The sequence below is a fragment of the Pseudomonas sp. PAMC 25886 genome, assembly GCF_000242655.1.
In the GTDB taxonomy this organism is placed as follows: domain Bacteria; phylum Pseudomonadota; class Gammaproteobacteria; order Pseudomonadales; family Pseudomonadaceae; genus Aquipseudomonas.
In genome coordinates, this window is the sequence record NZ_AHHC01000058.1 from 1 (window position 1) to 57,671 (window position 57,671).

47 protein-coding genes (1 of these 47 running past the window's edge) are annotated in these 57,671 nt (G+C 62.4%); 14 read left to right on the top strand and 33 right to left on the bottom strand.

Going from position 1 to position 57,671, the window contains the following annotated elements:
* Window positions 1-81: 81 nt before the first annotated feature.
* The 6 genes from MUM_RS0119640 to MUM_RS0119665 form a co-directional block, all read right to left on the bottom strand.
* Window positions 82-2,619 carry an acyl-CoA dehydrogenase gene (locus MUM_RS0119640; RefSeq protein ID WP_010173192.1) on the bottom strand — a complete coding sequence of 846 codons (2,538 nt, stop codon included), beginning with the start codon at window positions 2,617-2,619 and terminating at the stop codon, window positions 82-84.
* Window positions 2,620-2,909: 290 nt separating this feature from the next.
* Entirely contained in the window at window positions 2,910-4,316 is a 1,407-nt protein-coding gene (locus MUM_RS0119645; RefSeq protein WP_010173194.1) for an outer membrane protein transport protein, read from the bottom strand.
* A gap of 125 nt (window positions 4,317-4,441) precedes the next feature.
* A complete protein-coding gene (praB, locus tag MUM_RS0119650; protein WP_010173196.1) occupies window positions 4,442-4,945 on the bottom strand; it encodes an alkane oxidation protein activator PraB in 504 nt (167 codons plus the stop codon).
* 131 nt (window positions 4,946-5,076) lie between these two features.
* Window positions 5,077-5,571 (bottom strand): alkane oxidation protein activator PraA, encoded by a 495-nt coding sequence (gene praA, locus MUM_RS0119655; protein ID WP_010173198.1) that lies wholly within the window; start codon window positions 5,569-5,571, stop codon window positions 5,077-5,079.
* 146 nt (window positions 5,572-5,717) lie between these two features.
* The gene (locus MUM_RS0119660) at window positions 5,718-6,998 is read right to left on the bottom strand and encodes an alkane 1-monooxygenase (RefSeq protein WP_010173199.1); all 1,281 of its coding nucleotides are present in this window, start codon (window positions 6,996-6,998) and stop codon (window positions 5,718-5,720) included.
* A gap of 317 nt (window positions 6,999-7,315) precedes the next feature.
* A complete protein-coding gene (locus MUM_RS0119665; protein ID WP_029616010.1) occupies window positions 7,316-8,314 on the bottom strand; it encodes an alpha/beta fold hydrolase in 999 nt (332 codons plus the stop codon).
* A gap of 302 nt (window positions 8,315-8,616) precedes the next feature.
* Here MUM_RS0119665 and MUM_RS0119670 point away from each other — a divergent pair, with 302 nt between their 5' ends.
* The 3 genes from MUM_RS0119670 to MUM_RS0119680 are packed head-to-tail and all read left to right on the top strand — an operon-like array spanning window position 8,617 to window position 11,909.
* Complete coding sequence (locus MUM_RS0119670) at window positions 8,617-10,155, top strand: flavin-containing monooxygenase (RefSeq protein ID WP_010173203.1); 1,539 nt, start codon at window positions 8,617-8,619, stop codon at window positions 10,153-10,155.
* Window positions 10,152-11,051: an SDR family NAD(P)-dependent oxidoreductase gene (locus tag MUM_RS0119675; protein ID WP_010173205.1), complete on the top strand. Its 900-nt coding sequence runs from the start codon at window positions 10,152-10,154 to the stop codon at window positions 11,049-11,051. The genes MUM_RS0119670 and MUM_RS0119675 overlap by 4 nt, the downstream gene beginning before the upstream one ends.
* A gap of 15 nt (window positions 11,052-11,066) precedes the next feature.
* Window positions 11,067-11,909, top strand: a complete 843-nt coding sequence (locus tag MUM_RS0119680) for a metal-dependent hydrolase (RefSeq protein WP_010173206.1) — start codon at window positions 11,067-11,069, stop codon at window positions 11,907-11,909.
* A gap of 6 nt (window positions 11,910-11,915) precedes the next feature.
* On the opposite strand, the gene MUM_RS0119685 is transcribed toward MUM_RS0119680, so the two are convergent.
* Together MUM_RS0119685 and MUM_RS0119690 are read right to left on the bottom strand one after the other, a co-directional pair.
* Complete coding sequence (locus MUM_RS0119685) at window positions 11,916-12,554, bottom strand: ribonuclease T2 family protein (protein ID WP_010173208.1); 639 nt, start codon at window positions 12,552-12,554, stop codon at window positions 11,916-11,918.
* Between the two features lie 37 nt (window positions 12,555-12,591).
* A complete protein-coding gene (locus MUM_RS0119690) occupies window positions 12,592-13,572 on the bottom strand; it encodes a Gfo/Idh/MocA family protein (protein ID WP_010173210.1) in 981 nt (326 codons plus the stop codon).
* A gap of 141 nt (window positions 13,573-13,713) precedes the next feature.
* Between MUM_RS0119690 and MUM_RS0119695 the strand changes: the two genes are divergently transcribed.
* The gene (locus tag MUM_RS0119695; RefSeq protein WP_010173212.1) at window positions 13,714-14,076 is read left to right on the top strand and encodes an NUDIX hydrolase; all 363 of its coding nucleotides are present in this window, start codon (window positions 13,714-13,716) and stop codon (window positions 14,074-14,076) included.
* Here the strand turns inward: MUM_RS0119695 and MUM_RS0119700 are convergent.
* From MUM_RS0119700 to MUM_RS0119740, 9 genes are all read right to left on the bottom strand, one after another.
* On the bottom strand, window positions 14,073-14,786 hold the full coding sequence (locus MUM_RS0119700) for a transporter substrate-binding domain-containing protein (protein ID WP_010173214.1): 714 nt from the start codon (window positions 14,784-14,786) through the stop codon (window positions 14,073-14,075). The two genes, MUM_RS0119695 and MUM_RS0119700, sit on opposite strands and share 4 nt — an antisense overlap.
* Window positions 14,779-17,430 carry an aconitate hydratase AcnA gene (acnA, locus tag MUM_RS0119705; protein WP_010173216.1) on the bottom strand — a complete coding sequence of 884 codons (2,652 nt, stop codon included), beginning with the start codon at window positions 17,428-17,430 and terminating at the stop codon, window positions 14,779-14,781. Before acnA ends, MUM_RS0119700 begins: the two co-directional genes overlap by 8 nt.
* Entirely contained in the window at window positions 17,427-18,620 is a 1,194-nt protein-coding gene (gene rocD, locus MUM_RS0119710) for an ornithine--oxo-acid transaminase (RefSeq protein WP_010173217.1), read from the bottom strand. Before rocD ends, acnA begins: the two co-directional genes overlap by 4 nt.
* Window positions 18,621-18,769: 149 nt before the next feature.
* Window positions 18,770-19,888 (bottom strand): succinylglutamate desuccinylase/aspartoacylase family protein, encoded by a 1,119-nt coding sequence (locus MUM_RS0119715; RefSeq protein ID WP_029616011.1) that lies wholly within the window; start codon window positions 19,886-19,888, stop codon window positions 18,770-18,772.
* Window positions 19,889-20,110: 222 nt separating this feature from the next.
* Complete coding sequence (locus MUM_RS0119720; RefSeq protein WP_010173219.1) at window positions 20,111-21,364, bottom strand: OprD family porin; 1,254 nt, start codon at window positions 21,362-21,364, stop codon at window positions 20,111-20,113.
* Window positions 21,365-21,477: 113 nt separating this feature from the next.
* Entirely contained in the window at window positions 21,478-23,121 is a 1,644-nt protein-coding gene (locus MUM_RS0119725; RefSeq protein WP_010173220.1) for an ABC transporter ATP-binding protein, read from the bottom strand.
* Window positions 23,118-23,996 (bottom strand): ABC transporter permease, encoded by an 879-nt coding sequence (locus MUM_RS0119730; protein WP_003208137.1) that lies wholly within the window; start codon window positions 23,994-23,996, stop codon window positions 23,118-23,120. The genes MUM_RS0119725 and MUM_RS0119730 overlap by 4 nt, the downstream gene beginning before the upstream one ends.
* A complete protein-coding gene (locus MUM_RS0119735) occupies window positions 23,993-24,934 on the bottom strand; it encodes an ABC transporter permease (RefSeq protein WP_003208135.1) in 942 nt (313 codons plus the stop codon). Before MUM_RS0119735 ends, MUM_RS0119730 begins: the two co-directional genes overlap by 4 nt.
* 2 nt (window positions 24,935-24,936) lie before the next feature.
* On the bottom strand, window positions 24,937-26,496 hold the full coding sequence (locus tag MUM_RS0119740; RefSeq protein ID WP_010173223.1) for an ABC transporter substrate-binding protein: 1,560 nt from the start codon (window positions 26,494-26,496) through the stop codon (window positions 24,937-24,939).
* A gap of 389 nt (window positions 26,497-26,885) precedes the next feature.
* On the opposite strand from MUM_RS0119740, the gene MUM_RS0119745 reads away from it, so the two are divergent.
* Together MUM_RS0119745 and MUM_RS0119750 are read left to right on the top strand one after the other, a co-directional pair.
* Window positions 26,886-27,800: a LysR substrate-binding domain-containing protein gene (locus tag MUM_RS0119745; RefSeq protein ID WP_003208132.1), complete on the top strand. Its 915-nt coding sequence runs from the start codon at window positions 26,886-26,888 to the stop codon at window positions 27,798-27,800.
* A gap of 25 nt (window positions 27,801-27,825) precedes the next feature.
* Window positions 27,826-29,256 (top strand): serine hydrolase domain-containing protein, encoded by a 1,431-nt coding sequence (locus MUM_RS0119750; protein WP_010173225.1) that lies wholly within the window; start codon window positions 27,826-27,828, stop codon window positions 29,254-29,256.
* Between the two features lie 66 nt (window positions 29,257-29,322).
* Here MUM_RS0119750 and MUM_RS0119755 read toward each other — a convergent pair whose 3' ends face one another.
* The 3 genes from MUM_RS0119755 to MUM_RS0119765 form a co-directional block, all read right to left on the bottom strand.
* The gene (locus tag MUM_RS0119755; RefSeq protein ID WP_010173227.1) at window positions 29,323-29,982 is read right to left on the bottom strand and encodes an isochorismatase family protein; all 660 of its coding nucleotides are present in this window, start codon (window positions 29,980-29,982) and stop codon (window positions 29,323-29,325) included.
* Window positions 29,983-30,043: 61 nt separating this feature from the next.
* Window positions 30,044-30,817 (bottom strand): L-iditol 2-dehydrogenase, encoded by a 774-nt coding sequence (locus MUM_RS0119760; protein WP_010173229.1) that lies wholly within the window; start codon window positions 30,815-30,817, stop codon window positions 30,044-30,046.
* A 22-nt stretch (window positions 30,818-30,839) separates the two neighbouring features.
* Window positions 30,840-32,150 carry an ABC transporter substrate-binding protein gene (locus tag MUM_RS0119765; protein WP_010173232.1) on the bottom strand — a complete coding sequence of 437 codons (1,311 nt, stop codon included), beginning with the start codon at window positions 32,148-32,150 and terminating at the stop codon, window positions 30,840-30,842.
* A 214-nt stretch (window positions 32,151-32,364) separates the two neighbouring features.
* Between MUM_RS0119765 and MUM_RS0119770 the strand changes: the two genes are divergently transcribed.
* Entirely contained in the window at window positions 32,365-33,312 is a 948-nt protein-coding gene (locus MUM_RS0119770) for a helix-turn-helix domain-containing protein (protein WP_010173234.1), read from the top strand.
* Here MUM_RS0119770 and MUM_RS0119775 read toward each other — a convergent pair.
* Entirely contained in the window at window positions 33,282-34,091 is an 810-nt protein-coding gene (locus MUM_RS0119775) for an aminoglycoside phosphotransferase family protein (protein ID WP_010173236.1), read from the bottom strand. The two genes, MUM_RS0119770 and MUM_RS0119775, sit on opposite strands and share 31 nt — an antisense overlap.
* Window positions 34,092-34,315: 224 nt before the next feature.
* Here MUM_RS0119775 and MUM_RS0119780 point away from each other — a divergent pair, with 224 nt between their 5' ends.
* Together MUM_RS0119780 and MUM_RS0119785 are read left to right on the top strand one after the other, a co-directional pair.
* The gene (locus tag MUM_RS0119780; RefSeq protein ID WP_029616012.1) at window positions 34,316-35,272 is read left to right on the top strand and encodes a nucleoside-specific channel-forming protein Tsx; all 957 of its coding nucleotides are present in this window, start codon (window positions 34,316-34,318) and stop codon (window positions 35,270-35,272) included.
* Window positions 35,273-35,292: 20 nt separating this feature from the next.
* Window positions 35,293-36,330 carry a purine-nucleoside phosphorylase gene (locus MUM_RS0119785; protein ID WP_010173240.1) on the top strand — a complete coding sequence of 346 codons (1,038 nt, stop codon included), beginning with the start codon at window positions 35,293-35,295 and terminating at the stop codon, window positions 36,328-36,330.
* Window positions 36,331-36,456: 126 nt separating this feature from the next.
* Here MUM_RS0119785 and MUM_RS0119790 read toward each other — a convergent pair whose 3' ends face one another.
* From MUM_RS0119790 to MUM_RS0119800, 3 genes are all read right to left on the bottom strand, one after another.
* Window positions 36,457-37,416 (bottom strand): quinone oxidoreductase family protein, encoded by a 960-nt coding sequence (locus MUM_RS0119790; protein WP_010173242.1) that lies wholly within the window; start codon window positions 37,414-37,416, stop codon window positions 36,457-36,459.
* 30 nt (window positions 37,417-37,446) lie between these two features.
* Complete coding sequence (locus tag MUM_RS1000000133400; RefSeq protein ID WP_010173244.1) at window positions 37,447-37,620, bottom strand: DUF1427 family protein; 174 nt, start codon at window positions 37,618-37,620, stop codon at window positions 37,447-37,449.
* A gap of 89 nt (window positions 37,621-37,709) precedes the next feature.
* Entirely contained in the window at window positions 37,710-38,474 is a 765-nt protein-coding gene (locus MUM_RS0119800; RefSeq protein ID WP_010173246.1) for an AraC family transcriptional regulator, read from the bottom strand.
* A 117-nt stretch (window positions 38,475-38,591) separates the two neighbouring features.
* Here MUM_RS0119800 and MUM_RS0119805 point away from each other — a divergent pair, with 117 nt between their 5' ends.
* Window positions 38,592-38,834, top strand: a complete 243-nt coding sequence (locus MUM_RS0119805; RefSeq protein WP_003208104.1) for a DUF6555 family protein — start codon at window positions 38,592-38,594, stop codon at window positions 38,832-38,834.
* A gap of 117 nt (window positions 38,835-38,951) precedes the next feature.
* On the opposite strand, the gene MUM_RS1000000133405 is transcribed toward MUM_RS0119805, so the two are convergent.
* The 3 genes from MUM_RS1000000133405 to MUM_RS0119815 form a co-directional block, all read right to left on the bottom strand.
* Entirely contained in the window at window positions 38,952-39,122 is a 171-nt protein-coding gene (locus MUM_RS1000000133405) for a metallothionein (RefSeq protein WP_008437063.1), read from the bottom strand.
* Between the two features lie 92 nt (window positions 39,123-39,214).
* On the bottom strand, window positions 39,215-39,670 hold the full coding sequence (locus MUM_RS0119810; protein ID WP_010173249.1) for a DMT family transporter: 456 nt from the start codon (window positions 39,668-39,670) through the stop codon (window positions 39,215-39,217).
* Between the two features lie 4 nt (window positions 39,671-39,674).
* Window positions 39,675-40,160, bottom strand: coding sequence for a DMT family transporter (locus MUM_RS0119815; protein ID WP_029616013.1), 486 nt, complete (start codon window positions 40,158-40,160; stop codon window positions 39,675-39,677).
* Window positions 40,161-40,278: 118 nt separating this feature from the next.
* Between MUM_RS0119815 and MUM_RS0119820 the strand changes: the two genes are divergently transcribed.
* From MUM_RS0119820 to MUM_RS0119830, 3 genes are all read left to right on the top strand, one after another.
* Window positions 40,279-41,211, top strand: a complete 933-nt coding sequence (locus tag MUM_RS0119820; RefSeq protein WP_029616014.1) for a LysR family transcriptional regulator — start codon at window positions 40,279-40,281, stop codon at window positions 41,209-41,211.
* 111 nt (window positions 41,212-41,322) lie between these two features.
* Window positions 41,323-41,694, top strand: coding sequence for a type II toxin-antitoxin system Phd/YefM family antitoxin (locus MUM_RS1000000134810; protein WP_238535547.1), 372 nt, complete (start codon window positions 41,323-41,325; stop codon window positions 41,692-41,694).
* Window positions 41,691-42,068: a type II toxin-antitoxin system VapC family toxin gene (locus MUM_RS0119830; RefSeq protein ID WP_010173254.1), complete on the top strand. Its 378-nt coding sequence runs from the start codon at window positions 41,691-41,693 to the stop codon at window positions 42,066-42,068. The genes MUM_RS1000000134810 and MUM_RS0119830 overlap by 4 nt, the downstream gene beginning before the upstream one ends.
* Window positions 42,069-42,078: 10 nt before the next feature.
* On the opposite strand, the gene MUM_RS0119835 is transcribed toward MUM_RS0119830, so the two are convergent.
* Both MUM_RS0119835 and MUM_RS0119840 read right to left on the bottom strand, forming a co-directional pair.
* Window positions 42,079-43,398 carry an Nramp family divalent metal transporter gene (locus tag MUM_RS0119835; RefSeq protein WP_010173255.1) on the bottom strand — a complete coding sequence of 440 codons (1,320 nt, stop codon included), beginning with the start codon at window positions 43,396-43,398 and terminating at the stop codon, window positions 42,079-42,081.
* Window positions 43,399-43,439: 41 nt separating this feature from the next.
* The gene (locus MUM_RS0119840; RefSeq protein ID WP_010173256.1) at window positions 43,440-44,993 is read right to left on the bottom strand and encodes a DUF726 domain-containing protein; all 1,554 of its coding nucleotides are present in this window, start codon (window positions 44,991-44,993) and stop codon (window positions 43,440-43,442) included.
* A gap of 181 nt (window positions 44,994-45,174) precedes the next feature.
* Here MUM_RS0119840 and MUM_RS0119845 point away from each other — a divergent pair, with 181 nt between their 5' ends.
* On the top strand, window positions 45,175-45,576 hold the full coding sequence (locus MUM_RS0119845; protein ID WP_010173257.1) for a RidA family protein: 402 nt from the start codon (window positions 45,175-45,177) through the stop codon (window positions 45,574-45,576).
* Here the strand turns inward: MUM_RS0119845 and MUM_RS0119850 are convergent.
* The 4 genes from MUM_RS0119850 to MUM_RS0119865 all read right to left on the bottom strand — a co-directional run.
* Window positions 45,566-46,462, bottom strand: coding sequence for a LysR family transcriptional regulator (locus tag MUM_RS0119850; RefSeq protein WP_029616015.1), 897 nt, complete (start codon window positions 46,460-46,462; stop codon window positions 45,566-45,568). The genes MUM_RS0119845 and MUM_RS0119850 overlap by 11 nt on opposite strands.
* Before the next feature lie 118 nt (window positions 46,463-46,580).
* A complete protein-coding gene (locus tag MUM_RS0119855; protein ID WP_010173261.1) occupies window positions 46,581-46,886 on the bottom strand; it encodes an XRE family transcriptional regulator in 306 nt (101 codons plus the stop codon).
* Window positions 46,879-47,244, bottom strand: a complete 366-nt coding sequence (locus MUM_RS1000000133410) for a type II toxin-antitoxin system RelE/ParE family toxin (RefSeq protein ID WP_081480111.1) — start codon at window positions 47,242-47,244, stop codon at window positions 46,879-46,881. Before MUM_RS1000000133410 ends, MUM_RS0119855 begins: the two co-directional genes overlap by 8 nt.
* Before the next feature lie 224 nt (window positions 47,245-47,468).
* On the bottom strand, window positions 47,469-57,671 hold the 3' portion of the coding sequence (locus MUM_RS0119865) for an autotransporter-associated beta strand repeat-containing protein (protein WP_029616016.1). It continues 330 nt past the right edge of the window; the window shows 10,203 of its 10,533 coding nt (coding positions 331-10,533); its start codon lies off the right edge, out of view — the gene reads right to left on this strand; its stop codon occupies window positions 47,469-47,471.

The window sequence follows — 57,671 nt, forward strand, 5'->3', positions numbered from 1 at the left end:
CCTTGGTAGTCTCAGATACACCGCGGCGTCTGCATCGCAGGCAAGCCAGCTCCCACATTGACCGTGTTCCTCCAGTTCCAGTCAGTTGACCGGCGCGTTTTCGCCTTGGCTGGCGCGGCGTCTTGCGCTCGGTTTGGCGGCCTGTTCCAGCGCCTGCTGGCGCTGTTGCAAGGCTTCCAGCAAACCGAAGTCCTGTGGGAAGTCGTCCACCTGAATCGCGTGATCGCCGTATTCCACGTAGCGCGCCAGCAAGCTGTCGTCGTCCTCGCTGATCAGGTCCAGCGCCCGCGCCTTGACCCGCCACGGAGTAAACGCCGCGCCGGAAATCGGCATCGGTTCGATCAGGCCTTGCTTGATCGCGCCCTTGAGCCGCGCCTCGATCAGCTCCACCTGCGGCAGCAGGCGCAAAGCCAATTCACCATAGGCGAGCTTGTCGATTTCCGGCCGCGGGATATAGGAGTTGCCCAGCAAGCGGTCACGAGTCTCGCCCGGGATCTGCACCAGCTCTGCCACTTGGGCCAGCAGGCGATCCGATGGTTTGCGCTGCGGGATACCGAACGGGAACGTCAGGCCACGCACCACGGCCGAGGCGGTTTTCGACGGGTAGTTATCGAGCACTTCAGCCAGGGCTTCATGAGCACGCAGCAACGCGTCCTGCGCCGCCCAATGCACCAGCGGCAAATCGGCCTGGGGCCGGCCATCATCCTCAAAACGCTTGAGCACGCAGGACAGGATGTACAGCTGGGACAGAATGTCCCCCAGCCGCCCGGTGATACTTTCCTTGCGCTTGAGGGCACCGCCCAGCACGCCCATGGAAATGTCCGAGATCAGGGCCAGCACCACCGACAGCCGATTGGCCTGGCGGTAGTAGGACGCCAGCGCCGGGTCGGTCTTGCCCGGCACGGAAATCAGCCGTCCGCCCGTCAGCGAATGCACCGCTGCACGTACGGTATTGGCCAGCACAAAGCTCAGGTGACCGAACATCGCGCTGTCGAAGTCCACCAGGGCCTTGCGCCGGTCCGTGTTGCGCGCCGCTTCCATCTCGCGGAACACATAGGGATGGCAACGGATCAGGCCCTGGCCGTAGATGATCAGGCAGCGGGTCATGATGTTCGCACCCTCCACCGTGATCGCGATGGGGCTTTGCTGGTAGGCACGGGCGAGGAAGTTGTTGGGGCCCATGCAGATGCCCTTGCCGGCGACGATATCCATGCCGTCGTTGACGATGATGCGTGCCCGCTCGGTGACGTGATATTTGGCAATGGCCGAAATCACCGACGGTTTTTCACCGGCATCCAGTGAAGCCACCGAGACCTTGCGCACCGCGTCGCAGGCATACAGATGCCCCGCCATGCGCGCCAGGGGCGCCTGTACGCCTTCGAACTTGCCGATCGGCAGGCCGAACTGCTTGCGCATTGCCGCATAGGCCGTAGTACCGCGCACGGCCACTTTGCCCAGGCCGACGTTGGCCGATGGCAGGGAAATCGCCCGGCCGGCGGCCAGGCATTCCATCAGCATGCGCCAGCCGTTGCCGACTTGCTCGCGGCCACCGATCACCCATTCCAGCGGGATAAATACGTCCTTGCCGGTGGTCGGGCCGTTCTGGAATACGGCGTTGAGTGGCCAGTGACGCCGGCCGCTGTTTACGCCCGGATGGGACGTGGGGATCAACGCACAGGTGATGCCCAGGGAGCCAGGCTGGCCGAGCAAACCATCCGGGTCTTCGGCGCGGAAGGCCAGGCCGAGCACCGTGGCAATCGGGCCGAGGGTGATGTAGCGCTTGTCCCAGGTCACGCGAAAACCCAGCACTTCCTCGCCTTCATGCTGGCCTTTGCAGACGATGCCCAGGTCCGGAATCGCCCCCGCATCGGAGCCGGCATACGGGCTGGTCAGGGCGAAGCACGGGATGTCTTCGCCACGGGCCAGGCGTGGCAGGTAGTAGTTGCGCTGGGCGTCGGTGCCGTAGTGCAGCAACAGTTCGGCCGGGCCCAGGGAGTTGGGGACCATCACGGAAATCGCCGCCGCCGAGCAACGGGTCGAGAGCTTCATCACCACCTGGGAATGGGCATAGTGGGAGAAGCCTTTGCCGCCGTATTCCTTGGGAATGATCATGCCGAGGAAACCGGCGTCCTTGGTGTACTGCCAGCCTTCGGGGGACATGTCTTGCCAGATCTGGGTGGTTTCCCAGTCGTTGGACATGTCGCACAAGGTCTCGACTTCATTGTCGAGGAACGCCTGTTCTTCAGCGCTGAGGCTCGCCGGCGCCGCTTGCAGCAGGCGTTCCCAGCGCGGTTTGCCGCTGAACAGCTCGGCGTCCCACCACACGGTGCCGGACTCGATCGCGGCGCGCTCGGTGTCGGACATCGCCGGCATGATGCTGCGGAAAAGGCCCAGGGCCTTGCTGGTCAACAGGGCGCGGCGCAGGGGTTTGATCGTCAGCAGCAGCGCGGGCAACAGCACCAGCACCGCTACTACGCCGGCGCCGAAACCGGCGACCACGTTGAACAGGTAACCGACCGCCAACCACACCAGGCCTGCACCCAGCCAGAGGGTGGCAGCGGCTTGTCGATACGCCAGGGCAATCGCTGCTGCGAGTCCCGCCAATAACCAGATAACCATGGGGATACCTCTACTCAATTCAGGGTACGGCCAACGCCCAAGCAGATCGGAATGACCTGTGACGTAAAGCCACACTACAAACTTGAAAAGATAAATTCAAATTTTGTTTTGAAATTTTTATTTAATGCTTGGGCGAAAAAATCAACGGCTGAATGGATCAGCCGGCCGGGTCAGTGGGAAAGGGATCGGAACGGGTCGCGTGGGCGACCCGTCGATGCAATGTCAGTGTGAGACGTGGCAGAAAGATGCGCTGACTGCAGGCTTACACCGACACCCGTCACAACGGTGGATCAGAACTCGTAGGAGATCGCCATGCTAACCACGTCCCCATACGCGTCTGCCTTGCCATCCAGGGTCGCAGCGCCCAGACGGTCCTGGTTGTGGGTTTGCAGCTTGGCTTTTTCCACAAATTGGTGGGAGTAGGAACCGTCGATACCCAACCCCGGAATCGCGCGCACTTTGTAACCAAAGCCCAGGGAAGTGAAGATCCGGTCACCGTCCGGGATACGTGGGTCACGGGTGGAGTTGCGGGTTGGCGTCTGGTCGGTGGCGACACCGGCGCGCAGTGTGAGGTCGTTGGTGAGTTTGTAGTCGCCGCCGAGGGAGACCATCCAGGCGTCCTTGTAGTTGTAAGGAATCGACACAATCTGGTTACCGTCAGACTTCAAGGTCAGCGCCTTGAACGACGACCATTGGGTCCACATGACACTGGCACCCAGGCTGAAACGGTCATTGAACTGGTGGACCCAGTCGATGGTGGCGTTGGCCGGGATATCCAGTTGTGTGGTGGCGTTGGCACCATTGAGCTTAAGGTCCAGACCCGGGTAGGCAAGACCTGGGAGACCGCCTTCAATCAGCGACTGGCTCAAGGGGTCAGCGTAGATATTGTATTTGCCTTCCAGCTTGTTCTTGATCTTGGCGTGGTAGGCCAGGCCCAAGGTATCTTTGTCTGTAGGCTTCCAGGCCAGGCCGCCAAACCAGCCGACAGAGGTATTGTCGACCTTGACGCGCATCAACGAATGGCCGACGCCGGAAGGAAACGGAATGCCGATCGGAGACACGGCCGCCGCGGCATACAGGTCTATGTTCTGACTGACGAAGCCTTTGGTGTGCTGAACAATTGCACCACCACCAATGGAAAACTGATCATTCACCTTGAACGACAGCGCGCCCGTCAGGCCAACCGTTTCAATGCGCGTGTCGACTGCAAAATCTCTTCCAATCCAGTCGGAATCCCATGTAGTACGTGCACCCATGGGCACCACCTGGCTCAGACCAAAGGCGAAGCGATCGCCAATCGGCATCACCGCAAATCCGGTCGGTACCCAAGCCGTGAAGCCGCCCTGCCCGCCTTTGTTGTCATTGGGCGTGCCGATCTGAGTATCCGGGTCAACCAGTTGCGGCGCATTGCCGGCATAGTCCTTTTCGGTTCCTTTGTACTTGACGTTGATCCGCGCATAGTTAACGGTGAGTTCGGCAACGTTGCGATCAATAAAGGCCATGGCCGCCGGGTTGTTGAACGCCGCTGATGGATCGTTCTGAAACAGCGAACCACCCCCGAAGGCACGCCCCCACCCTTGGGCACCATAGGTCGGAGTCGCGAAGCCGCCGGCCTGGACCGACCCTGCCGCTGCCATGAGCCCGCCCAGCAATGCCAGGCTGAGCAACGCTTGAGCCTGTTGTTTCTTATTATTCATGCCCCACTCCTTATTATTTTTCCATCACGGGCGTTAACCCCGATCGGGCTTACCTCGACAGGTGCCTCTGACGAGGCACCTGCTTGTTCCAACGTGTGATCATCACGTCTTGCGCAGAGCGGTACTTATGGCGAAATGACGAATGCTGGGTTCGGCGTTGCAGTCAGCGCGGTAATGGTGCAAGACCCTACTGTCTGTTGTGTCGCAATGCTCAGGAGGTTGGAGCCGTTGTTCCAGGTCACTGCGATTGGCACGGCAGCCGACGCACAACTCGAGACAACCGAGAAGTTCACCGACACGGTACCGGTATAGCTTGGGTTGGCACCGGCGGTCACTTGCAGTTTCCATGGCAGGTTCAGCAGTTTTGGAACACCACACAGAGGGTTGCTGCCCGTGACGGTCGCACTGTTGATCTGAGCGTAGGAACCATCAGCCGCCACTTGCCCGGCGAAAGCAATATTGCAAGTTACAGGCTGCTGCAGCGACGCCGGCGACTTCACGGTAATGCTGCCGGTAGTTCCGAAGGCCGAACCTGCCGGAGCAATGGTATAGGCAGCATTGGCCATCGAGGCTGCGCCGAAGCACAACGCAAACGAACCTACACAAACGAGGGTTTTCAAGCTTTTCATTATTTTTCCTCACATGTTATGGCGAGTCATTTCGCCAGGGGTAATGGCCATGATCGAGAGGTCACGGTGAATCTGCAGAACTTCCCTTTCCAGCCAAATTTCAATTCAATTACCGCTACAACATCCAACTGTTACTCAACCACTTTGAAACTTGGCGGCATCTTGATCGACACCGTCTTGATCTTGCAGTCTTCGCCGATCGGCACATTGACAGCTTCCAACTTGCCGGTGGCGTTATCCCAGGTACCGTCGGCGGTAGAGGGCCCGCATTTGCCGCCCAGGCCAAAGGCGTGCACATCCACGGCAATCTTCGACATCGAGCCGCTCTTGGTGTCTTTGGCCACTAATACCCACGGCAAGTTGATCGCTTCCACCCGGCTGCACTTGAGGCCGCCGTCGAATTCAACTTTGTCGACATTCACCGACGAGCCATCCGCCGCGACCTTGCCGGCGACCTTGATGGTGCAGTCCGCGCTGATCAGCGCGCCCTTGGAAAAGCTGATGGGCCCCTGGGCAGTAAACGCACTGCCGGCGGGTTCGATACGGGCAGCCTGGGCCTGGTGGTAAACAATCAGGCCCAGGGCGGCCAATACAATATGCGTCGTAAACTTGGCAGGGGTTTGCATGGTGTACGTCCTTCCCTTAATTTTATTTTTGTTCGGGTCAAACAAACTTTTTGCAACTAAGGCGTACTCGAAACCGGTTATTCAGGGCGATAAAAACCTGCGCGATACACAGATCCCGAGTACGCCTTACAACTGACTGCTTTACATTAGAAGGGTCTGGCGGTGTTGCTGTACTTCTCCAGATACTTCAAACGCTGTGAAGGTTGAAGATTGGTCAGGGTGATATCCCCGGCATAATGATTAAGTACCCGATGGTCCATGCGTCGTCGCCACAAGTACGGTACATAGGCCCAGACAATCATGCTGGCATAACCGTATGGCAGTTGCGGCGATTCATCAAAGTGACGCAGGGACTGATAACTTCTGGTTGGATTGGCGTGATGGTCGGAATGACGCTGTAGTTGGAACAGAAAGATATTGGTCACAATCCGGTTGCTGTTCCACGAGTGCCGCGGCGAGCAACGCTCATAACGACCGTTGGGCAACTTCTGGCGCTTCAGGCCGTAATGTTCGACGTAGTTCACCACTTCCAGCAGCGAGAAACCGTAGATGCCCTGGATGATCAGGAACGGAATCACGGCCGCCCCCAGCCAGGCAATCATCGCGCCCCACAACACCACGCTGTACATCCACGCGCTGAGTACGGCGTTCTTCCAGTGCCAGGCCGGCAGGCCGAGTTTGCGCAGGCGTTCACGTTCCAGGTTCCACGCCGAGCGGGCGCTGAACCACACCGAGCGTGGCAGGAAGGCCCAGAAGCTCTCCCCCAACCGCGAGCTGGCCGGGTCTTCCGGGGTGGCGACGCGTACGTGGTGGCCCCGGTTGTGTTCGGTGTAGAAGTGCCCGTAGAAGGTCGGCGCCAGGGTGATCTTGGCCAGGACGACTTCCAGCAGGCGCGGCTTGTGCCCCAGCTCATGGGCGGTGTTGATGGCGATACCGGTGGCGGCGCCGGTGGACATCGCCATGCCCAGGTAGGTGAACCAGCTGATCTCACCATGCAGCTGGGTGCGGGCGGTGATGAAGGCGGCGGTTTTCGCCAGCCAGCTCGACGGGTCCAGGGTGGCGGTGGCATTCAACAGGCCGCCGCTGATGATCCAGTCGATGCCGCCTGCCGCCAGCCACCCGGTGATCACCACCGAGGAGATGACGAACAGCACGCCGGTGTAGACGATCCAGCGGTAGTAGCTTTGGGATTCGAGGTTGCTGACGGCGGATTCCGGCGGGTTGCTGACGTCTTCACCCAGCAGGCCGTCGATCAACGGGATCAGGCCGAAGATCACCAGTACGCCGACCCACCACAGTTGTTGCACACCGGTGGTGATGGCCAGGGCGCCGGAAAGCAAGGGGGTTGCCAGGGGCATGATGCCGAGCCACCACAGGTGGCGCTTGCCGTCGGTCCAGACATTCGGGGCAGCCAGGGTCTGATTCATGGCAGCCTCCGCACGAGGCAGGTGGGCAGGGAGCAAAAATCAACACTGAACAGGTACACGGAGCGGTGACAGCTCCGAGAATTCAACCATGCGATAAAAGGCGTTTTTTTCATTATTTTATTCGCTCTTAGGCATTTCAAAAATTATTTCAAATTAGACATTGAAATATTTTTTTAAATAAATAGCGCGGAATCGTTAGGTCGTCAACTAAATTTTTGAACCCTTTTGAACGTGACCGGGCAGTCTGTTTTTCAGCCGTTTGGTCAGGTGTCTAGGGCAAGCATTGACGGGGTCGAACCGCGAGTTCGGTAGCACAATTATTTGCTCGCCAACGCAAACGGCGGATGCAAAACCGTGGCGCTTTCGGGAGGCCGGACGCGCTTGGCCACCTGCTCGACCACCGCTGCGACACGCTCGGTGGCGGTGATTGGCAACATGTGCCCGCGCCCTTCCACCAACTGCAGCTTCAGGCCCGGCACCCGGCTGGCCAGGGCCTGGCCGTGTTTGCGGAAGTCCAGCACCTTGTCCTGCGCGCCATAGATCAGCCCGATCGGCAAGGTCAGCTGCGGGTAGCGCTTGACCATGTCCGGCAGGAAATCGTTGACCAGGTTGATCTCGGTGGAGGCGGCATAGAAGTTATCGGGCCGCATGCCCAGCAGCCCGCCACCGCGGGTGGCAAAGTCTGCCGGGGCCGGGTCGGGGGCGAACACGCCTTTGACGGTCGCCTCCTTGGTCAACATCCCAAGGGGCATGGTCAGGGTGTGCGAGATGAAGCGCCGCAACCATCCGGGACGTATCGCCAACGACATAAACACCAAAGGCAGCATGCGCTGAGGATGGGTGAGCGGCGCCACCAGGATCAATCCGGACACCGCGTGGGGATGGTCCAGTGCCAACGCCAGGGAAATCGCCCCGCCGAGGGAATGTCCCAGCACCAGCGGCTTATCCAGGTCCAGCGTCTTGATAAAGCTGGCGACTTGCCGGGCCTGTCCCGGCAGGTCGGCGGCGGTGCCGGCATGCCGGGTGGAATAACCCGAACCCGGACGATCCAGGGTGATCACCCGAAAGTGCTCACGCAATTGGGCAGACAAGGCATAGGTCAGGTTACGACTGCTGCCCATCAGCCCGTGGATCATCACCAGCGGCGGACCCTTGCCCTCGTCTACATAATGAAAGCGCTCGCCATTGATCTCCAGAAAGCGCCCGTTGATCGGAACAGCAGCTTCTATACGCCGTGTCATCCGGGCACTGAAGGCCCACAACACTACGCTCAGCCCTACACACACACCCGCAGCGACAACCCACTCGACAGCCATAGCTCGGTCCTCTGCATCCCTGCGTTGCTGGCGGCCCGACCGGTATTGGTCAAGACCTCAGCCATCGTCCACCCCTGGACCTTAACTGCGTGCGTAAAGCTCTCGTCCGTCGGATAAGTCGCACTTGAGGAACTGGGTCGTAGCCTAGACGATATTTTCAGGTAGATTATTTAAAATCTTTTTTAAAATAAATAATTCAATTTTTCTTTGCAATGGTGTTCTATCTAAAAAGACAAAACAAAAACAAGGAGCACATCGATGTCGAAACCCGTAAGGCGCCAGCAGCCCACGAGGGACAGCCTATGAATGCCCATGACACCGTCGACATCGCCATCATCGGTTCCGGATTTGCCGGGCTGTGCATGGCGATCAAACTCAAGGAAGCCGGCTTCAGCGACTTCTTTATTGCCGAGCAAGCCGACTCCCTCGGCGGCACCTGGCGGGACAACCACTACCCCGGTTGCGCCTGCGACGTGCAATCCCATGTCTATTCGTTTTCCTTTGCGCCCAACCCGGACTGGACGCGGCAATTTGCGCCCCAGGCGGAGATTCGCGCCTACCTGGAACAGTGCGCACAGCGCTTCGGGCTGGCGCCGTTCCTGCGGTTCGGCATGGGCCTGCAGAAGGCCGTGTTTGATGAGGCGCAACAGCGCTGGAGCCTGAGTTTCAGCAATGGCCGCCAGGTCAGCGCGCGGGTGTTGGTGTCGGGGATGGGCGGCCTGTCGCGCCCGGCGCTGCCGGACATTCCCGGCCTGGACAGCTTCAAGGGCAAACGCTTCCACTCCCAGCAGTGGGACCACGAGTACTCGTTGAAAGGCAAACGCGTGGCGGTGATCGGCACCGGCGCCAGTGCCATTCAGTTCGTGCCGCAGATCGCGCCGCAGGTGGCCCACCTGGACCTGTTCCAACGCACGCCGCCGTGGATCATGCCCAAGCCCGACCGGCCGATTTCACGCCTCGAACGCTGGGCTTTCAAGCACCTGCCCTTCACCCAGCGCCTGGTGCGCGGGGCGTTCTACTGGGCATTGGAAGGTCGCGTGGTGGGCTTTGCCCGGCACCCGGGCCTGATGAAAATGGTGCAGAAAATCGCCCTGCGCCACCTGCACAAACAAGTGGCCCGCCCTTCCCTGCGCGCGACCCTGACGCCCGACTACACCATCGGCTGCAAGCGTGTGCTGATCTCCAACGACTACTACCCGGCGCTGTCGCGCAGCAACGTGCAAGTGGTGACCGACAACGTGCAGCGCATCGAGGCCGACGGAGTGATCACCGCCGACGGCATCAAGCACCCGGCCGACTGCATCATTTTCGGCACCGGCTTCCAGGCCACCGATCCCCTGCCCCGCAACTGCATCATCGGCCGGCATGGCATCGACCTGATGGACACCTGGCAAGACGGCGCCCACGCCTACCTGGGCACCACAGTGCCGGGCTATCCGAACCTGTTCCTGATCGTCGGGCCCAACACCGGGCTGGGGCATAACTCGATGATTCTGATGATCGAGGCCCAGGTCACCTACATCCTCGACGCCCTGCAGCACATGCAGCGCCATCGCATCGCCACGGTCGACGTCAAGCCGACGGTGGAGCTGGCCTACAACGCCAGGCTGCAGGACAAACTCAAGGGCACCATCTGGTCCACCGGCGGCTGCAAGAGCTGGTACCTCGACCCGCGCACCGGCAAGAACACCACGCTGTGGCCCGGCTCGACCTGGCGCTTCAAGCAGGTCACCCGGCATTTTGCCCTCAAGGACTACGTCGCCAGCCTGGCGCCGCTGCCGTCCACACCGCGCCCTGCTGAGGCGCCGCCCCACACCACCCCTGAAGGGAGCCTGTCATGAAGTCATTCAACGGCCGCGTGGCGGCGATTACCGGTGCGGCCTCGGGCATGGGCCGCGCGTTGGCACTGGCGTTGGCGCGTGAAGGCTGCCACTTGGCGCTGGCCGATAAAAACAGCCAGGGCCTGGAGCAGACGGTCGAGTTGATCAAGGCCCAGGTGCTTGCGCCGGTGCTGGTCACCTCGCAGGTGCTGGACGTTTCCGACCGCCAGGCCATGGAGGACTGGGCCGCCCGGTGCGCCATCGACCATGGCCAAATCAATCTGATCTTCAACAATGCCGGGGTGGCCCTGTCGAGCACCGTCGAGGGCGTGGACTACGCCGACCTGGAGTGGATCGTCGGGATCAATTTCTGGGGCGTGGTGTACGGCACCAAAGCCTTTTTGCCGTACCTCAAGGCCAGCGGCGACGGCCACGTGGTCAACACCTCCAGTGTATTCGGCCTGTTCGCCCAGCCGGGCATGAGCGGCTACAACGCCACCAAGTTCGCCGTGCGCGGCTTTACCGAATCCCTGCGCCAGGAACTCGACCTGCAAAAAAGCGGGGTCTCGGCCACTTGCGTGCATCCCGGCGGGATCCGTACCGACATCTGCCGCAGCAGCCGGATCGACGCGAACATGACCGGCTTCCTGATCCACAGCGAACAGCAGGCCCGGGCCGACTTTGAAAAGCTGTTCATCACCGACGCCGACCAGGCCGCCAAGGTCATTCTGCACGGCGTACGCAACAACAAACGCCGCGTGCTGATTGGCCGCGATGCTTACTTTCTGGATCTGCTCGCCCGCTGCCTGCCGGCGGCCTATCAAGCGCTGGTGGTGTTCGCCAGCAAGCGCATGGCGCCCAAGCAACGCAGCGCGCCGTCACCCGTCCTTGAAACCAACGAAGAGCACCGTCTCTGACCTGGAGTACCGATCATGTTGCCGATTCGCCGCGATATTCGTTTTGCCCTGCCGGCCGAACGCATCAAGAACTGGCATGAACAAGGCCCGTTCATCACCCACTTTTTCAACGCGTTGTCGTTGCTGTTTCCCCAGGGGGAACTGTTCTTCATGGACAGCGTGCGCCATTACCGCCAGCGCATCGAAGAGCCGGAACTGAAGAAAGAAATCCAGGGGTTCATCGGCCAGGAGGCCATGCACAGCCGCGAGCACGTGGCCTACAACGACCTGCTGCAAGCCGCCGGGCTGCCGGCGCATACCCTGGATCGCCGACTGAAGATGATCCTCGACGCGCAAAAAAAGTACATGCCCGCCTCGTTCAACCTGGCGGTGACCATTGCCCTGGAGCATTACACCGCGATGCTCGCGGAAATCCTCCTCAGCGACCCGTCGCGGTTTGGTGATTCGGTCAAGGGATACCAACAGATGTGGTACTGGCATGCCCTGGAGGAAACCGAGCACAAGGCCGTGGCGTTTGATGTGTGGAACCGCGTGATCAAGCCCGGGCCCAAGCGGTATTTGCTGCGCACCGGGACCATGCTCGTCACCACGCTGCTCTTCTGGCTGGTAATCTTTGATTTCCACCTGCGCCTGCTGTTTGCCGACCGCCGTTCGGGCGGGCATTTGAAGGGCTTCTGGCGGATGCTCAAGTTTCTCTACGGACCCAAGGGCGTGTTCCCGCGCATGGCGTTGCCCTGGTTGCATTACTTCAAGCCAGGGTTTCATCCCTGGGACCATGACAACCGGGCGCGCCTGGCGGGCATTGACCGATTGGTGGAGGAAATCGAGCAGACCCATAACGGTTATGGGTCCGCGTGAATCCGCTCAGCGTTGGGTCGGGATACGAATCTCGCCGTCCCGGCACTGGCTCTTGACGCTGCGCGGGCAGCCGGCAAACGCCAAGTCCTTGGTCAGGCACACCCGCACCTCGGTCAACACTGCGCCCTTGCAGATCACGGCCATCCCGTGGTTGCCCATGGCCGGGTTGCTCTCGCGAAACAGCCCTTCGATGTCCCGCGCGGCCAGGCCGCCACGGACGTTGAAGGGCTCAAGCTGCTGCGGGATCTTGACCACGCCCAGCGCGGCATCGGTCTTGTCCAGATAGGCTGACGCCTCAAGGCCGCTGCAAGTGCCGTGCTTAGCCCACTCATGCCTGAGCAGCCTGGGCGACGGAAACATCGTCCTGCCCCGGGCGAAGTCGGCATCCGACAACCGCGACTGCGGCTCACACGACGCCGGCCAGCCGCCCTTCGCGTACTGCGGCCACAGGCCATGCAGGACAAACCCGTAGCCCTTGCCCGAACACTGCTGGTCGTCCGGATGCGTCAGGCAGAAGGTCGGCGACCAGGACAACGACAACACATAAAAATCAAACTCCCCCGCCTGCCCCTGCGCCCGCGGTGCTGCCGTGGCGGCGCCCGCCAGCACCAGAAACAACCCCATCCAGGCTGCGTTCCATTTCATCTGTTCATTCCTTTAAAAAGACAACATTCCAGCACGGTTAAACAGCCAGGTTGGGGTTACGTTGTAGCACCCGGTCCATGACGCGGTCGGTCTTCAACGCCTCGATCGCCAGCGCCGGGTGTTTGCTCTCACCGCGAATGTGCGCGTTCATCCCCAGCACGTGATGCCACTGGATATGCGCGTGATTGGGCACCTCCACTTCCTCGCGGGTCTCGGCCTCAAGGCGCAACGGTGCTTCATCGAATACCGAGAAGGTGATGCGGCCCTTGCTGCCGATCAGTTCCACCAAATCCTCGCGACGGTCGGCAACAAAGTTCCAGCAGCCCATGCCCAGCGCGCCCGAGGCGAAGGTCCAGCAGGCGGTCACGGCGTCTTCAGCGGCATAACGCCCTGCCTGGCGCGCGGTAAACCCGGCCACATCGACGATATCCCCGGCCAGGTACTGGAACAGGTCAAAACCGTGGCTGGCCAGGTCCGCAAAATAACCGCCGCCGGCAATCGCCGGGTCGGTGCGCCAGTTGCTGCTGCTGGCGTCGTCCTCGGAAGGCGGCTTGCACAAGGTCCAGGTCAGGTGGCGCAACTCACCGATGCGCCCGTCCTGCAGCCAATCCCGCACTTGCTGGAAGCGCGGCAGGGAACGCCGGTAATAGGAGACAAACAGGTGCAGCCCGGCCTGTTCAAAGGTGCGCTGCATCAGCGCACTTTGCTCGGCATTCAGCGACATGGGTTTCTCGACGCAGCAATGCTTGCCCGCGGCGGCCACCATCAGGCTGTACTCCAGGTGACTGTCGGGCGGTGTGGCGATGTAGACCGCGTCCACTTCAGGGTCGTCGATCAGCGCCTGGGCGTCGGTGTAGAACCGGGCGATGCCATGGCGTGCCGCATAATCGCGCACCGCCTCCTCGCGGCGCCCCATCACGGCCACCAGCGCGGAACCTGGCGCTTTGTAGAAGGCGGGTCCACTCTTGAGTTCAGTGACACTGCCACAGCCGATCATGCCCCAGCGTACGGTGTTCATCTGTATCTCCTTGCAGTGAGTTTTTTTCGATGGGGCAGTATCGGTGTTTTCCTGCGCCCTCTCCACCCTGCCGGTTAAAGACTGAGCATGACAATTGCATTACACTTTTATGACATTCATCCAACTGCAGGGGCACAGACGATGAAAATAAGGGCCACGGTGATTTGCGAGCACGACGGGCACATCCTGTTCGTGCGTAAAGCCCGATCGAAATGGGCACTGCCCGGTGGCAAGGTCGAGCGCGACGAGCGCCCGGCAGGCGCCGCCGCGCGGGAACTGGAAGAAGAAACCGGGCTGAACGTGGATGGTTTGCTGTTATTGCAGGAGTTGAAGGCCAGCGACACGCTGCACCATGTGTTCGAGGCGTCGGTGGTGAATATCGACGAAGCCCGGCCCCTGAGTGAAATCACGGAATGCCAATGGCACCCCTACACGCGCCTGGAAGACCTGGACACCACCCAGGCAACCCAGCAAATCGTCAAATCCTTCCTGCGCCGCCTCTAAGGCGCCGCCAGTTCCGGGCTTTGCCCGCTGCGCGACAGCGCCTGTTTTACCCAACCATTGGCTTTCTGCCGTTCGACAAAGGATTTGACGAACGCGGCAGCGGCTGCGTGCGCCACCGGTACCGCGACGGCCTGGCTGATGCTCATGAAGTCATCCTCCAGCAGACGCCAGCGCTCATCCACTCGGGTTCGCAGGTAATCCCGCACCCCGGCCGCCGCATTCAGGTCTTGCTCGATAAACAGGTCCACGGCCCCCGCCGAGGTCGGCGCGCGCACCAGTTCGGCGTGCTGCACCGTGCGGCTCAGGTACAGGTCATACGCCGCGCCCTGGCCGACGGCGATGCGTTGGCCCGGAGCATCCAGTTGCGACACGCTGCTCAAGGGTGAATCCACCGCCACCAGGTACGTGCCCTTGATGATCACGTAGGGCGCACTGAAGGCGATTTCCTGCTCGCGCACCGGTTCGATGGCCAGGAATGCCACGCGCCAGAGGTCATCGGCCAATGCGGCGAAGACCCTGCCCGCCGCTTCAAAGGTGATCAACTCAAGCCGCACGCCCAACTCATCGGCCAGGGCCCTGGCCAGCGCCACCGACACGCCCTGGGGCTCGCCACCTTCACCGCGCTGGGCCAGCACCGGGTTGCCAAAGTTGATGGCAGCCCGAAGCACACCCTCGGGGGCCAGTTGTTGCAGTACCTGCGGGTCAATCATTACGCGCTCCTTGAACAGTTCTTTGCACGGTCTTGCGAATGACGAAGGGCAAGACGCCACCGTGTTCAAGGTAACCAACCTCCTGCAGCGAGTCGAGGCGCAAGGTCAGTGCGGTGCGCGTGGTTTCACCGTTAGTACGGTCAATCTGCAAGGTGATCCGGTTTTCGCCGACCTGCAGGTGATCCAGGCCGAGGAAGCTCAGGGACTCGCGGCCATCGAGGTGCAAGTCCTGCACCGTCGCGCCTTCATCGAAGACCAGCGGCAGCACGCCCATGCCAATCAGGTTGCTGCGGTGAATCCGCTCGATGCTGCGGGCCACCACCACCTTGACCCCCAGCAGGCTCAGGACCTTTGCCGCCCAGTCGCGGCTGGAGCCGGCACCGTAGTTGATCCCGGCGAACACGACCGTCGGCGTGCCGGTGTAGCTTTGCGCGGCGAGGTACAGCGGCAGGTAGTCGCTGCGGTCGGCGTTCCAGGCCCAGACGCCCTGGCGCGGGGGTTGGTCGGGCGTCAGCAGGTTGTTCAGGCGCGGGTTGGTGAACGCGCCGCGCACCATCACTTCGTGGTTACTGCGCCGCGTCGAATACTGATTGAGGTCCGCCAGCGCTTCGCCGCGCTCCTGCAGCCAGTGCCCGGCCAGGCTGTCGGCCGGAATCGTGCCCGCCGGGGAGATATGGTCAGTGGTGACGTTATCGCCCAACACCACCAGGGCCCGCGCACGGCTGATGGACAAGGAACCGGGCGGCACCGGCGCGACGTCGGCGAGGTACTGCGGGCGGCGCAGGTAAGTGGAGTCGGGATGCCAGGCAAACTGCACGCTGCCGCCGGCTTCCAGCGCTTGCCAATGGTGAGTGCCTTGCCACAGCAGTTGCTGGCGCTGCCGGAACAGCGCCGGGCGCACCACCGCCGCCACTTGCGCGGCCACCTCGGCTTCGCTGGGCATCAGCTCATGCAGGAACACCGGCTGCCCGTGAGCGTCCATCGCCAGCGGTTGGGCCGACAGGTCAATGTCGATGCTGCCGGCAATCGCATAGGCCACGCACAACGCGGGCGATGCGAGGTAGCCGGCCGGGACTTTCGGGTTGACCCGGCCTTCGAAATTGCGATTGCCCGAAAGCACCACCACGCCTTTCAAGCCCTGTTCGGCGAAGGTCTCGACATGGCGTTCAAGGCTGCCGGAGTTGCCGATGCAGGTCATGCAGCCAAAGCCCGCCAGGTCGAACCCCAGTGCGGAAAAATCCTCCAGCAAGCCAGCGGCCTCAAGGTAATCGGCCACCACCCGCGAGCCCGGTGACAGCGACGTCTTGACCCATGGTTTGCGCGTCAGCCCACGGGCGCGGGCATTGCGGGCGAAGAGCCCGGCCTGGACCATCTGCGCCGGGTTGGCGGTGTTGGTGCAACTGGTGATGGCCGACATCACCACCGCGCCATGGGTAATCGGTACCTGGAATGACGGCTCGAAAAACACCTGTTCGGCGGCGCTCACGTGCTGATGAAACGAAGGCCCGGCGCCTGCCAGGGACTGGCGCTGATGCGGCTGATGAGGGCCGGCGACACTGGGTTCAACCCGCGCCAGATCCAGCTCGATCCATTCATCAAACACTGGCTCGGGGTCGCCCTCCCGGCGCCACAGCGGCTGCGCCGCCATATAGGCCGAGACCTTGTTGATCAAGGCTTGTGGCCGCGCACTCAGGTTAAGGTACGCCAGCGTCTCGTCATCAAACGGGAAAAACACCACGGTGGCACCGTATTCCGGCGCCATGTTGGCCACGGTGCCCCGTGCCGCCCAACTCAGGGACGCCAGGCCCGGCCCGGTGAACTCGACAAACTTGCCGACCATGCTGCGCCGGCGCAGCAGTTCGGTCACCGTCAACGCCAGGTCCGTGGCGGTCACCCCGTCGCGCAAGGCGTTGGTGACGCGAATGCCCACCACCTGCGGGAAAGGAATCGGCACCGGCTCACCGAGCATCGCGGCCTGCCCTTCCAGCCCGCCGACGCCCCAGCCCAGCACGCCGATGGCATTGATCATGGGGGTGTGGCTGTCGGTGGCGACCATGCAGTCGGGGTGCAACAGCACGTGGCCGTTGCGTGGCGCGCTTTCCCACACCAACTGGGCGATGGACTCCATGTTCATCTGGTGGATGATCCCGGTGCCCGGCGGGATCACCTTGAAGTTGTCGAGGCTGGCCTGGGCCCACTTGATAAAGCGGTAACGCTCGCTGTTGCGGCGAAAGTCGATGTCCAGGTTGGCGTCCACCGCATTCGCCTCGGCGTAGTGCTCGACGATCACCGAATGGTCGATGGTCAGCACCGCCGGGATCGACGGGTTCACCGCCCGGGGATCACCGCCCAGTTCGGCCACCACATCGCGCATCCCGGCGAAATCCGCCAGGGCCGGCAGGCAGGTGGTGTCATGGAACATCAGCCGGTTGGGCTGGAACGGCACTTCGCAATCCGGCCCTTCGCCGAGGGCCCGCGCCAACACCTGGGGCAGCGACGCCGGGGCACAGCGGGCGATGTTTTCCAGGAGGATGCGCACGGAATACGGCAGCCGCTGGAGTTGCGCCGGGCTCAGCAGCTTGTGCAGGTCGATCCAGGCGAAGCGCTGGCCGTCGATGTCGAGGTGACTGAGATACGCGCTCATAGCTGCTTGAATACCCGCTCGATACGCTCAAGGCCCCAGTCCAGTTCTTCGCGGGTAATCGACAATGGCGGTGCGATGCGCAGCACGTTTTCGTGGGTTTCCTTGGTCAGCAATCCTTCGGCCAACAGCGCTTCGCAGATTGGCCGCGCATCGCGGTCCAGCTCGACGCCGACCCACAAGCCACGCCCGCGAATCTCGCGAATGGCCGGCGAGTTCATCGCCTTCAGGCGCTCCACCAGGTACTGGCCCAGTTGCGCGCTGTTATCGATCAAGCCCTCCTCTTCCAGCACCTTCAATGCTTCCAGGCCAATGGCCGCCGCCAACGGGTTGCCGCCAAAGGTCGAGCCGTGGCTGCCGGCGTCAAACAGGTCCATGATCGAATGATCCGCCACGAATGCCGACACCGGCATGATCCCGCCGCCCAAGGCTTTGCCAAGGATCAGCGCGTCGGGGCGAATGCCTTCGTGCTGGAAGGCGAACCACTTGCCGGTGCGGCCCAGCCCGGACTGGATCTCGTCGAGGATCAACAAGGTGTTGGTCTCGTCGCAGAGTTGGCGCAGCTCTCGCAGGAAACCCGCCGGTGGCACGCGAATGCCGGCCTCGCCCTGGATCGGTTCGATCAGCACCGCGCAGGTGTTGGCGGTGATCGCCTGGCGAAAACTCTCGATGTCACCGAAGCGCGCCTCGGTGAAACCGTTGCAGAACGGGCCGAAGTCGGCCTTGTAGTCAGGCTCGGAGGAGAAGCCGACGATGGTCGAGGTGCGGCCGTGGAAGTTGTTGTCGGCCACCACGATGTTGGCCTGGTTTGCCGGGATGCCCTTGATTCGATAACCCCAGCGCCGGGCGGCCTTGATCGCGGTTTCCACGGCTTCGGCGCCGCTGTTCATCGGCAGGGCCGAGTCAAAGCCCGTGATGCGGCACAGGGTCTTGAGGAAGTTGCCCAGGGGTTCGCTGTAGAACGCCCGGGAGACCACGCTGATCTTGTCGATCTGCGCCACGGCGGCGGCGCGAATGCGCGGGTGGACATGGCCGTGGCTGACGGCGGAATAGGCCGACATCATGTCCAGGTAGCGCTTGCCATCATCGCCAATGGCCCAGACGCCCTCGCCCTTGACGATCACCACCGGCAAAGGGGAATAGTTGTGGGCGCAGAATTGGTTTTCGAGGGTGATTGCCGGGTTGGGGTGCATGGTGGGAAGTCCTGCCGAATAAATAATGAATGAACAGCGCAACGCCAATGTGGGAGCGGGCTTGCCTGCGATGGCGGTGTATCAGGCGGCATTGATGTCGAATATGCCGCCGCTATCGCAGGCAAGCCAGCTCCCACACTTGTCCTGCGTCAGGCGCTGAGGAGCTTGCCGCTGCGAATCGGTGTAGCCCCGGATACCCGGCCCAGCGGATCGCCCGGTTTCACAAATCGCACATCGCGGCGCATGTACAGCACGCCGGTGTTGTGGCTGTTGACCGTCGTGACCTGCCCACTGTGGGGATCAACAATATCGAACAACGCCTGCCCCGCCTCGATGCGGCTGCCCACTGCCGCCCGGTGTACCAGCACCCCGGCGCATGGCGCATAAAATTGTTCGCTGCCGGCCAGCGGCGTCGCCGGGTTGCGCAGCGCCGGCAATGGCCGTGGCGTGCCTTCAATCGCGCCCAGGTGGGTCAGGTAATCAACGATCGCCATGGCGTCATGCTGCGCCAGTTCATAGGACACATCCCGCTGGCCGCGATGCTCAACGGTCACCGCCACGCTGCTGTCCGGGATCGGGAAACGCGCACCAAACCGCTCACGCAGGTTGACCCACAGCAGGTACAGCGCCTCATCGAACGAGTTGGCCTGGGAGTCGGTGGCCAGCAACGAGGCTTCGGAGCCGATGTAGCGCGCCAACGGTTCCACGGTCGCCCACACGGCTTCACCGGTGTACACGTGCATCGAGGCCTCACGGGAGCAATGCAGGTCCAGCACAATATCCGCGTCGTGGGCCAGCAGCATCAGGGTACGTTGCAGCGACTGGAATTCATCCAGCGGTTGCGAGTCCAGCAGGCATTCGCCCCAGGCCTGGCGGATCAGTTGGCGGTTGGCGTCAATGTCCTGGCCCAGCAGGTGTTCGATCTTGTCGGCGATTGCCTGATAGGGCACCGGGAAACCCCGGTTGTAATTACGCCCGCTGCCCAGCTCGAAACGTCCGCTGGGCGCGCCCATGATGTACTGGCTCAGCCCGGTGGGGTTGGCCACGGACACCAGCACGATTTCAGCCATCAGGCGGTTGGCATTTTCGAGTTCCACCAAGTGCCGGCGCAGTTGTGCGGCCACCAGCAGCGCCGGGGTTTCGTCGGCATGCAGCGCCGCCTGGATATAGATTTTTCGACCTGCACCCATTGCACCGTAATGCTCACTGTCCACGTGCCTGTGGGTGCCTTGTGTCGCTTGCAGCAAGGGGTGTGATTTAAGTTTCATAAACCGGAAATCTCGATATTCGAGTGATGAACGCTGAAGAAATATTAACGAGCCGGCGTGATCGTCTGTAAGGGCGGCCCACACTATCTTGATCTGGTAATCCGATCAGTGTGGGAGCTGGCTTGCCTGCGATGGCGGTGGGTCAGCCAGCCTATTCCGTGACTGACCCACCGCCATCGCGGGCAAGTCGAATCGTCGCACCGCCGCTCCCACAGTGGGTGGTTACCAGAGCGCCAGGGTGTAGCCCAGCATCACGCGGTTCTCGTTAACGTCGTTGAAGTAGTTGCCTTTGCTCAGCGCGTTGCGCCAGCGCATTGACACGCCCTTGAAAGGCCCGTTCTGCACCACGTAGCCCAGGTCCAGATCGCGCTCCCACTCGCGGCCTTCGCGGTTGAAGCCGAGCACCTCGGCCGAATCACCCTTGGCGTACTTGATGCCGAACAGCAGGCCCGGCAAGCCGAGGTCGGCGAAGTTGTAGTCATAGCGGGCGTGCCAGGCTCGCTCCTTGGTCTGGGTGAAGTTGCTGAACTGGTACTCGGTGAACAGGTAGGTGATGGAGCCATCCAGGTAGGTAAACGGCGTGGTGCCGTATTGCTGCTGGAAGCCGCCGCCGATGCTGTGGCCGCCGTACTGGTAAGTCAGGCGGCTGCTCAAGGCGCTGTTGTCGACTTTGCCCGCCAGGCCCGCGCCGTCCTTGTCGGACTTGAAGTAGCGCACGTCGGTTTTCAACGTGCCCGGCCCCAGGCCGAAGTTGTTCTTGAAGCCTACGTATTGCTGCTGGTAGATGCTGTCCAGCGCCGCGAAGTGGTAGCTGAGCAAGGTGTTGGGGGTCAGCGAATAGTCGCCACCGGCAAAGCGGAACTGGTCGCTCAGGGCGGTGCTTTTGTAGACCTTGCTCACCGTGGTCAGCTTCATGTCTTCGTAGTTGGTGGAGTCACGGTCCTTGGCCTGGTCGATCTGCCCGAGGGTGATTTTCAGGTTGCTGATGTCGTTGGACACCAACTGGGTGCCGCTGAACGATTGCGGGAACAGACGGCTGGTGTTGGGTTGCAGGATCGGAAGGTCCGGCACCAGGTAGCCCACACGCAGCTCGCTTTGGGCGAAGCGGGCCTTGGCGGTCACCCCCAGCTTGGAGTACTCGTCGGAGACATTCTTGTCGCTGTCACGCTGCAGCAAGCCGGTACCGGACAGCCCCGGGCTGGAGTCGAGTTTCACCCCCAGCATGCCGGTCAGGTCCAGGCCGAAGCCCACGGTGCCTTCGGTGAAACCGGACTTGATACCGAGGATAAAACCTTGGGCCCACTCGGCGCGCATCGACTGGGAAGCCGCCTCGCGGTAGTCACGGTTGAAGTAGTAGTTCTTCAAGTCCAGCGTACCGCTGCTGTCCTTGATGAAGTCTGCATGGGCCAGTGACGGGACCAGCCCGCTGCTGACAACGCCGACGCCGGTGATGAGTTGAGTCAGGGATTTTTTCATTTTTTTAGCTCCTGGCAGTGGGGGTGGGGGTTGGTGTTTTTATTGTTCTTCGGGCATGGCTTCGCCGTTCGCGCAAATCAGCGATTTGCGCGGCGGGTGACGTCAGTCCTGGGTTACAGCGCTAGCGGTACGGGGCCCTGGCGGATGCGGTAGCCACCGTTTTCAAGTTTCTCCAAGGGGCTGGCGGCGGCCAGCAGCTTGCGGGTGTAAGGGTGTTGCGGGCGGTCGAAGATCTCGTCGCGGGCGCCCATTTCCACCACCCTGCCCTCGCTCATCACCGCCACCCGGTGGGCGATGCGTTCTACCGCCGCCAGGTCGTGGGAGATGAACAGGCAGGCAAAGCCGTACTGCGCCTGCAGGCGTTCGAACAGCTCAAGGATCTGCTTCTGGATGGTCATGTCCAACGCCGAGATCGGCTCATCGGCGATCACCAGTCGCGGGTGGCGCACCAGCGCCCGGCCGATGGCCACCCGTTGGCGCTGGCCACCGGACAACTGGTGAGGGAAACGGTCGACAAACTGCTCGGCCAGGCCGATGTCCAGCAGGGTTTTCGTCACCCGCTCACGCCGTTGGGCAGGCGTCATGCCGGGCACATGGCGCAGGGGTTCGGCGAGGATGTCGCCGATTTTCATGCGTGGGTCGAGTGACGAATACGGGTCCTGGAAAATCATCTGGCATTGCAGCCGATGCTCGCGGTTGCCGGCCTTGAGAATGTCCACGCCTTCAAATTCGATGGCGCCGGAACACGGGCTGTTCAGGCCGACAATCGCCCGGCCCAGGGTGGTCTTGCCGGAGCCACTGCCGCCCACCAGCGCCAGCGTTTCCCCGGGAGCGATGGACAGGTTGGCCGAATGCACCACCCGTTTTAACTGGCTGCGGCCCCACAGGCTGCGCGGCCCCGGGTGCTCGATGCACACGTCCTTGACTGTCAGCAACGGCCGGTCTGCCTTGGGCAAGGCCGCCAGGGTGCCGCGCCGAGGCAACGCCTCCAGCAGTTGCCGGGTGTACTCGGCCTTGGGCGCCAGCAGGATCTGCTCGATGGTGCCCTGCTCCACCGCGCGGCCTTCGCGCATCACCACCACTTTGTCGGCGTAGCGCGCCACCAGCGACAGGTCGTGGCTGATAAACAGGATCGCCGTGCCCTGTTCGCGGGTCAGGTCGAGCATCAGTTTCAACACGTCCAGTTGCGCCAGGCAATCCAGGGCCGTGGTGGGCTCGTCGGCAATCAGCAACGCCGGGCGCAGCAGCATCACCGAGGCCAGCATGATGCGCTGGCGCATGCCGCCGGAGAACTCGTGGGGAAACGCGGCCAGGCAACGCTCGGCGTCCTTGATGCCGATATGCCCGAGCATTTCCAGGCTGCGCTCACGGATCTGCGCATCGGTGAGCTTGGTGTGCAGGCGCAGGCCCTCGGCCATTTGCTCGCCGATGCTCATGGACGGGTTGAGGGACACCATGGGTTCCTGGAACACCATACCGATCTTCGCCCCGCGCAACTGGCGCAGTTGCTCCGGCGCCAGGCTGCCCAGGTCATGGCCCTGGAAGCGCACCTGGCCGCTGCATTGCTCAAGCGGCGGTGGCAGCAGGCCGATGGCGGCGCGGGCGGCCATGGTCTTGCCGCTGCCGGACTCGCCCACCAGCGCCACGATTTCGCCGGGCGCGATGGTGAAGCTCAGGTCGTTGACCGCCAGCGGGCCGTTGGCCCCCTCGCGGATTTTCAGCTGGTCGACTGCCAGAAGGATGTCAGTCATGGTCATTTACTCATCCGCGGGTCGAGACGATCGCGCAAGGCATCGCCGCACAGGTTGAACGCCAGCAACGCCATGGCGATGCAGACACCGGGAAACAGCCCCAGCCAACTGGCCGTGGCGATATACGGCCGGCTGGCGGCGAGCATGTTGCCCCAGGTGGCGGCCGGTGGCGGGACGCCCAGGCCGAGGAAACTCAGGGAGCTTTCCGCCAGGATCGCCCAGCCGAACATGCTGGTGGCCAGTACGCACACCGGTGCCACGCAGTTCGGCGCAATGTGCCGCAGCATGGTGTACAGCTCGGAGTTGCCGATCACCCGCGAGGCCTCGACAAACTCTTTCTCGCGCAGCGACAACACCGTGCCGCGCACCACCCGCACCACCGACGGCGTGTAGGCCAGGCTCAAGGCGAAGACAATGCCGTACAGGCTTGGGCCGATGATCGCCATCAAGCCCAGGGCCAGCAGGATGCCGGGGAACGCCAGCAATGCGTCGTTGACCATCATCAGGCCACGGTCGACCCAGCCCCGCAGGAATCCGGCCAGCAGGCCGAGCACCGTGCCGGCGGTGATCGCCAGCGTCACCGTCAACACACTCACCCACAGGCTGGTGTGCGCGCCGATCATCAGGCGGCTCAGCACATCGCGGCCGTATTCGTCAGTGCCCAGCCAGTGGGCAGCCGTGGGCGCCTGCAAACGCGCCAACAGGTTCAGGGCCAACGGGTCATGGGGCGTCCAGACCAGGCCCAGCAAGGCCATGATCAACAACAAGGCCAGCAGCAGCGCACCGATCAGCGCGTTCAGCGGCGGCACACGCCAGGCCCTGGGGGCACGCGCCGGTGCCGGCAACAGCACCTCGGGTGCGGCAGGTAGAGGCTTATTCATAACTTAACCCTGGGGTCGAAGAGCGGGTACAGCAGGTCCACCAACAGGTTGACCAGCACATAAACAAAGGTCACCAGCAGCAGGCAGCCTTGCAGCACCGGGTAGTCCCGGGCGTAGATGGCGTCGACCATCAGCCGGCCGATGCCTGGCAGGGTGAACACGGTTTCGAGCACCGCGATGCCACTGAGGAGGTTGCCGAGGATCAGGCCGATCAGGGTCAGGGTCGGCGCAAACGAGTTGCGCAGCGCATGCCGCCACAACACCGCCCGTTCCGACAGGCCCTTGGCCCGGGCGTGGGTGATGTACTCCAGGCGCAGCACTTCAATCGCACTGGCCCGGGCCATGCGGGTGATCGCGCCAAGTTCGACCAACGTCAGGGTGACAATCGGCAGCACGATAAAACTCAAGGCCTGCCACGGCGACTGGCCGAACGACACATACCCCACCACCGGCAACCAGCCCAGCTTGATACCGAACGCGTAGAGCAACAGCAGGCCCAGCCAGAAGCTCGGGATCGACAGCAACAGGGTCGCGGTGGAGACCACGCCAAAGTCCAGGGAGCTGTTCTGTTTCCAGGCCGAGAGCAAACCGGCCGGTACCGCAATCAACGCCGCGAGCAACACCGAGACCAGCACGATCCCGGCACTCACCTGGAACCGGTCGAGGATCAGCGGCAACACCGCCTCATTGGTGGTGATGGAATGCCCAAGGTCGCCACTGAGCACCGCCTTGAGCCAGATCACAAACTGCAGCGGCAACGGCTGGTCCAGGCCCAGGGACGCACGCGCGACCTCCAGGCTGTGGGCGTCGGCCATGTCGCCGAGCATCAGCAGCGCCGGGTCGCCGGGCACCAGCCGGATGATCGCGAACACCATCAGCGAGATCAGCAGCAAGGTCGGGATCGACATCGCCAGCCGTTGGAAGATGAAACGCAACATCCTCAGTTACTCCCGGTCGCAGGCACGCTGACGGTCCACAAGCGCGGCTTGGACACCGGCCAGGTTCGCAGCCCCTGCACGTAGTCGCGGCTGGCGGCGATGGCGTTGCCGTTGTACATCGGGATCAGCGGCACGTCCTTGAGCATCTGCTGGTGCAATTGATCGAACAGCGCCTGGCGCTTGGTGATGTCGCCCTCACGCTGGGCTTCACGCAGCCATTCCTGGGCCTGGGGGTTGTCCCAGACCTTGCGGGCTTCCTTGTCCTTGTCGCCGGTCATGGAGTCGAAACTCAGGGCCGGGTCGAGGCGCTCGGAATACGGGAACGCCATCATCTGGTAGTTGCCGGTCTGGTAGCGCTCCAGCTGAGTGCCCCACTCCAGGGTTTCCAGTTCCAGGTTGAGGCCACTGGCCTTGGCCATGGCTTGCACGAACACGCCCATGTCGAAGATCGCGGCGTAGCGCTTGTTGACGATCAGCTTGATCGGCTGGCCTTTATAGCCGGCTTCGCGCAGCAGTTGGGCGGTCTTGGCCGGGTCGAAGTCGAAGCCCTGGTTCTCGATGGCCTGGTGGTAGTGGCTGCCGCTGGCGACCATCGAGTTGTTGGCCTGGGAGCGGCCACCGGTCAAGGCGGCGACGATTTGTGCGGTGTCCAGCGAGTGGGCGATGGCCTGGCGCAGGCGCACATCTTTGAGCAACGGGTCGCGGGTCTGGAACAACAGTGCGTTGACCGACATGGTGCCGCTGGAGGTGACCTTGATGCCGGGGTTGGCGGCCAGTTCGGTGGCGTCCAGCGGCGTGACGTCAATCAGCAGGTCGACGTTCTTCGACAGCAAGGCCGCCTTGGCCGCCGCCGGGTCGGGGATCACCAGCAGGCGCACGCGGTCCAGGGTGGTGGTTTTATTGCCGGTGTAGCCGTCCGGCTCTTTCTCGTCACGCGGGGTGTAGTCGGCGTTGCGCAGCAGGTCGACGTACTGGCCGGGCTTCCACTCGCCCAGGCGGAACGGGCCGGTACCGATGGGGGCTTTCCATTGGCCGTTGACCACCGAGTCGGGGTGCAGGATGCCGCTGCCGCCGCACTCGGGCAGTGCCGTACTGGTGAGGAACAGGCCGTTGGGCTTGTCCAGGGTGAACACCACGGTGAGCGGGTCCGGGGCGCTCATGTCGACGATTTTGGCGCCGCCATGGCCGTCGAATTCCGGGGCGCAGCGCCATTGGGTTTTCGGGTCGAGGTAGTGCTTCCAGGTCCACAGCACTTCGGCGGAGGTCAACGGCGCACCGTTCTGGAACTTCACCCCGCTGCGCAAGTGGAAGGTGTAGCGCAGGCCGTCGTCGGACACCTGCACGTCCTTGGCCAGCAGCGGGCCGACGGTGGCATCTTCACGGAAGGCCACCAGTCCTTCGGTAATGTGCAAGATGACGGCGTCGGAGTTGGTGTCACGGTTGACGCCTGGCTCGGTGCTGCGAATGTCGGCGTTCAACGCGACCTTCAACAGATTCTCGGCGTGGGCAGTGCCCACCAGCGCGGCGGACAAGGCGCCAGCCAGGATTAAAGTCTTGTTCATGATAAATGCACCTTGAATGATCCTTACGCTTGGGTTCGGACGCTGGCAGGACCCAAAAAGAGGCACGGCCGAACACCTGAATAGTTGTTGTTGTTTTAGTCGCTGACTACGGTTTGCGAATGTTCCTGGACCGATCTTATTCGCCACCCGATGAACTTGAGAAGAACGCTCCGAGTGATCGGGCTCGGTTTATCCGATCATCAACCGTCCGTGGGTTGCCCTGGCCTTACCGTACCGAGAAATCAGGGCCTTGAGCCGGAAAAGATGCGGTTTTAATGATCAAAAATAATGATCGTGATCGCCAATACCGATCTTTGCGCACCTGGAGTCATCAGATAAGCTGGCTGACATTCAATGGTTTAAATGCAGCACTGACTGAGCCAACCGCCATGACCCTCACCCATCTTCGTGCTTTCTGCTCCGTGGTTGAAAAAGGCAGCTTCCGCTCTGCCGCGCGTCAATTGGATGTGGCGCAAAGCACCCTGACCCAGTCGATCCAGACCCTGGAAAAAGAACTCGGGGTGGTGCTGCTGCAACGTTCCAACCAGGGCATCAACCTGACGCCGGCCGGCGAAGTGTTCCTGGCCCGCGCCCGCTCCATCACCCTCGACTGCGAACGCGCCCTGCTTGACCTGCAACCCTGGAAAGGCGAACCCGAAGGCCATATCGCCCTGGGTGTGACCTCCGAACCCTTGGCCGAATTGCTGCTGCCGGTACTGAGCAACTTCACCCAGCGCTTCCCGCGCATGCAGGTGCACGTGGCCAGCGGCACCACCAAGGGCCTGGTGGAAAAAGTCCGCGATGGCCGCCTGGATTTCGTCTTGTGCCCGCTGGCGCCCAACGTCGCCGATATCGACCTGGCCATCGACCGCCTCTACAGCTCCAACGCCGGCATCATTGCGCGCAAGGGCCACCCCCAGGCCCACGCAAAATCCGTGCAAGCCCTCACCGACTGCCAGTGGATCAGCGTGCGCCCGGCCGGCGTGGTGGGCGGCGCGGAGAACCGCTTGATCGAGCTGTTCCGCACCCAGGGCCTGGCGCCGCCGAAGATCGCGATCACCACCGATTCGTTGCTGGAAACCCTGCACATCGTCTCGGAAACCGATTACCTGACCATCGAGCCGCGCATGCTGCCGGGGATGAAGCTGTTTTCCAGCGCCCTGACCACCATCGCTATCGAAGAACCGTTGGCCACCCGCGATGTGTGCCTGATCAGCCGCCGCTCATCACCGCTCACCAGCGTCAGCCAGGAACTGACCAGCATGCTGATTTCCTATTCGCGGCTGGTGCACCGCAGCCGTTGACTCTCCTCCCCCCACGAGCCTGTTTATGCCCATGTCCTACGATGGTTTGTCCCGCGCCAGCGCCAGCAGCGTCGGCGTTGATCCCGAGCACCTGATTGCCTTTCTCGATGAGGTGAAAGCCGCCGGTCTCGACCTGCAAGGCCTGATGCTGCATCGCCACGGCCAGGTGGTCGCCGAAGGCTGGAGCTGGCCGGTGGACCCCAACGAACCCCGGGTACTGCACTCGGTGGCCAAGAGCTTTACCGCCTGCGCCATCGGCCTGGCCCTGGATGAAGGGTTGCTGAAACTGGACGACCGGCTGGTGGAGTTCTTCCCCGAGTTCGTACCGGCGGCCGCTGACCCGCGCCTGGCGGACATGACCGTGGAACACCTGCTGAGCATGCGCACCGGCCACGCCGCCAATACCTCGGGCTCGGTGTGGCGCGGAATCGAGACCAGCTGGATTGCCGAATTCTTCAAGATCCCGCTGGCCTATGCGCCGGGCACCACCTACGTCTATACCAGTGCGGCGAGTTACATGCTCTCGGCGCTGATCAACAAGGTCACCGGGCAAACCTTGCACGCGTACCTCAAGCCCCGGCTGTTTGTGCCGCTGGACATCCATAATGAACGCTGGGACATCGGCCCCGATAGGGTGAATCCCGGCGGGAACGGTCTGAAAGCACCGACGTCGGCCATGCTCAAGCTGGCCGTGCTGCATGCACAAGGCGGCGTCTGGAATGGCCAGCAGATTCTGCCGGCCGCCTGGGTTGCTGCGGCCACCCGGCCACAAGGCGGGCCGGACAGCCGTTACGGTTATCACTGGATGATGAAACCGGCTCAGGCTTTCAGCGCGGTGGGCGTGTTTGTGCAGATGGCGATGGTGTTCCGCGAATACGGCGCAACGCTGGTGGTGATCGGCGGGATGAAGAATTCGGCGGAGCTGCTTCCGTTTGTCGAGCGGCATTTTCCGGCGGCGTTTGGCAGTGATTGCAACGTCAAACCTGACGCGGATGCGCGGTTGGAGCAACGTCTGGCGAGCATGGCGCTGCGGCCTGATTTGCTTTCAGCGTGTGCCGGGCCGGCGGATTTCACCGGTGTGTATCAGGTAGAACCCAATGGGCTGGATGTGCAGCAAGTGGCGTTTGCCGTTGAGGGCAATGTACTGCGCTTCCAGCTGACCGACAGCAAGGCTGGGCATGCCCTGGAAATCGGGATTGATCACTGGGTCAGCGGCACCACCAGCATGCCGGGTCGGGCGTTGCACCACGGTTATGAGTTCAAGGACGCGCAGATTATTGCCGGCGCGCGCTGGCTGGATACCCGGACGCTGGAGATGACCTGGATCTATCCGCAGACGGCGTTTCGTGATCGGGTGGTGTGTGAGTTTGACGGTGACCGCGTGCGTGTGGCGCGTACGGTCAACGTCAACAGTGCGGGGAAGGAGCAGGAAGTCTTAGTCGGCATGAAGCTCTAGTGTGAGAGCCGGGCTTGCCCGCAATGCGGGCGACTCGGTACCTCGGTCACACCGCGATAATCCTCGCTAAAGCTCGACAGCGCCCACCACCATCGCGGCCAGTTCTTCCCGGCTGCGGCTGATCATCACGCCGATTTGTGCAAGGTGGTCAACCGCTGCCACACCCCCCTCCTCGCTGATGCCACGGCACGCCGGCAGGTGCAGGATCACCTCGAAACCGGCCTTGAACAGCTGCAACACGGTAGTCTTGACGCAGTAGTCCAGCGCCAGGCCGCCGACGATTACGCGCCGGATGCCCTGGGCATTGAGGTACTCGATGACCCCGGTGGAAAGTTTGTCGTGAAGGTCGTGGTAGCAGGCGCCGTAGGGATGCAGGTCGGGCTCGACGCCTTTCCAGATGAAGTAGTCGTAGTCATAGGGCGCAGGCAATTCGTCCAGCAGGGTGAAACCCACGGTGCCGGGCACGCAGTGGGCCACCCAGGTGACATCGGCGTGCACCAGGCCGGTGGGTTGCAGCATCTCGCTGTGCTGCGAGACCACCCAGGGCGCGTGGGGGGTGTGGGCGTCCTTGCTGCCCACACGGCGCCCGGCGAGGCTGGCCATATAGTTGAGCTCGGCGCCGATCTGGTCGCCGCCGACCACCGGCAGTTCAGCGGGGCACAGCGGCGTGAAGCTCTTCTGGGCATCGACATCAAATGAGGCAACAGCGTTTTTCGGGACGGTCATTTTGGCGTTCTCCTCTGGCATGCGCACAAAAGCACAAGGCCAGGTACAGGAGCAAGTGCCGTCAGTTCATCCAGTTCCCGCCGTCGACGTTGTAGGTCTGGGCAACCACGTAGTCGGCCTCTTTTGAAGCGAGGAAAATCGCCATCCCGGTCAAATCCTCCGCCGTGCCCATCCGTCCAAACGGCACCTCGGCCCCCACGCGTTTTTTCTTCTCCCCCAGCGGCAGCCCTTCATGCCGGGCGAACATCGCATCCACCCCGTCCCAATGCTCACCGTCCACCACGCCCGGGGCGATGGCATTCACGTTGATGCCCTGCTTGATCAGATTCAACCCCGCCGACTGCGTGAGGCTGATCACCGCGGCCTTGGTCGCGCAGTACACAGCCACCAACGGCTCCCCCCGACGCCCGGCCTGGCTGGCCATGTTGATGATCTTGCCGCCGTGCCCCTGCTTGATCATCTGCTTGGCTGCCGCCTGCAAGGTGAACAGCGTACCGGCGACGTTGATCGAGAACAGCCGGTCAAAGCTGTCGCGGGTGATCTCGGTGATCGGTGCCAGGTCGAACAAGGCCGCGTTGTTGATCAGGATATCGAGCTTGCCGGCCTGCGCCACCACGGCAGCAATCGCCGCGTCGATGGAGGCCTGGTCGGTGACGTCCATCGCCACCGCGTAGGCCTTAGGGCCCAATTCAGCGGCGGTGGCCCGGGCCCGCGCAAGATTGATGTCGGCGATGGCGACGGTGGCGCCTTCGTTGATGTAGGCCTGGGCAAACGCCCGGCCAATGCCCCGGGCGCTGCCGGTGACCAGCGCGCTTTTACCTTCCAGTCGTTTCATGAATGCAGTGTCCCTAAGGTGATTATTTCGGGTAGCCGGCGCGTTTCATTTCGCGCGTCGTGGTGGCCTGCGCCTCGGCCAGTGCCTTGTCGACGGTCATGCCACCGGTGAGCGCTGCCGAAAACAGCTTGCCCACCGAGGTGCCGATGGCCTGGAACTCAGGGATGGTCACGTATTGGATGCCCACGTACGGCACAGGCTTGGCCGACGGGTGCGCCGGGTCGGCGTGTTGCATCATCTGCAAGGTCACCTGGGCGAACGGCGCCGCAGCCAGGTACGCCGCGTTGTAGGTGGACTGGCGCGTGCCCGGCGGCACGTTGGTGATGCCGTCCTTGTCCGCCACCAACTGGATGTATTCCTTGGAGGTGGCCCAGGTGATGAAGGCTTTGGCGGCGTCCTTGTGTTTGGAGGTGGCCGGGATCGCCAGGGACCAGGCGTAGAGCCACGACGAGCCCTTGTCGGTGACCTCGGTGGGGGCGGCGGCAAAGCCCACGCTGTCGGCGACCTTGCTTTGGGTTTTGTCGGTGGTGAACGAGCCGGCGACGCTGGCATCCACCCAGATCGCGCATTTGCCACTGTTGAACAGCGCCAGGGTTTCGTTGAAACCGTTGCTGGAGACGCCCGGCGGACCGTAGTTTTTCAGGGTATTAACGTAGAAGTTCGCCGCTGCGGTCCACTCGGGGCTCGTCAGCTCGGGCTTCCATTGTTCGTCAAACCAGCGGGCGCCAAACGCATTGGCCATGGTGCTTAGCAGCGCGATGTTTTCACCCCAGCCAGCCTTGCCCCGCAGGCACATGCCGTATTGGTCCTTGGCGGGTTGGTTGAGTTTGGCGGCGAACTCGCCCAGCTGGGTCCAGGTCGGGTGCTCGGGCATCGTCAAGCCCGCCTGCTTGAACAGGTCGGTGCGGTAATAGGTGACGGTGCTTTCGCCATAGAACGGCAAGGCATAGAGGGTGTTGTTCACCGACAGGCCCTGACGTACGGCGGGGAAGATGTCGTCTACGTCGTAGTCGGCGGGCAGTGGCGTGATCGGCTCCAGCCAGTGCTTGGCGCCCCACAACGGGGTTTCGTAGGTGCCGATGGTCAGCACGTCGAACTGGCCGCCCTGGGTGGCGATATCAGTGGTGAGGCGTTGGCGCAGGACGTTTTCTTCGAGCACCACCCAATTGAGTTTCACCTCGGGGTGTTGTTGCTCGAACACCTTGGACAGGCGTTGCATGCGGATCATGTCACTGTTGTTGACCGTGGCGATGGTCACGGTTTCGGCCGCGTGGGCGGCGATTGCCAGCGTGAGGCCGGAGAGCAGGAACAGCGCTTTCGAAATCTTGAACATGGCGGTTTCCACTTATTGTTTTTGTTGTTGACGACCCGATTACAGCAGCTTGCCCGGGGCGGGACAAACGCATGGCGGATGCCTGACTGATACTTTTTTAACCGCCACCACGAAATCAAAAAAGTATCAGTGGCGGGCAAAACCCGGGGTAGCGGCTGCCCGGGCAAAGGGCGTATTTTGGTCCCATTCCAAAAAGCCCAGAAGGGCCAAGCCCATGCCTGCAAGCCGCTCCGCCCTTTTCGAGCAACGCCCCGCCGAGCTGGAAGTGATTCTGGCCGAGCCCGAGCATGGCTTTCGCTGGTACGAACATGACTATCCGTTCGAACTCGCCCGCTGGAACCATCACCCGGAATTCGAGATTCACCTGATCCGCCAGGGCAGCGGCAAGCTGGTGGCAGGTGACTATATCGGTGCGTTTGGCGCCGGCCACGTCGCGCTGATCGGCCCCGACCTGCCCCACGACTGGATCGGCGACCTGGCGCCCGGCGAATACCTGACCGGCCGCGATGTGGTACTGCAGTTCGACGGCGCCGCGCTGCTGGCCCTGCGCAGCACCCTGCCGGAGTTGGGCGATCTGCAACCCCTGTTTGACCGGGCCCGCCGCGGCCTGGAATTCACCGGCGAGACCGCCCTGAAGGCCGCGCATCTGCTGGAATCCATCGGCCCTGCCCAAGGGCTGGCGCGCCTGATCCTGTTCATCCAGTTACTGCATACGTTGATGCAGGCGCCCGACCGGGAAACCCACTGCCTGGCCAGCGCCTGCTACACGCCGAGCCTGGATGCCCGCAGCTCGGAGCGTATCCACAAGGCCTTCGAATACTTGATGACGGAACTGACTGGCGACTTAAGGCTGTCGGTCATCGCCCAGCGGCTGGAGATGAGCGAGCCGGGGTTTTCGCGCTTCTTCAAGCGCGTCACCGGCCACGGTTTTATCGACCTGATGCGCAAGTTCCGGGTGCAGCGCGCCTGCCGCCTGTTGCTGCAAAGCGACATGTCGGTGGCGGATATCTGCTTTGAAGTGGGCTACGCCAACCTCTCCAACTTCAACCGGCACTTTCGCATCGAGATGAACCAGACGCCCAGCGAGTATCGCCGGGAAACCGCGACGTACCTGTTCAACCGCAACGGTGATCAGGCGCTGCCGTTTACCAAGGCCCACTGAGCCAGGCGGGCCACTTCCAGGTCTACATCGGCCCGGTGCCGCTCGTTATCCTCCAGAAACCAGGCCGCGGACAAACCGGCATGGGCCATCACCCATTGCAACAGACGCTGGCGCTCCAGGCCCGCTGCCCGGGCGATGACCTCGACCTGGCGTGCAAATCGCACAGGGTCGGTGCACGTGGGCAAATCCGGATTGCAGATCAGGTTCGCGTAGTCATAGCCGCGCTCGCCAGTCACCCGCTTGGGGTCGATCGCCAGCCAGCCCCGTGGGCCGAAGTCGAGGATGTTGTCGTGGTGCACGTCACCGTGCAGCACCATCTGTTCCTGGGGCGACGCCAGCAGGTTGCGCGCCGTGGTGGCGCACTCGCGTATCAGCCCGCCTTTGCGCTCAGCGGCGAGCCACAGGGACTCAAACCATTGCTCCAATGAATGCAAACCCTCCGGCGACGACGGGCGTGGGGCATGCAATAAAGCCACGGTGGCGCAGGCAATGCGGCTGGCTTCATCGTCGTGGCCATTGAGGGCCATGTGCATCAGTGAACCCGGGCCGGTCGCGCGCTCCATCACCACGGCATCGTCGTCATGGAGAAATACCCGTGCGGCGCCCTCGCCCGCCCACCAGGTCATCAACGCACCGCCGAGTTTTTCCTCGGGCTCGCGGGCGATCTTGAGCATCGCCGGCTGGCCGTCCCAGCGTACCGGCAGCAGATCGCTGCTGTGGGTGATGATCGCGTCACCCTCGGGGGTGAGTTTCCAGCGTTTCAAATAATGATCGAACATCGGATGGCTCCCAGTGCGAGGCCCTTCAGGATGCCACAAGCGCGTTTAGCCGCCCCCTCCGGTTTCTGACCAAAAGGCCGACTATTTCCCACTTTTCTCAATTCCTTCATGCAATTGACACAAATTGGTACAACCTGTGCAAACGTTTGCGGAACGAACTTGGCAGCCAAGTTCACCTCAACCCGAAGAATCGGGCCCAAACCGCGTACGAACAGGGATTTTCAATGCACCCCACTTCCAGACGAACCGCGTCGGCTACTCCTTTTGCTGTTTCCCTGCTACTGGCTGCCGTTACGGGAGTACTCAGCGCACCCATTTTGGCGCAGGAAAAACCCTCCGATGACTCAGCACAGGGCGAAACCCTGGCCCCGGAAGCCAGCCCCTCGAAAAAAGGCGTGTACCTGTCGGACTGGTTCAACCAGGACCTGACGGTCATCGGCAGCAAAGACATCAGCTTCGGCCCCAAACCCGCCGATGACGTTTACCTGGAGTACGAATACTTCGGCCGCAAGGGCCCGTTCGAACTGTATGGCTACATCGATATCCCGAAGATCTTCGGCATCGGCAACAGCAATGACAAAGGTGCCTGGGACCACGGCTCCCCAGTGTTCATGGAACACGAACCGCGTATCTCCATCGACTACCTGGCCGGTCGCAGCCTGGCCATCGGGCCGTTCAAGGAATGGTACGTGGCGTTTGACTGGATCTACGACCACGGCAGCAACAAGGCCAACCGCGCCAATACCTTGTACAGCGGCCTGGGCACCGACATCGAGACCCACTCGCGGGTGAACCTGTCGGCGAACTTCTATGGCCGCTACCAGTGGGAAAACTACGGCGCCAGCAACGAATACTCGTGGGACGGCTACCGGGCGCAGATGAAGTACATCGTGCCCATCGGCAGCTTCGACAATGGTGCCTCGCTGACCTATATCGGCTTCACCAACTACGATTTCGGCTCGGACCTGCACAAAGACAACCCCGCGCGCACCGCCAACTCCCTGGTTGCAACAAACGTGTTGTTGTATTCGTTCACTCACTTGCGTTTCACCCTGGTCGGCCGTTACTTCCACAACGGCGGCAACTGGGAAGACGGCAGCGAGCTGAACTTTGGCGACGGTAATTTCCGCGCCCGCTCCAACGGCTGGGGTTACTACGCCGGTGTGGGCTATCAATTCTGAGTGTGAACAAGGAGCAGTAGATGAAGACCTTTACCCGCCTTTCTATCGCCATCGGCCTGGCCGCCGGGGCGCTGTTGCCCCAGGTCGCGTTGGCCGATACGCCGGCCCCGATCAAGCCCAAGGTGATGCTGATCACCATGTTCGCCCCCGAGGCGCAGAACTGGATCGACCGCCTGGAGCTCAAGCAGGAAGTACGCGTGCCGGGCTTGTCGGCCGAGTACCCGGTGATCCGCTGCAACACCCAGGACGTGTGCCTGCTGGTAACCGGCATGGGCCAGACCAACGCAGCGGCCTCGACCCTGGCGCTGGCGTTGTCGCCCAAGTTCGACCTGCGCCAGAGCTACTTCCTGATCGCCGGGATTGCCGGGATCAACCCGCACCACGGCACCATCGGCACCGCCGCGTGGGCCCATTACCTGGTGGAGTTCGGCACCCAGTGGGAACTGGATTCACGGGATGCGCCGAAGGATTGGCCGACCGGTTACATCGGCATCAACACCAAAGGGCCGAACGAGAAGCCGCCGCTGGACTACAAGACCGAAGTGTTTGAGCTCAATCCCAAGCTGCAGGCCAAGGCGTTTGCGCTGTCGCAGAAAGTCGAACTCAGCGAAAGCAAGGAGTCCACGGCCTGGCGCAAACACTACCCGTACGCGCCGGCCAACCAGCCGCCGCAAGTTACCCGGTGTGACACCCTGGCGGGCAATACCTGGTTCTCCGGGACGCGCCTGAGTGAGCGCGCGGAAGTCTGGACCAAGTTGCTGACGGACAATAAAGGCGTGTATTGCACCACCCAGCAGGAAGACAACTCCACCTATGAGGCGTTGCTGCGAGCCAGCCGCGAAGGCTTGGTGGATATCAAGCGTTTGGCCGTCGTGCGGGCCGGCTCCGACTTTGATCGGCCATACCCGGGTTACAGCGAAGTGGACAACCTGTTGAAGTATGCGGACCAGGGCGGTTTTGTACCGGCCCTGGAGAACCTGTACCGCACCGGTAACCCGCTGGTGCAGGCGATTCTGAAGAACTGGTCGGCGTGGGAGAAAGGCGTTCCGCAAGAGTAAAGACTGCGCCGCAGGTCTGTAGGAGCAAGCTTGCTCGCGACGATGGTTAACGATAACGCGGGGCATCTGGTACCCCGCGTCGTTCTCAGGTTTTTCGCGAGCAAGCTCGCTCCTACAGGGTATTGATCAGGGCAGGAAGATAATCTTGTCTGCACTGCCCTGGTTCACTTCCTCAAAGCACTTCACACCGTCGGCCAGCGACACTTCCCGCAAGCCGGTCGGCAACGGCAACAAGCCTTCATCGAAGAACCGCCCGAACTGCTCCAGCATCACCGCGCACTGCTCGCAGTTGTAGAGCAACGAATTGATCCCCACCACCGAACCGCCCTTGCGGTACAACGCCAGGGCTGGCAGTTGTACGTGCCCGTCCACCGGTGCGGCAATGATTGCGATCCGGCCAAAGGGTGCCAGCGCCGCCACGGCTGCCGGCAACCAGAAACCGGTGGTATCGAAAATCACATCGGCGCCCGCACCAAACAGCGCATTGACCTGCCCGCCCAGCGCTTCCGGCTGGCCCAGTAACAGCCCCTCGAAACCCTGCTCGCGCAATGCCTCGACCTGTTCCGGCCGACGCACCGCCCCGAGCACCTGGGCCCCACGAATTTTCGCCAGGGCCAGGGCCGCACTGCCTACGGCACCATTGGCACCAATCACCAGCAAACGCGTGCCTTGGCCAACACCGCTGCGCTCAAGTGCATCCCACGCCGTGGTGTACGGCACGCCGAGACTGGCTGCCTGGGCAAAGCTCAGATGGCTGGGCTTGTGGGCCACGCCCTTGGCCGACACGGTGAGGTACTGGGCGTGGGAACCGTCGGCAAAAAAGCCCAGGTCGCGGCCGGTGCCCCAGACTTCCTGGCCTACCAGCTCCTGCGGGCCTTCCACCACCACCCCGGCAAAGTCCCGGCCGGGGATGCGTGGCAAGGTGGTGTAGGGGAAGCGCCCGAGTACGTTCTTCACGTCGCTGGGGTTCAGCCCGGCGGCCTTGATGTGTACCAGGACTTCACCGGCCGCCGGCACCGGGGTGGCGACGTCAACGTAAGCGAGGGCAGCGAGATCGCCGGAGGCGGAAAATTGCAGTGCTTTCATGGCCAATATCCATCGAGGTTAAAAAGGGTTTCAGGACAACCAGGCGCTGACCAGCTGCCGGCCCATAGGCCAGAGCTTTTCCCCCAGTAACATGCCCATCAGCCCTACCAGGGCAATGGCCGGAGGCGCGGGCGAACGAAAGTCCAGGGCACCGTAAATCACGCCGACCAACAGGCCGATGGCCAAGGAAATCAGGTAATTCATGGAACACTCCGCAGCAAGGGTTGATGCGGTCAGTGTAGGGGGCCCAAATCCGAAGCATCGGCCAACTGCTTCAGAATTTCGGCCAAGCCTCAGACGGGGTACTGCGATGGTGCCATTCCCAATTCGCGACGAAACATGTCGCTGAAACTGCTGGGGGAATAGCCCAGGGAGCGGGCGATGGCGCTGACCGACTGGCCCTGGATCAGCTCGGCCACGGCGGTGGCCAACTGCACCTGGCGGCGCCACTCGGCAAAGCCCATGCCCAGGCTGTTCTGGAACAGCCGGGCCAGGGTGCGCACGCTGGCGCCGGAGGCTTCGGCGTGCTGCTCGAAGGGAATGTCCAGGGAAGGCGACGCCATGACTGCCTGGCAGGCACTCATCAGGCGTCGGTCGGCACCCACGGGCAAGGCAATGCGGATCGGCGAACGCCGGGCCCGCTGCAGCTCCAGCAGGGCCAGGCCGACCACTGCCTCGTAGTAGGCCTGATCACCCTTGTCGCCCTGCTCGACCAACGCCACGATCAGTTCGCGCAGCAGCCCGCCCACCTCGATCACTTGCACCTGGCTGTCCAGGGTCGCAGCCAGCGCCGGGCGCAGGTAGATGTTGCGCATCTGCAAGTCGGACACCACGCGAATCCCGTGCTCGACACCCGGCGGCAGCCACACCGCGCGCTGAGGCGGCACCACCAGCGCTTCCTGCGGCGTCTCGACCCACATCACACCGCTCATCGCGTAAAGCAACTGGCCCCAATCGTGTTGATGAGGCTCGACGTACAACCCACGCGGGTAGGTACGCGCCAAGGGTTGCACGGGGACGGCGTGATCACTGAGGTCGGGGGGTGCGGCCAGGGCCATGGAAGGCACATCAGTCAAGGATGGACAGCCATGGTAATGACCCGTGCCGGATAATCCGAGTGAATTTTTACCGCCTGGGGAGGGTCACTTAAAGACACAAGGAGGGTTAACGGATCCATGACTAACGCAAAACTTTTCGTGATCGACTACACGCTGCATGGCCAGCCCAAGTCATTCATCATCCGCCTGGAAAAACTCGACAACGCCGAAGCCTGGCATTGGGCGAGCTGCGACGCGGGCGTGGGTCGTATCGGGCGCTTTGCCCGGGAGCAGGTGAAGAAGACCAGCCAGCCCCAGGCCGAGAAATTCGGCATCGAAAACGTGCAATGGCGCCGCTCGGATGCGCGCCCCAGCGCGTGAAACCGTAGGATCGAGCTAGCTCGCGAAGGTCATTAACGATAACGCGGGGCACCTGGTGCCCCGCGTCGCTCTCGGTTTTTTCGCGAGCAAGCTCGCTCCTACAGGAGGCAGCCCGCGTTAGCCGTGCGCCGACTTGGCACACTCGCACCCGGTCGCCGAAGCACAAGGCTCACCATGGGCATGATGCTCGGCGCAGCCTTGGCAGCAATAGCCCTTGCCATCCTTCATCACCGCGTTTTTCCCCAACTGGCAGTTGCAGTGAGGGCAGGCGCATGTTTTCTCTTGCATGGTCAGACTCCTTTTTCGTGGTCGTCCAGGTGCGGCGAACGCCGGCACCTCAAGGAATGACTATAGGCAATCATGCAAGGTTCAAAGGCCCGTCAGTCAGCCCGACGAGCGTTGCTGCGGTACATGAACACCAGGGCCAGCGCCAGGCAGAGCATCGCCACGATCCGGCTGCCCGATAACTCGATGGCCGGGTTGCCGAGCCAGCCGAAGTTGTCGATCAGCATGCCCATGCCCAACTGGCCGACAATCACCGCCACCGTGGCCACCGCAGTGCCCACAATCGGAACCGCGCCAACCATCACCATCATGTACACCACGCCGAACAACGCCCCGGTCAGTTGCCATTTCGGCATGTCCAGCAGGCTGACCGCATGGGCCGGTTCGAAGAACAGAATCAGCAAGCCGGTGCTGACCGCACCCACCACAAACGTCAGCAGACTGCTGCGCAATACACCCACCGCCTGGCCGAGGCGGCCGTTGATGGCGGCCTGCACACTCAACACCGCACCGGCGGCCACGACCACTACCAACAACAGAATCAGATTCATCGCCTTAACCCCGCGCAATCAAAACAAGTGCCACCACAATCAACCCCAATGCAATCCAGCGCTCCACATTGACCCGCTTGCGGGCGGTGCCGAACCAGCCGAAGTGATCAATCAGCACGCTCTTGCCCACCTGGCCCGACAAAATCGCAATCATGGTCATCGCGATACCGATATGCGGCGTGGCCAGGGTCAGCACGACCACGTACATCGGCCCCAGAAACCCACCCACCAGTTGCCAGCGCGGCAGATCGGTCAACGCCGGACCCTTTTGCGGGCCGCTGAACAGCAACAGCAGAAACAAAATCGCCGAGCCAACGCCGAAGATGCTCAAGGTCGCCCACAAGTGCCCGACCTGCACACCCAGCGGGCCCAGCAACCCGGCCTCTACCGACAAACCCATGCCGGCGAAAATCACCAGCGGCAGCAACAGTAATCGAAGAAATGTCTTGGGCCGGGCCTGAGCCACAGTCGCCGTTGAAGAAGCCTGCATACATCACCTGCGCGTTAGAGAGAGGAACAATGGCGCGCATTATCCGGTGGCACTGCTGTGCGATAAATGGGAGCATGCCGACAACACCTTTGCGCAATACGCACAGAACGGAGTCATGATGCAGGGCTTGAACGAACTGAGTTTCAAGGCACTTCGCCTGTTTGTCGCCGTGCTGGACTACGGCAGTTTCTCTGAGGTCGCACGCCGCGAGGGCCTGGCGCCCTCCTCCATTTCCCGGCAAATCCAGTTGATGGAACAGGCCCTGGGCCAACAGCTGTTGTATCGGCATACCCGTGCGGTCAGCCCTACGGAAGCCGGGCGCCTGTTGGGCCGCCATGCACGGCTGATGCTGGAGCAGTTGGAAGCCGCCGGCCAGGCGCTGCAGGAACAGGAAAGCGAACCCAGCGGCCTGGTGCGCATTAATGCGCCGATGGTGTTTGGCCAGCGCCATCTGTCGCCGTGGCTGGGGGAGTTGTGCCGGCGTTATCCGAAGCTGCAACTGGATATCCAGCAAACCGACACCTATGTCGACCCGTTGCAGGACGGTACAGACCTGCTGTTTCGCATTGGCGTGCTGAACGATTCCGGCATGCAGGCGAGAATCTTCGCACCCCAACGCTTTCGCCTCGCCGCCAGCCCCGGCTACCTGAAGCGTTTCGGTACCCCTCAACATCCCGACGAGCTGGCCAACCACCAATGCCTCGCCTACAAGGGCGTGACGGGCCAGCAGCGCTGGTTCTTCCGCCGCGACCAGGGTGACTGGACGTCCTACAGCGTCAAGGGCCCGATCACCGGCAACCACGCCGACACCCTGACCCACGCCGCCGAACAAGGCCTGGGGCTGGTGGTATTTCCATCGTGGTTGATCGGCGAAGGCCTGCGCGCCGGCACGCTGCAGGCGGTGCTGACCGACTATGAAGTGGCGACGACCCTGGAACCGCAACAGATTGCAGCGCTATGGCCGGGTAGCCGGCGGTTGTCGTTGAAGGTGCGCACGGTGATCGACTACTTCGTCGAGTGTTTTGGGACGGTGCCGTACTGGGATCGATGAGGTGTCAGGAAAAATCCCCCTCCCCGTAAGGCATGTCTGTTTTTATGAAACACAGGTCCAATTCCACTTGCACTCCGGCAGACTCCGACAACTTCCTTCAGGAGAGACGTCATGGATGCCAGTCATTACCCGTTCGGAAACACACAACAACTCTCGCAAAAATCACCCTCAACCAGCAGTCGGCTGATCTTTGCCTGCCTACGAAATTTTGGCTATATTTGGCCAAAATCCGGGGAAGACCACATGATTACCGTACCGTTGGGCGAAGCAAAAAATAACCTGTCAAAACTGGTCGATGATGCCGCCTCCGGCCAAATCATCACCATCGCCAAGCATGGGCGCGCCATGGCTCGCCTTGTCCCCGTCGGGAAACCGACAGGCCGGCGTATCGGCGCCATGAAAGGAAAACTGGTGGTGCCGGACGACTTTGATGCGCCATTGCCAGACGACATGCTGGACGCGTTCGAGGGAAATCACCCATGAGGGTATTGCTGGATACCCATATCCTGCTTTGGGCCCTGAGCGATGATCCGAAACTGTCTGCCAGGGCCAGGAAGCTGATCGAGAACGCGGCAGAAATCTACGTCAGCGCCGCCACATTCTGGGAGCTGGCAATAAAGGTCGGTCTCGGAAAGCTCAACGTAAACCTGGAGGAAATCCGCGAGTACTGCCTTGAAAGCGGCTACGTGGAATTACCCATCACCTCCGAACACGCTATCGCGGTCAAGGACCTTGAGGCCCATCACAGGGACCCGTTTGATCGACTCATCATCGCGACGGCCATCATCGAACCGATGAAGCTGTTAACGGCGGACCCGATAGTGGCGAAATACACATCGCTGGCCGTGTTGGCGTAAACCACTTCGTTCAGAACAACCACTGCCCGATCAGCCAGGCATTCGCCCCGCTGATCACCACAAACAAGCCCCAGGCCAGCAGTCGCGTCGGCAAACGGTTAACGAACGGTCCCATCAGGCGCTTGTCGCCCGTCATGCGGATCAACGGGTACAGCGCAAACGGCAACTGCAGGCTCAACACCACCTGGCTGAGAATCAGCAACTTGCCGATGGCATCGTCCCCCATCAGCCACACCCCGAGGAACGCCGGGATCAGCGCCAGGCCACGGGTGATCAGGCGCCGCTGCCAGCAGGGAATACGCAGGTTGAGGTAGCCCTCCATGATCACTTGCCCGGCGATGGTGCCGGTGAATGTGGAGCTCTGGCCGGACGCCAGCAGCGCGACACCAAACAGCACACTGGCGAAGGCACCGCCCACCAGCGGGTCCAGCAAGTGGTAGGCGTCCTGGATTTCCACCACGTCCGTGTGACCGGTCTGGTGGAACGCCGCGGCGGCCAGTATCAGGATGGCCGCGTTGACCAGCAGCGCCAGGGCCAGGGAGCCAATGGTGTCGATACGTGCCAGCTTGACCGCGTCCTGGCGGCTGGCCAGGTCCTTGCCGAACATCCGGGTTTGCACAATGGAGGTATGCAGGTACAGGTTATGGGGCATCACCGTGGCGCCCAGGATGCCAATGGCCAGGTACAACGGTGCTGCATCGCTGATGGCCGACAGCGACGGCGTGAAGCCACGAAACACGTCGGGCCAGTAAGGTTTGATCAGCACCAGTTCAATGAAGAAACACACACCGATGGTTGCCACCAGCGCCAGCATGATCGCTTCCAGTCGGCGGAAACCGCGGTTTTGCAGGGCCAGGATCAACAACGTATCGAAGGCGGTGATGACAATCCCGGTGGTCAGGGACACGCCCAGCAACAGGTGAAACGCCAGGGCGCAGCCGAGGACTTCGGCGAGGTCGGTGGCGATGATCGAGATTTCCGCGAGAACCCACTGCACCAACGACGAGCGCCGGCTGTAGCGCTCGCGGCTCAATTGCGCCAGGTCCTTGCCGGTGGCGATGCCCAGCCGGGAGCACAGGCACTGCACAGCCATGCCCGCCAGGCTGGCCAGCAGCACCACAAACAACAAGTTGTAGCCGTACCGCGAGCCGGCTTCGATGGCCGTGGCCCAGTTGCCCGGGTCCATGTAACCGATGGAGATCAGCAAGCCTGGGCCGGCAAATTTTAACACGCGCTTGAAAAACGAAGCCCTGGGGTCGACGGCGATGGTGCCGGCGACTTCCGGCGGGCAGAAAGGGGCGGTAGCGATTTTGGGCAGGCTGAATTTCACGCGGGGTACCAGGCTTTCACACAAGACGTTTACGCAGCTTATCAGTCAGACGTCACGGTACGCATCACCGTCTCCCGAGGCAGATCAAATGCCTCTACCACCTGGACCACCAGATCCAGCTCCTGGTTCAGCGCCTCACGCTCCATGCGTTCTCGAATCACCCCGATCACCAGCACCGCCAGGGTGGTGATGGAATACGCAGGGCCGGAAAATGCCCGCACCCCGGTCACCAGCAGCATCGCCGCCGCCAACGCCTGCCCTACCACCGGAATCGCCGTGGCCGCGCCCCGGCGCAGGATAAACCCGGTGAGCCCGGCCAGCGCCGTGCCGCTCAGGGCAGTAGTGGCTGAACGCCCGACATCGAAACGATTGAAAAAACCCTGTTCCTTCTGTGCCGCAGCCTTCAACTCTGCCTCGAACACTTGGCGGTCGGCCTGGCTGAGTTTGTCCTTGTATTGCTCGATCAGCCGCTCGGCGACTTGCAGTTCCAGATCCGCGAGGGCGACTTGCTCAATCGGCTCATCGAACTTGATGCCCACCCGCTGCGCCACATCCTGGGCGATTTCGCGGTAGCTCACGCCATGGCCGCGTGCCAGGTTCATGAAGGTGTCGCCGCCCATGCGTTGCAGTTCGATGGCCAGTTTCAAGGGCTCGCGCACCGTGGCGTCGATCGAGGCGCTGCGCTTCTGCGCCATCAATTCGGCGAAGAACTTCAACTCTTCCGGGCGCGCCTGAACCAACAGCGGGAACAGGTCGACATCCTCTTCGGCAAACCGAACTTCGCTGCTGCGCTGATCGGCGCGGATTATGCCCCGGCGCTCCTGCAGCAAGTCGGTGTACTGCACCACCGTCTTCAACTGCGGCCAGTAAGCGGCATGGTCGAACGTGGCCAGGTGCACATTGGCAACCTTGGCCTTGAGCGCGGGTGTCAGCGGGATGGCATAACGACCAATGCAGCGCTCGGTGTCGGGCTTGAGCGCCAGGGCCCAATCCTTGCTGGAGTGGCAGTTGATCACCCGGCCCTTGAGCGGCGCCGACACCAGGTCCCACGGGCTGGACGTACAAATGGCGCCGCCCATCAGCAACAGGTTGTTCAGCGGCAGCTCACGGGCCACTTCGGGGCTTGCGAGCACGCTCTTGACCAGAATCCGCGCGCCCAGGGAGTGACCGATCAGGTTGATCTGGCGCACCTTGATCGACTCGCCGTGCAGGTAGTTGGCCAATTCGGGCAACAGGCTTTTGGCAACTTCATCCACCCGCGCCTCGACGCTTTTGTAGTGGTCAAGGAAATAGGCAATCGCCTTGCCCACCCCAATGGTCGCCGCGCCCAGGCTACCGCCGCCGAGCATTGAGGTGATCACGTCCTTGAACGGCGCAAACAGGTTTTCCAGGAAATGCCCCGCCGGCCAGAACAGCATCAGGTTGGTCGAGCCTTCGATGGTTGCCAGTTGCTGCGAGAAATTGCCCAGTTGCTGCTGGTTGAAGAACGCCGAATAACCATGGACATAGAGATTGAGCACATCCCCTTGGGGCTCGCCACACAACACAAACGTGGGCTTGCGGGTGCGGTGCATTTCATCCCACTGGTGTTGCATGTGGCGGTGACTCCTGGTGACGACGGAGGGCGATAGTAACAAAGGGTGAGGCCCGGGAATGTGAAAAACTGATACCCGGACTGTCCACAGCGATGCACAGTGATGACAGAAAACACGGATTTTGTTCGGTCTTTCAGTCCATTAGCCTTTGCCCGGTCAACCACTGAAACCGAGGAATACCATGAGCAAGCCCGAATTTTTCATCACTCCCGGCTATGGCGACATCGCACGCGACACCCTGCATTACGCCCAGGCCGTCAAAATCGGAAACCGCGTTGAGACCTCAGGCCAGGGCGGCTGGGACGACGAATTCCAGATTCCCGAATCCCTCAGCGACGAAATCGCCCTGGCCTTTCAAAACCTGGACCGCACCCTGGCACACGCCGGCGCCGGCTGGGAGCACGTGATCCACGTCAACTCCTACCACGTGGGCGGTTTTCCTCCCGAAGTGAACGAGCAGATGGTCAAGTGGTACCGCCATTACATGCCCAACCACACGCCGATCTGGACCGAACTGGGGGTAGAGGCCCTGGGATTGCCGGCGATGCGCATTGAAATCCGCGTGACGGCAATTATTGCCTGACGCCAAACCGCTCGATCACCCAGTCGATAAACACCTTCAACCGTGCATTTTGATGGCGGTTGGGTGGGTAGATGATGTGCAACGGCGTGGCCGGCCGGGTCCAGTCCGCCAGTACCGGGACTAACTGGCCGGCCTCCACGTAGTAGTCGACGATGGTCTTGAAGTGCTGCCCGACGCCCAGGCCGGCGAGCAGCATTTCCTTGAGGCCATTGCCTTCGTTGGTCGAAAACGCACAATTGCCTATTTCATGACGGACCGCGCCTTTCTCGAAAATCAACGGTTCCGGCTTGCCCGACCCGGCAAAGAAATAGCCGGCCTTGAGGTGGTTGTGTTCGAGGTCTTCCGGCGACACGGGCGTGCCCATGCGCTCCAGGTAACCCGGCGCGGCGCAGGTGACGTACTCAAGGTCCACGACTTTGCGCCCGATCATCGCCATGTCATCCAGCTTGCCAACCCGCAGCACACAATCCACCCCCTCCCCTACGATATTCACGGCACGGTCGCTGATGCCCAGGGCAATGGTGATATCGGGATACTCACGATGAAAATCCACCAGCGCCGGGATCAGCAGGCAATTGCCGAAGGACGCCGGAGCATCCACCTTCAGGTGCCCACCGGGTTTGAGCTTCTGCCCGCGCAGGGCGTTATCCAGTTCGTCCAGTTCGGCCACCAGGCACAGCGCGTGATTGTAGTACTCCAACCCTTCCGGTGTAGCCGCCAGCGCACGGGTGGTGCGATGCATCAGCTTGACGCCAAGGTGCTTCTCCAGGTCGGTGATGAGCTTGCTGACAGTGGAGCGTGGCAGCGCCAGTTGGTCGGATGCGCGGCTGAATGAGCCGGTTTCGACGACACGGACGAAGGCGCGCATGGCAAGGAGTTGGTTCACGGTGATGTCCGACGGATAGAGAATTCCAATTATTGTGCATAAAACTGCACAATAGCGACAACCATTCAAATAACAAAAAGCCCGGCGCGCATGGCCGGGCTTTGATGGAAAGAATGACTCAGTTGGCAAAGTTCTCAATCTTTACCTGGCCATCAGGAAACGTGGCGACGATCTCCAGTTCCCCTCCCATGGCGCGAATGTAATTACGCAGCGTGCTGATATACATGTCTGTGCGCCGCTCCATTTTGGACACCGCCGCCTGGTTGATATTCAGCGCCTTGGCCAAGGTGTCCTGGCTCATCTGTTGCGCCTTGCGCAGTTCATGCAGAGGCATTTCTTTCAGATGCTGCTGGAGGATCTGCTCCGCATCGGCCCGGGCTTGCGGTGTCATGCGAGCCTGGAGCTCGCTAAATTTTTTAGCCATGGTTACGGCCCTCTATACGCAGTGTTTCCAAATGTTCGTCATACAACTTCTCAGCCAGCGGGACGTATTCGTCATACCAACGGCCTCGTCCGGTTTTGTTCCCGCCTATCAACAATAAGGCACACCGGCGTGGATCAAATGCATACAGAACACGATAAGGTCGCCCCGCGTGCTGTACCCGCAGCTCTCGTAGGCTGCCATGCCGCGAACCCTTGATATCACTGCAGTGAGGAAACCCAAGGCCTGGCCCCAAGAGGCCCAGCAAATCCACACTGGCCGATACTGAGGATTGCTCCCTTGCATCCAGACCGCCCCACCAGTCTCCAAACTCGTCCGTGTATTCAACGTCCCAACTCATGCAAATATGCCATCCATGGAATATAAACTCAAGGACATAACTGTAGAGGCTTGGGAGGCACACAACCTCCCGTTCTTCCCGGGAAAGTGTTTGTAGATTATTCCCGCATGATTATTGGCGGAGCGGAGCGGGACGCAGAGCATCCCAGGCTGCATTGCTGCGCAGAGCGTAGGAACGATCAAAAAAAACCGCCCTTTCGGGCGGTTGAAGGGACCCGGCCTTGATCAGAAGCCGAGGGAGAAACTGATGGTCATCGCGTGGTCCTTGTCGTTGCGCGAGACTTGTCCGGAGTAGCCCAGGCCTAGCTTGCCGTTGGGGCTGATCTGATAGTCGATGCCTGCTTCCAGTACGGCGCTGTCCTTGGCAATCGGTACGCCTTGGGTGCTGAATGAAGTTCCACCGCCGTTGATAAAGCTCAGGTCGGCATCCGGCTTGGTATCGCCGAAGGCATGACGCCAGCCGATGCTGCCCCGCGGGGTGATCTTCGAGCCGTTGCCCAGGGTGAGGGTCTGGCCGACACGCAGGCCCAACGTGGAGAAGGTAATGTCTTGATCGGCATCACCGCGCAGCGCCGCCGAACCGCCCTTCTCTTTGATGGTGTCGCTGTCGTAGTTGACGTAGGCCAGGCCTGCGAACGGTTCCAGGACAACGCTGGCGGTTTGAAGGGTGTAGCCGACTTCACCAAACACTTGCGCACTGCGGGCCTTGTAGTCGGCCTTCAGGCGTTGACCCACACCGCCCACTGCCACGTCGCGCTTGCTGTCGATGTCATGCCAGCTGTAGGCAACGCCCATGCGTGCGGCGAATGCTTCCTGCTGGTACGCGGTGTAGGCCATCAGGTGATAGCTGTCGACATCGGCGCTGGAGTTGCGGTGCTTGGCGTCAAGGTCGCTGCGGGTGTAGCCGGCAGCAACGCCGGCACGCCAGGCGTCGTCGAGTTGCTTGTCGGTGCCCAGCAGGAAGCCACTGAGGTTGCGGTCCAGGTTGGCAGTGTTGCTGTCGCCGCCCATATGGCCCCAGGTGCCCAGGACACGTGCCCAGCCGACCATTTCGCCTTGGCAACCGGCGCTGCTCAACTGGTTTTCGCTCGGTGCCAGGCTGCTGCGTGGATCGTCCTGGCGGTAGCAACCGGGTTGGCGCAGGCGCTCATTGACTGCATCACGGATGTAACGCGAGTCTTCGAGCAAAGCACTGGCGGTGCTGGCGTGGATTTCCCCCGAGAGGTTATCGAACGCGGCGCGGGCACTGGCTGTACTGCCGTTAAGCAGCGCGTTTTGCACCGCTGCACCGCCCACGGCTGCCCCACTGCCCAGTGCCGCCGCGACCGCCCGCTGATTGCCGGTGGCTGCCACGCTGGCGTAGCTGACGTTATTGCGGCTGACCGCCAGGGCGACCTCATTCGGGCTGTAGCTGAGGGCAGTATTGAGGAACGCCAGGTTCTCAAGGTTGGTGCTGGCAAACGTACCCGTGACCCCACCACCCGCCGTCAACAAGGTGTAGGTGGTGGGCCCGGCATAAGGTGCCAGGTTAACCACGTTCAGCGTGCCCGCCAGGTTTGCCGTGCCGCCCACCGCCAGGGCACCGGCGGCCGACGGGGTGATGACCAGGTTCAGCGCGCCATCGGCGGCGTTGGTGAAGTTGCCGGCAACACTCAGTTTGCCGCTGTCGGGCGTCACCGCACCGTGGTTGACCAGCGAGCCGACACTGCCATTACCTGTCAGCCCGGCACCGTTGGCCACGGTGACCTGCCCGCCCAGGATGGCGTTGGGATTGGCCGCGTTGCCGACTTGCAACACGCCCTGATCCACCGCCACCGTTCCGCTGAACGACTGGTTGCCGGTGAGCAGCAGCGTACCCGAGCCCTGCTTGACCAGCGCACCGGTGCCGCTCAGCACACCGTTGAATTGGCCACTGCTCAGTTGTGTGAACAGCAACCGCGCGTTGTTGAGGATATTGCCCCGCAGGCTGGTGGTGTTACCGGCCAGGGTCCCGCCACTGACAGTGGTGCCGCCGGTGTAGGTGTTGGTGCCCGTCAGCACCAGGGTGCCCGCATCCAGTTTGTTGATACCGCCCGCGCCCACCAGTGGCGCATCAATCTGGGTGGTCACGCCGGCATTCACCCGCGCTGTGGCCAGGCTGCCGTCCGGTGCATTGGTCGGGCTCAGGCTGCCGCCTGCACCGGCCACCAGCGAGTAGCCCGGGTCGAGGAACTGCACGCCGGTAAAGCTCTGGTTGCCCGCCACTGTCACGGTTCCGCCCTGGCCGCCAAACACGGCGAACTGGTTGGTCGACACCTGGCCCTGGGTGCCGTTCGGATCGGTCCAGTTGGTGCTTGGGCCCCACGTGCCACTGCCGCCAGTGATGGTGCCGTCAGGATGGGTGGTGCCGCCGTTCCAGAACTGGATTTGCCCCGGCGTGGTTTGCACCAACAGGTTGACCTGATTGGCCAGTGCCGTTTGCAAGGTCAGTGCGCTCGGCAGGATGCCCGACGGCAACGTGCCGTACGCCAGGCCGTTGTCGGTCAGGCTGCCGCCGTAGCGGAACAGCTGGTAAACCCCGGTACCGAAACCACCGGCGTCGGTAATGTTGAGTGTGCCGTCCAGGGTCAGGTTGCCCGCGACATTCACCACCGAGGTAGCAGCCCCCGGTGCGCCGAGGCTGAAGTCCAGGTGAGTGCCCGAGGACAGGTTGAGGCCGCCGACCGACATCGGCGTACCGCCGGTGCCTGCGGTCAGGGTCGAGCCGCTTGCCAGGGTGACCGTGCCCGCCAGTTGGCCTGAACCACCCAGGGACGCGCCACTGCCAACCAGCACATTGGCACTGTTCAGGGTGCCGTTGACCAGCAGGCCGCCGGCATTGACGTTGGTATCGCCGGTAATGGCGTTGTTGCCACTGAGCAGCAGGTCGCCCGTACCGTTTTTGTTCAGCACCCCGGCGCCGGTGAGGTTGCCGGTGTAGGTGCCATCGGCCGCCTGTTCGAAGGTCAGGGTCGCATTGTTGGCAATCGCGCCCTGCAAGCTGCTGGTGTCACCCGTGGTGGTGCCACCATTCAAGGTGGTGCCGCCGCTGTAGGTGTTCGCGCCGGTCAGCAGCAGTGCGCCAGTGCCGTTTTTCACCAGGCTGCCGGTGCCACTGATAACACCACCGAGGACGGTGTCTTGAGTCCCCGCGAGGGCCAGTTGCGCACCGAGGTTGATCGCGTTGTTGAGTTGCAACGCCGCCGTGCTGTCGAGCGTCCCATTGCCGGTAACGCCCAGTGCGCCGCTGCCCAGGGCATTGTTATTGCCGAGCACCAGCGTACCTGCCGCCAGCTGCGTCCCGCCGCTGTAGGTATTGTTGCCATTGAGGGTCAGGCTGGCTGCGCCGCTCTTGACCAGGCTGCCGCTGCCACTGACCACGCCGCCCAGGGTCAAGGCGTTGGAACCTGCGACATTCAAGGCCCCGCTCAGCACCACCGCATTGGCCAGGTTGACGCCGGTATTGCTGTCCAGCGCCGTGCCGTTGGCCGTGGTCAATACGCCGGTACCCAGCGCACTGTCGTTGCCCACCACCAGCTTGCCGCCGTTGAGGGCAGTGCCGCCGGTGTAGCCATTGGTGCCAGTGAGGACCAGGGTGCCGGTGTCGTATTTGCCCAGCGTACCGGCGCCGTTGATGGCCACGCCAATCGTGGCGGTGTTGTTGGGGTCGACGCGAATTGCCGCGTTCCCCGTGCCGCCATTGACCAGGTCCAACGCGCCTGCCGTGCCGTTCACCAGCCTGTAGCCGTCGGTGGCGAACTGCAGGCCGGTGATGCTTTGCGTACCGTTGACCGTGACGGTGCCCGCCGTGCCCTGGAACACCGCGAAACTGTTGCCCCACGCCTGGTTGACGGTGCCATCCACGCTGGTCCAGTTGGTGGTGCCGGTGCCCCAGGTGCCGCTGCCGCCGTTGATGCTGCCGTCGCCCACCAGTTGGCTGCCATCCCAGAACTGCACGGTGGTGTTCGGCGCCGTCACCAGCAGGTTGACTTGATTGGCAAGCGCCGTTTGCACTTGCAGATCCCCCGGCGTCACGCTGCCAGGCACGCTGCCGACCACCAGGCCGTTATCGGTCAAGCCGCCGGTGTAGTTGATGATGCGATACACGCCGCTGCCAAAGCCGCCGATATCGCTGACATTGAGGTTACCGTCGAGGGTCAGGTTGCCGCCGACATTGATCAGCGCGTTGCCACCGCCGACGACTGGTGTGCCCAGCCCGACATCCAGATTGGAATTACCCGACAGCACCAGCGAGCCCACCGACAAGGTGCTGCCGGTCGCGCCTGCGAGGTGACCGCCATCAGCCACCGTGACGGCGCCTCCCAGGCTGCCAGTGCCCGTCAGCGTCGCACCGTTGTTGACCGCGACGTTGCCGCTGGCCAGGGAGCCGCTGACGTTCAGGGTACCGCCGTTGATGCTGGTGTCGCCGGCCAGGGTATTGATACCGCTGAGGGTCAAGGTACCGCTGCCGAGTTTGCTCAGTTGCCCGGCACCGTCGAGTACACCGGCAAAGGCGCTGCTCAGGTTGCCACCGCCCAGGCTGAGGGTGTTCCCGGCGCCGATCAGTGCCGTGCCACTGCCGGTGAGGCTACCGAGGCTGTTGGAAGCGCCGAGGTTGAGTTGGCTACCGGCACCGAGGTTCAAGCCGGCGTCATTGCCGAGCGCCGTGGCACTGGCGGTGGTCAGGCTACCGCCCAGTACGTTGAAGTTGCCGCTGAAGCTGTTGTTGCCACCGAGCGTCAGGTCGGACGCGCCATTTTTAGTCAGGGTGCCCGCGCCATCCAGTGCACCGGTGAAAGTCAGGTTGTTGTTTCCGGCCACACTCAAGTTGTCGTTGACCGTGACGTTGTTGGCCAGCACCAGCGCCGAACTGTTGTCGAGTGTCGAAGGCCCCGCCACCGTCAGTGCACCGGAGCCCAGTGCCGTGGCAGTGCCGAGGGTCAGGGTGCCGGCGTTCAGCGTGGTGCCGCCGGTGTAGGTGTTGACGCCATTGAGCGTCAGGTTGGCGCTGCCGTTCTTGGCCAAGCCCCCTGCGCCACTGACGACGCCCGCGAGGGTCAGGCCATTGCTGCCGGTGACCGCCAGGTTGGCATTCAGGACGACATTATTGCCCAGGCTCACCGCGGTGTTGCTGTCCAGGTTCGAGGCGCCGGCCACCGTCAGGTTGCCCAGGCCCAACGCCGTGGAGCTCCCCGCCGTCACAGTCCCGCTGTTCAAGGTAATTCCGCCGAGGAAGCTATTGGTGCCATTGAGGACCAGATTGGCCGCGCCGTTTTTGGTCAGGCTGCCTGCGCCGTTGAGGGCGCCACCGAGGGTCAGGTCAGCAGTGCCGCCAATCCCGAGGTTGCCGGCCAGGTTGATCCCGTTGTTGACGCTCACCGCCGTGGCCGCATCCAGCGTAGTGCCGTTCGCGGCGTTGAGCGCGCCACTGCCGAGCGCCGAATTGGACGCCAGGATAAGCCCGCCGGCATTCAGGGCAACCGGGCCGAGGAAGGCATTGTTGCCGCCGAGGGTCAGGTTGGCCGCACCGTGCTTGATCAGGCCCCCTGTGCCGCCGATCACACCGTTGAGGGTCAGCGCATTGCTGCCACCCACCGTCAGGTTGCCGAGCAGGCTAACCCCGTTAGTCAGGGTGACGGCAGCGTTGCTGTCCAGCGTGGTGCCGGACGACGCGCTCAGTTGGCCGGTGCCAAGGGCGGTGTTGCTGCCCACCACCAAGGTGCCGCCTTGCAGCTCGGTGCCTCCGGTGAAGGTGTTGGCGCCGTTGAGTACCAGGATGCCGCTGTCGAGTTTGGCCAGGGTGCCACTGCCGTTAATGCCCACGCCGAGGGTGGCGGTGGAACCCGGGTCGACGCGAATCGCAGTGTTGCCGCCGGTGCCGTTCACCGCCGTCAACTGCCCCGCCGCTCCCGTCACCAGGTTGTAGCCATCAGTGACAAACTGCAGGCCGGTGAACGCTTGCGTGCCCGCCACCGTGACGGTGCCCGCCGCCCCCTGGAACACGCCGAAGTCGGCGGCCCACGGCTGGTTGACCAGGCCGTCGACCGACGTCCAGTTGGTACCGACCGCCGTCCAGGTGCCCGTGCCGCCGTCCACCACGCCGTTGGCGATGGTCTGGCTGCCGTCCCAGAAGCGAATGTTGGCGTTCGGTGCCGACACCAGCACGTTGACCTGATTGCCCACCGAGGTCTGCACCACCAGGTCGCCAAGGCCGAAGCCCACCGGCACACCCGTCACATTCAGGCCAAGGTCGGTCAGTGAGCCGGTGTAGTTGATCAGGCGATACACCCCGACACCAAACCCGCCGGCATCGGTGACGTTCAGGTTGCCGTCGAGGGTCAGGTTGCCGCCGACATTGAGCAGTGAGCTGGTGGAGGGTGCGCCGAGCGCCACGTCCAGGTTGCCGTTGCCGGCCATCACCAGGGAGCCGGCCGACAGCGTATTGCCGCTGCTCAGGGCCAGGTGGCCGCCGTTGTTGACGTTCAGCGTGCCGAGCACCGAACCGGTACCGGTGAAGGTCGCGCCGGTATTGACGTTGACGTTGGCACTGCCCAGCGAGCCGCTGAGGTTCAGGGTGCCGGCATTCACGTTGGTGTCACCGGTGAGGCCATTGATGCCGGTGAGGTTGAGGGTACCGGTGCCGACCTTGGCCAGGCCACCGCTGCCGCTCAGGCCGCCGTCGAAGGTGCTGGTGGAATTGAGGCCACCCACCGACAGCGTGTTGCTCCCGCTGACCAGCACATCACCGCTGCCGGCAAGAGTCGCGAGGCTGGCATCACTGCCCATGATCAGCGACGCACCGGCGCTGACATTCGCGCCCGAGGTATTGCCCAGCGCGCCCGCACTGGCGGTGGTGACACTGCCGGACAGGATATTCAAGGCGCCGGTAAAGGTGTTGGGGCCGCTGAGCGTCAGGTCGGCCAGGCCATTTTTATTCAGCGCCCCGGCGCCGCTGATGACGCCGCCGAGCACCAGGTTGTTGTTGCCGGCCACGCTCAAGCCGGCATTGAGCACGATCCCGTTGTTCACGGTCATCGCCGCGCTGTTGTCCAGCGTTGAGGTGCCCCCTACCGTCAGGCTGCCGATGCCCAGCGCTGCGCCATTGCCCAGTGTAAGGGTGCCGGCGTTGAGGGTGCTGCCGCCGCTGTAGGTATTGATGCCATTAAGGGTCAGGTTGGCCGTGCCGTTCTTGATCAACTGGCCGCTGCCGCCAATCAGGCCGCCCAGCGTCAGGCCTTGAGTGCCGCCGACGGTGAGGTCGGCGTTGAGGACGATGCTGTTTGCCAGCGCCACCGGGGCATTGCTGTCCAGCGTCGCCGCGCCGTTGACCGCCAGGCCGCCGGTGCCGAGGGCGGTGTTGCTGCCGACGGTCAGCGTGCCCGCATTCAAGACGGTGCCGTCGATAAACGTGTTGGCACCGTTGAGGATCAGGTTCGCCGCTCCGTTTTTCACCAGGTTGCCGTTGCCGCTGATTGCGCCGCCCAAGGTCAGATTCGCGCTACCGCCGATAGTCAGCGGGCCGGTCATGCTTATTTGATTGCTCAGGCTGACGGAGGTATTGGCGTCCAGGGCGGTGTTGACCGCCGTGCTCAATGTACCGTTGCCCAAGGCGTTATTGGCACCGACGATAATCTTGCCGGTGTTGAGCGCTGTATTGCCCAGGTAGTTATTGGTGCCATTGAGCGTCAGGTCAGCCCCGCCGTTCTTGATCAAGCCACCGATACCGCTGACGCTGCCGCCGAGGGTCAACGCATTGCTGCCGCCGAGGGTCAGGGTGCCGCCGAGGTTGAGGGCATTGGCCAGGGTGATGGCAGCGTTGGCGTCCAGAGTGCTGCCGTTGGCCGCGTTCAGCGCGCCCGTGCCCAGCGCGGTATTGGAACCGACAATCAAGGTCCCGGCATTGAGCGCCGTGGTGCCGGTATAGGTGTTGTTGCCATTGAGGGTCAGGCTCGAAGGGCCGGTCTTGATCAGGCCGCCGGTGCCGGCGATCACCCCGCCGAGGGTCAAGGGGTTGGCCCCGCCGGCGCTCAGGTTGGCGTTCAGGTTGATCGCATTGCTCAACACCAGCGCACCGGTGCCGTTGAGGCTGCTGGTACCGCCCACGGTCAATGCTCCGGTGCCCAGCGCCGCGCCATTGCCCAGCGTCAGGGCACCGGCGTTAAGGGTGCTGCCGCCGCTGTAGGTGTTCACGCCGTTGAGGGTCAGGTTGGCCGCGCCGTTCTTGATCAACTGACCGGTGCCGGCCAGCACACCACCCAGGGTCAGGGCGTTGCTGCCCGCCACACTCAGGTCGGCGTTCAGCGCAACGTCATTGCCCAGGGTCACATTGGTGCTGCTGTCGAGGGTCGCGGCGCCGCTGACGGTCAGGTTACCGACGCCCAGGGCTGCGTTATTGCCAGCGGTGAGCGTACCCGCGTTGAGTGTGACGCCGCTGAGGAAGGTATTGGCGCCGTTGAGGATCAACTTGGCGGTGCCGTTCTTGGTCAGGCCGCCGCTGCCCCCGACCAGGCCGCCAAGGGTCAGGTCAGCGGTCCCGCCGATGTCCAGGTTACCGGTGATGTTGGCCGCATTGGCCAGGGTAACGGCAGTGCTTGCGTCCAGCGTGGTGCCGGCGGCGGTGTTCAAGGTTCCGCCCACGCCCAGTGCGGTGTTGGACCCCACAATCAGCGAACCGGCGTTGAGCGAGGTGTTGCCGGTGTAGGTATTGGCGCCACCGAGGCTCAGTGCGGCCGCACCGTTCTTGATCAGGCCGGCAGCACCGCTGATCACACCCGTCAGGCCCAGTGCCTGGGTCCCGCCAATGGTCAAATCGGCAGTCATCGCCACAGCGTTGGCCAGCGTCACCGCGGTGGTCGCATCGAGGGTAACGCCGGCAGCGGTAGTCAGGGCCCCGGTACCCAGCGCATTGTTATTGCCCACCAGCAGCGTGCCGGCGTTGAGCGCGGTATTCCCGCTCTGAGAGTTGTTGCCTGTCACCGTCAGGGTCGAGGCGCCATTCTTGAGGATGCCGCCCACCCCCGAAATGGCGCCCGCAAGGGTCAGCGCGTTGCTACCGACCGTGGTCAGGTTGGCGTTGAGGACCATGGCGTTGTTCAGGGTGACATTGGCGCTGGTGTCAAGGTTGGCGCCGCCATTGACGTTCAGTACGCCGGTACCCAAGGCATTGTTATTGCCGGCTATCAACGTGCCGGTGTTCAGGCTAGTGGCGCCTGTATAGGCAGTGTTGCTGCCATTGAGGGTCAGGCTACCGCTGCCACTCTTGCTGATACCACCTGCCCCATTGATCACGCCTGCCAGGGTCAAGGCCCCGGATCCGGTAACCGTCATTCCACCGTTGACGGTGATGAGATTGTCCAGGCTGACAGTGCCCGGTGCACTCAAAGTCGCCGCGCCCGCGAACGTCACAGAGCCGGTGCTGAAGGCTTGATTATTGAGGACCTGAACCGAACCGTCATTGAGCGTGGTATTGCCGGCAAACGTATTGGCACCACTGAGGCTCAACTGCCCGGTGCCGGACTTGGTCAAGCCGCCGGTCCCGGAGATCACGCCTCCCAGGGTCGTGTCGTTGGCCCCCTGTACGGCCAGGCCACCACTGCCAAGGGTGATCAGATTATTGAGGGTCAACCCGGCGTTATTGGCCTGAATCGTCCCGCCGTTGGAGGTCAGCACACCCGTGCCGAATGACTGAGCGTTGTTGTACGACGCAATGCCGCCATTGAGGGTTGTGCTGCCGCTGACGAGCGGCCCTTGCAGGGTCCAGGTACCGCTGTTGAGCGTCAGGTTGTTGAAGTTGACGTAGTTGGCGCTGGACACCGTGCCCACACCACTGGTGCCGCCGCCGATGCCAATGGAGTTTTGCAGGATCAGCGAGTTGACGCCGCCTGCGCCGCCATCAATCTGGCCGGTCGGGGCAAAGGTCAGGTTGACGCCAATCAGGCCACCCAGCGAAAGCCCGATACCGCCGCCGCTGGAGATCGTCGAACCGGTGATGGCGGTGAAGGTGTTGGTGCTGCCGGCCCCCATGGAGACGCCGCCGGAAATCGTCCCGGAGTTGACGAAGGTATTACCCGTGGTGGAACTTTCAAAGGCTACCCGCCCGTTGATCGTGCCCGCGTTGATCACGCTGACTTGTGAGCCCCCGCGAATCGCCACCACCGGCGCGTCCGCGGCGAACAACGTCACGTTGAGCAATGCGGTCGAACCGATGGTGCCATTGTTCACGATGTTGGTGCTGCCACCAGCGCCGTTTTGGATGTTAAGTGCCATACCATTGAGACCGGCGAGATTGACCCCCAGCAGGTCTGCGGTCCCCCGGATGATCCCGGTGGCGGCGTTGGTGACGTTCACCACACTCGCACCCGCGTTACCCACCACGACACCGCCACTCAAGAGTGCGACAAGCCCGAGCAA

Coding starts and splice junctions, on each gene's coding strand:
- MUM_RS1000000133405 (WP_008437063.1), bottom strand. CDS start 39,122: ATGCAAGAGAAAACATGCGCCTGCCCTCACTGCAACTGCCAGTTGGGG.
- MUM_RS0119660 (WP_010173199.1), bottom strand. CDS start 6,998: ATGAATCAGACCCTGGCTGCCCCGAATGTCTGGACCGACGGCAAGCGC.
- MUM_RS0119820 (WP_029616014.1), top strand. CDS start 40,279: ATGCAGGGCTTGAACGAACTGAGTTTCAAGGCACTTCGCCTGTTTGTC.
- MUM_RS0119840 (WP_010173256.1), bottom strand. CDS start 44,993: ATGCAACACCAGTGGGATGAAATGCACCGCACCCGCAAGCCCACGTTT.
- MUM_RS1000000133410 (WP_081480111.1), bottom strand. CDS start 47,244: ATGAGTTGGGACGTTGAATACACGGACGAGTTTGGAGACTGGTGGGGC.
- MUM_RS0119750 (WP_010173225.1), top strand. CDS start 27,826: ATGCCCATGTCCTACGATGGTTTGTCCCGCGCCAGCGCCAGCAGCGTC.
- acnA (WP_010173216.1), bottom strand. CDS start 17,430: ATGAGCGCGTATCTCAGTCACCTCGACATCGACGGCCAGCGCTTCGCC.
- MUM_RS0119665 (WP_029616010.1), bottom strand. CDS start 8,314: ATGGCTGTCGAGTGGGTTGTCGCTGCGGGTGTGTGTGTAGGGCTGAGC.
- MUM_RS0119810 (WP_010173249.1), bottom strand. CDS start 39,670: ATGAATCTGATTCTGTTGTTGGTAGTGGTCGTGGCCGCCGGTGCGGTG.
- MUM_RS0119695 (WP_010173212.1), top strand. CDS start 13,714: ATGAAAATAAGGGCCACGGTGATTTGCGAGCACGACGGGCACATCCTG.
- MUM_RS0119800 (WP_010173246.1), bottom strand. CDS start 38,474: ATGGCCCTGGCCGCACCCCCCGACCTCAGTGATCACGCCGTCCCCGTG.
- MUM_RS0119730 (WP_003208137.1), bottom strand. CDS start 23,996: ATGAATAAGCCTCTACCTGCCGCACCCGAGGTGCTGTTGCCGGCACCG.
- MUM_RS0119805 (WP_003208104.1), top strand. CDS start 38,592: ATGACTAACGCAAAACTTTTCGTGATCGACTACACGCTGCATGGCCAG.
- MUM_RS0119725 (WP_010173220.1), bottom strand. CDS start 23,121: ATGACCATGACTGACATCCTTCTGGCAGTCGACCAGCTGAAAATCCGC.
- MUM_RS0119760 (WP_010173229.1), bottom strand. CDS start 30,817: ATGAAACGACTGGAAGGTAAAAGCGCGCTGGTCACCGGCAGCGCCCGG.
- MUM_RS0119740 (WP_010173223.1), bottom strand. CDS start 26,496: ATGAACAAGACTTTAATCCTGGCTGGCGCCTTGTCCGCCGCGCTGGTG.
- rocD (WP_010173217.1), bottom strand. CDS start 18,620: ATGCACCCCAACCCGGCAATCACCCTCGAAAACCAATTCTGCGCCCAC.
- MUM_RS0119775 (WP_010173236.1), bottom strand. CDS start 34,091: ATGTTCGATCATTATTTGAAACGCTGGAAACTCACCCCCGAGGGTGAC.
- MUM_RS0119715 (WP_029616011.1), bottom strand. CDS start 19,888: ATGAAACTTAAATCACACCCCTTGCTGCAAGCGACACAAGGCACCCAC.
- MUM_RS0119690 (WP_010173210.1), bottom strand. CDS start 13,572: ATGAACACCGTACGCTGGGGCATGATCGGCTGTGGCAGTGTCACTGAA.
- MUM_RS0119645 (WP_010173194.1), bottom strand. CDS start 4,316: ATGAATAATAAGAAACAACAGGCTCAAGCGTTGCTCAGCCTGGCATTG.
- MUM_RS1000000134810 (WP_238535547.1), top strand. CDS start 41,323: ATGGATGCCAGTCATTACCCGTTCGGAAACACACAACAACTCTCGCAA.
- praA (WP_010173198.1), bottom strand. CDS start 5,571: ATGCAAACCCCTGCCAAGTTTACGACGCATATTGTATTGGCCGCCCTG.
- MUM_RS0119735 (WP_003208135.1), bottom strand. CDS start 24,934: ATGTTGCGTTTCATCTTCCAACGGCTGGCGATGTCGATCCCGACCTTG.
- MUM_RS0119745 (WP_003208132.1), top strand. CDS start 26,886: ATGACCCTCACCCATCTTCGTGCTTTCTGCTCCGTGGTTGAAAAAGGC.
- MUM_RS0119680 (WP_010173206.1), top strand. CDS start 11,067: ATGTTGCCGATTCGCCGCGATATTCGTTTTGCCCTGCCGGCCGAACGC.
- MUM_RS0119675 (WP_010173205.1), top strand. CDS start 10,152: ATGAAGTCATTCAACGGCCGCGTGGCGGCGATTACCGGTGCGGCCTCG.
- MUM_RS0119765 (WP_010173232.1), bottom strand. CDS start 32,150: ATGTTCAAGATTTCGAAAGCGCTGTTCCTGCTCTCCGGCCTCACGCTG.
- MUM_RS1000000133400 (WP_010173244.1), bottom strand. CDS start 37,620: ATGAATTACCTGATTTCCTTGGCCATCGGCCTGTTGGTCGGCGTGATT.
- MUM_RS0119855 (WP_010173261.1), bottom strand. CDS start 46,886: ATGGCTAAAAAATTTAGCGAGCTCCAGGCTCGCATGACACCGCAAGCC.
- MUM_RS0119785 (WP_010173240.1), top strand. CDS start 35,293: ATGAAGACCTTTACCCGCCTTTCTATCGCCATCGGCCTGGCCGCCGGG.
- MUM_RS0119770 (WP_010173234.1), top strand. CDS start 32,365: ATGCCTGCAAGCCGCTCCGCCCTTTTCGAGCAACGCCCCGCCGAGCTG.
- MUM_RS0119720 (WP_010173219.1), bottom strand. CDS start 21,364: ATGAAAAAATCCCTGACTCAACTCATCACCGGCGTCGGCGTTGTCAGC.
- MUM_RS0119670 (WP_010173203.1), top strand. CDS start 8,617: ATGAATGCCCATGACACCGTCGACATCGCCATCATCGGTTCCGGATTT.
- MUM_RS0119755 (WP_010173227.1), bottom strand. CDS start 29,982: ATGACCGTCCCGAAAAACGCTGTTGCCTCATTTGATGTCGATGCCCAG.
- praB (WP_010173196.1), bottom strand. CDS start 4,945: ATGAAAAGCTTGAAAACCCTCGTTTGTGTAGGTTCGTTTGCGTTGTGC.
- MUM_RS0119790 (WP_010173242.1), bottom strand. CDS start 37,416: ATGAAAGCACTGCAATTTTCCGCCTCCGGCGATCTCGCTGCCCTCGCT.
- MUM_RS0119780 (WP_029616012.1), top strand. CDS start 34,316: ATGCACCCCACTTCCAGACGAACCGCGTCGGCTACTCCTTTTGCTGTT.
- MUM_RS0119640 (WP_010173192.1), bottom strand. CDS start 2,619: ATGGTTATCTGGTTATTGGCGGGACTCGCAGCAGCGATTGCCCTGGCG.
- MUM_RS0119700 (WP_010173214.1), bottom strand. CDS start 14,786: ATGATTGACCCGCAGGTACTGCAACAACTGGCCCCCGAGGGTGTGCTT.
- MUM_RS0119685 (WP_010173208.1), bottom strand. CDS start 12,554: ATGAAATGGAACGCAGCCTGGATGGGGTTGTTTCTGGTGCTGGCGGGC.
- MUM_RS0119830 (WP_010173254.1), top strand. CDS start 41,691: ATGAGGGTATTGCTGGATACCCATATCCTGCTTTGGGCCCTGAGCGAT.
- MUM_RS0119845 (WP_010173257.1), top strand. CDS start 45,175: ATGAGCAAGCCCGAATTTTTCATCACTCCCGGCTATGGCGACATCGCA.
- MUM_RS0119815 (WP_029616013.1), bottom strand. CDS start 40,160: ATGCAGGCTTCTTCAACGGCGACTGTGGCTCAGGCCCGGCCCAAGACA.